Origin of the sequence: Xanthomonas sp. 4461 (assembly GCF_024806475.1) — a bacterium.
Taxonomy (GTDB): domain Bacteria; phylum Pseudomonadota; class Gammaproteobacteria; order Xanthomonadales; family Xanthomonadaceae; genus Xanthomonas; species Xanthomonas arboricola_F.
In genome coordinates, this window is the sequence record NZ_JANTYV010000001.1 from 402574 (window position 1) to 460244 (window position 57671).

General features: G+C 65.6%; 49 protein-coding genes (2 of these 49 only partly in view). 23 read left to right on the top strand and 26 right to left on the bottom strand.

From position 1 onward, the window contains the following. On the top strand, positions 1 to 762 hold the 3' portion of the coding sequence (locus tag FHY19_RS01625; protein WP_259151198.1) for a LysR family transcriptional regulator. Its footprint begins 165 nt before the window's first position; 762 of the gene's 927 nt are visible here — the last part of the coding sequence; the start codon falls outside the window, past its left edge; it ends in the stop codon at positions 760 to 762. 404 nt (positions 763 to 1166) lie between these two features. Here FHY19_RS01625 and FHY19_RS01630 read toward each other — a convergent pair whose 3' ends face one another. The 9 genes from FHY19_RS01630 to prmB form a co-directional block, all read right to left on the bottom strand. Further along, a complete protein-coding gene (locus FHY19_RS01630; protein ID WP_005991331.1) occupies positions 1167 to 1835 on the bottom strand; it encodes a phosphoribosylanthranilate isomerase in 669 nt (222 codons plus the stop codon). Then, a complete protein-coding gene (truA, locus tag FHY19_RS01635; protein ID WP_259161043.1) occupies positions 1832 to 2605 on the bottom strand; it encodes a tRNA pseudouridine(38-40) synthase TruA in 774 nt (257 codons plus the stop codon). Before truA ends, FHY19_RS01630 begins: the two co-directional genes overlap by 4 nt. 174 nt (positions 2606 to 2779) lie before the next feature. Next, entirely contained in the window at positions 2780 to 3163 is a 384-nt protein-coding gene (locus FHY19_RS01640) for a VOC family protein (protein WP_259151206.1), read from the bottom strand. Further along, complete coding sequence (locus tag FHY19_RS01645; RefSeq protein ID WP_259161045.1) at positions 3160 to 5103, bottom strand: FimV/HubP family polar landmark protein; 1944 nt, start codon at positions 5101 to 5103, stop codon at positions 3160 to 3162. The genes FHY19_RS01640 and FHY19_RS01645 overlap by 4 nt, the downstream gene beginning before the upstream one ends. Positions 5104 to 6062: 959 nt before the next feature. Then, positions 6063 to 7088: an aspartate-semialdehyde dehydrogenase gene (locus FHY19_RS01650; RefSeq protein WP_259151212.1), complete on the bottom strand. Its 1026-nt coding sequence runs from the start codon at positions 7086 to 7088 to the stop codon at positions 6063 to 6065. Between the two features lie 84 nt (positions 7089 to 7172). Continuing rightward, complete coding sequence (locus FHY19_RS01655; protein ID WP_259161046.1) at positions 7173 to 8231, bottom strand: D-glycerate dehydrogenase; 1059 nt, start codon at positions 8229 to 8231, stop codon at positions 7173 to 7175. Continuing rightward, positions 8224 to 9327 (bottom strand): chorismate synthase, encoded by a 1104-nt coding sequence (aroC, locus tag FHY19_RS01660; protein WP_259161047.1) that lies wholly within the window; start codon positions 9325 to 9327, stop codon positions 8224 to 8226. Before aroC ends, FHY19_RS01655 begins: the two co-directional genes overlap by 8 nt. Next, on the bottom strand, positions 9317 to 9805 hold the full coding sequence (locus tag FHY19_RS01665; RefSeq protein WP_259151219.1) for a hypothetical protein: 489 nt from the start codon (positions 9803 to 9805) through the stop codon (positions 9317 to 9319). Before FHY19_RS01665 ends, aroC begins: the two co-directional genes overlap by 11 nt. Then, the gene (gene prmB / locus FHY19_RS01670; RefSeq protein WP_259161048.1) at positions 9795 to 10721 is read right to left on the bottom strand and encodes a 50S ribosomal protein L3 N(5)-glutamine methyltransferase; all 927 of its coding nucleotides are present in this window, start codon (positions 10719 to 10721) and stop codon (positions 9795 to 9797) included. Before prmB ends, FHY19_RS01665 begins: the two co-directional genes overlap by 11 nt. 80 nt (positions 10722 to 10801) lie before the next feature. On the opposite strand from prmB, the gene FHY19_RS01675 reads away from it, so the two are divergent. Next, complete coding sequence (locus FHY19_RS01675) at positions 10802 to 11452, top strand: SCO family protein (RefSeq protein WP_259151223.1); 651 nt, start codon at positions 10802 to 10804, stop codon at positions 11450 to 11452. Then, positions 11449 to 12297 (top strand): archaetidylserine decarboxylase, encoded by an 849-nt coding sequence (gene asd, locus FHY19_RS01680; RefSeq protein WP_259161049.1) that lies wholly within the window; start codon positions 11449 to 11451, stop codon positions 12295 to 12297. Before FHY19_RS01675 ends, asd begins: the two co-directional genes overlap by 4 nt. 287 nt (positions 12298 to 12584) lie before the next feature. Here the strand turns inward: asd and FHY19_RS01685 are convergent, their stop codons facing one another. Beyond that, positions 12585 to 14168: a transglycosylase SLT domain-containing protein gene (locus tag FHY19_RS01685; RefSeq protein ID WP_259161050.1), complete on the bottom strand. Its 1584-nt coding sequence runs from the start codon at positions 14166 to 14168 to the stop codon at positions 12585 to 12587. Between the two features lie 283 nt (positions 14169 to 14451). On the opposite strand from FHY19_RS01685, the gene FHY19_RS01690 reads away from it, so the two are divergent. Next, positions 14452 to 15957, top strand: a complete 1506-nt coding sequence (locus tag FHY19_RS01690; protein WP_259161051.1) for a DUF853 domain-containing protein — start codon at positions 14452 to 14454, stop codon at positions 15955 to 15957. A gap of 32 nt (positions 15958 to 15989) precedes the next feature. Continuing rightward, positions 15990 to 16646, top strand: coding sequence for a hypothetical protein (locus tag FHY19_RS01695; protein ID WP_259161054.1), 657 nt, complete (start codon positions 15990 to 15992; stop codon positions 16644 to 16646). 61 nt (positions 16647 to 16707) lie between these two features. On the opposite strand, the gene nudK is transcribed toward FHY19_RS01695, so the two are convergent. After that, complete coding sequence (gene nudK, locus FHY19_RS01700) at positions 16708 to 17307, bottom strand: GDP-mannose pyrophosphatase NudK (RefSeq protein ID WP_259161055.1); 600 nt, start codon at positions 17305 to 17307, stop codon at positions 16708 to 16710. Between the two features lie 437 nt (positions 17308 to 17744). Between nudK and FHY19_RS01705 the strand changes: the two genes are divergently transcribed. Further along, positions 17745 to 19019 (top strand): hypothetical protein, encoded by a 1275-nt coding sequence (locus tag FHY19_RS01705; RefSeq protein WP_259161057.1) that lies wholly within the window; start codon positions 17745 to 17747, stop codon positions 19017 to 19019. Between the two features lie 240 nt (positions 19020 to 19259). Here FHY19_RS01705 and FHY19_RS01710 read toward each other — a convergent pair whose 3' ends face one another. Beyond that, positions 19260 to 20726 (bottom strand): rhomboid family intramembrane serine protease, encoded by a 1467-nt coding sequence (locus FHY19_RS01710; protein WP_259161058.1) that lies wholly within the window; start codon positions 20724 to 20726, stop codon positions 19260 to 19262. A 113-nt stretch (positions 20727 to 20839) separates the two neighbouring features. On the opposite strand from FHY19_RS01710, the gene greB reads away from it, so the two are divergent. Beyond that, entirely contained in the window at positions 20840 to 21346 is a 507-nt protein-coding gene (greB, locus tag FHY19_RS01715) for a transcription elongation factor GreB (RefSeq protein ID WP_259161060.1), read from the top strand. 121 nt (positions 21347 to 21467) lie between these two features. Here the strand turns inward: greB and rimO are convergent, their stop codons facing one another. After that, positions 21468 to 22841, bottom strand: coding sequence for a 30S ribosomal protein S12 methylthiotransferase RimO (gene rimO, locus FHY19_RS01720; RefSeq protein WP_259161061.1), 1374 nt, complete (start codon positions 22839 to 22841; stop codon positions 21468 to 21470). Between the two features lie 183 nt (positions 22842 to 23024). Here rimO and FHY19_RS01725 point away from each other — a divergent pair, with 183 nt between their 5' ends. The 4 genes from FHY19_RS01725 to FHY19_RS01740 all read left to right on the top strand — a co-directional run bounded on the left by FHY19_RS01725 (position 23025) and on the right by FHY19_RS01740 (position 24886). Further along, complete coding sequence (locus FHY19_RS01725; protein ID WP_259151240.1) at positions 23025 to 23687, top strand: dienelactone hydrolase family protein; 663 nt, start codon at positions 23025 to 23027, stop codon at positions 23685 to 23687. Continuing rightward, positions 23684 to 24121 carry an HIT family protein gene (locus FHY19_RS01730; RefSeq protein WP_259161063.1) on the top strand — a complete coding sequence of 146 codons (438 nt, stop codon included), beginning with the start codon at positions 23684 to 23686 and terminating at the stop codon, positions 24119 to 24121. Before FHY19_RS01725 ends, FHY19_RS01730 begins: the two co-directional genes overlap by 4 nt. A 28-nt stretch (positions 24122 to 24149) precedes the next feature. After that, complete coding sequence (locus FHY19_RS01735; protein ID WP_005994260.1) at positions 24150 to 24317, top strand: DUF5668 domain-containing protein; 168 nt, start codon at positions 24150 to 24152, stop codon at positions 24315 to 24317. Positions 24318 to 24700: 383 nt separating this feature from the next. Next, positions 24701 to 24886, top strand: coding sequence for a DUF5668 domain-containing protein (locus FHY19_RS01740; RefSeq protein WP_259151244.1), 186 nt, complete (start codon positions 24701 to 24703; stop codon positions 24884 to 24886). Between the two features lie 22 nt (positions 24887 to 24908). On the opposite strand, the gene dcd is transcribed toward FHY19_RS01740, so the two are convergent. After that, the gene (gene dcd / locus FHY19_RS01745) at positions 24909 to 25478 is read right to left on the bottom strand and encodes a dCTP deaminase (protein WP_010366727.1); all 570 of its coding nucleotides are present in this window, start codon (positions 25476 to 25478) and stop codon (positions 24909 to 24911) included. 95 nt (positions 25479 to 25573) lie between these two features. Further along, positions 25574 to 26425, bottom strand: coding sequence for an iron-sulfur cluster carrier protein ApbC (gene apbC / locus FHY19_RS01750; protein ID WP_259151255.1), 852 nt, complete (start codon positions 26423 to 26425; stop codon positions 25574 to 25576). A gap of 771 nt (positions 26426 to 27196) precedes the next feature. Here apbC and FHY19_RS01755 point away from each other — a divergent pair. After that, positions 27197 to 30256: a TonB-dependent receptor gene (locus tag FHY19_RS01755; RefSeq protein WP_259161066.1), complete on the top strand. Its 3060-nt coding sequence runs from the start codon at positions 27197 to 27199 to the stop codon at positions 30254 to 30256. Positions 30257 to 30364: 108 nt separating this feature from the next. Here the strand turns inward: FHY19_RS01755 and FHY19_RS01760 are convergent, their stop codons facing one another. After that, entirely contained in the window at positions 30365 to 31960 is a 1596-nt protein-coding gene (locus tag FHY19_RS01760) for an NAD(P)/FAD-dependent oxidoreductase (protein WP_259161069.1), read from the bottom strand. Positions 31961 to 32312: 352 nt separating this feature from the next. On the opposite strand from FHY19_RS01760, the gene FHY19_RS01765 reads away from it, so the two are divergent. The 3 genes from FHY19_RS01765 (at position 32313) to FHY19_RS01775 (ending at position 39000) form a co-directional block, all read left to right on the top strand. Continuing rightward, on the top strand, positions 32313 to 34415 hold the full coding sequence (locus tag FHY19_RS01765; RefSeq protein ID WP_259163835.1) for a M13-type metalloendopeptidase: 2103 nt from the start codon (positions 32313 to 32315) through the stop codon (positions 34413 to 34415). 288 nt (positions 34416 to 34703) lie between these two features. Continuing rightward, complete coding sequence (locus FHY19_RS01770) at positions 34704 to 36803, top strand: M13 family metallopeptidase (RefSeq protein ID WP_259161071.1); 2100 nt, start codon at positions 34704 to 34706, stop codon at positions 36801 to 36803. A 184-nt stretch (positions 36804 to 36987) separates the two neighbouring features. Continuing rightward, complete coding sequence (locus FHY19_RS01775; protein WP_259161073.1) at positions 36988 to 39000, top strand: M13 family metallopeptidase; 2013 nt, start codon at positions 36988 to 36990, stop codon at positions 38998 to 39000. Between the two features lie 470 nt (positions 39001 to 39470). On the opposite strand, the gene FHY19_RS01780 is transcribed toward FHY19_RS01775, so the two are convergent. The 6 genes from FHY19_RS01780 to FHY19_RS01805 form a co-directional block, all read right to left on the bottom strand. Continuing rightward, complete coding sequence (locus tag FHY19_RS01780; RefSeq protein WP_259163839.1) at positions 39471 to 40172, bottom strand: rhomboid family intramembrane serine protease; 702 nt, start codon at positions 40170 to 40172, stop codon at positions 39471 to 39473. 40 nt (positions 40173 to 40212) lie between these two features. Then, positions 40213 to 40626 carry an MGMT family protein gene (locus tag FHY19_RS01785; protein ID WP_259161074.1) on the bottom strand — a complete coding sequence of 138 codons (414 nt, stop codon included), beginning with the start codon at positions 40624 to 40626 and terminating at the stop codon, positions 40213 to 40215. A 451-nt stretch (positions 40627 to 41077) separates the two neighbouring features. Continuing rightward, a complete protein-coding gene (gene gorA, locus FHY19_RS01790; protein WP_259151267.1) occupies positions 41078 to 42448 on the bottom strand; it encodes a glutathione-disulfide reductase in 1371 nt (456 codons plus the stop codon). Further along, positions 42445 to 43695: an FAD-dependent oxidoreductase gene (locus tag FHY19_RS01795; protein WP_259161076.1), complete on the bottom strand. Its 1251-nt coding sequence runs from the start codon at positions 43693 to 43695 to the stop codon at positions 42445 to 42447. The genes gorA and FHY19_RS01795 overlap by 4 nt, the downstream gene beginning before the upstream one ends. Before the next feature lie 6 nt (positions 43696 to 43701). Then, complete coding sequence (locus FHY19_RS01800) at positions 43702 to 44946, bottom strand: DUF418 domain-containing protein (protein WP_259161078.1); 1245 nt, start codon at positions 44944 to 44946, stop codon at positions 43702 to 43704. A 230-nt stretch (positions 44947 to 45176) separates the two neighbouring features. Then, a complete protein-coding gene (locus FHY19_RS01805) occupies positions 45177 to 45656 on the bottom strand; it encodes a peptidylprolyl isomerase (RefSeq protein WP_259151271.1) in 480 nt (159 codons plus the stop codon). A gap of 109 nt (positions 45657 to 45765) precedes the next feature. Between FHY19_RS01805 and FHY19_RS01810 the strand changes: the two genes are divergently transcribed. Both FHY19_RS01810 and FHY19_RS01815 read left to right on the top strand, forming a co-directional pair. Beyond that, positions 45766 to 46308, top strand: coding sequence for a C40 family peptidase (locus FHY19_RS01810; RefSeq protein ID WP_259163840.1), 543 nt, complete (start codon positions 45766 to 45768; stop codon positions 46306 to 46308). A 109-nt stretch (positions 46309 to 46417) separates the two neighbouring features. Further along, positions 46418 to 47167, top strand: a complete 750-nt coding sequence (locus FHY19_RS01815; RefSeq protein WP_046963896.1) for a C40 family peptidase — start codon at positions 46418 to 46420, stop codon at positions 47165 to 47167. A gap of 345 nt (positions 47168 to 47512) precedes the next feature. On the opposite strand, the gene FHY19_RS01820 is transcribed toward FHY19_RS01815, so the two are convergent. Beyond that, complete coding sequence (locus tag FHY19_RS01820) at positions 47513 to 48004, bottom strand: acyl-CoA thioesterase (RefSeq protein WP_259151275.1); 492 nt, start codon at positions 48002 to 48004, stop codon at positions 47513 to 47515. Between the two features lie 323 nt (positions 48005 to 48327). Between FHY19_RS01820 and FHY19_RS01825 the strand changes: the two genes are divergently transcribed. Further along, positions 48328 to 49059, top strand: coding sequence for a hypothetical protein (locus FHY19_RS01825; protein ID WP_259161080.1), 732 nt, complete (start codon positions 48328 to 48330; stop codon positions 49057 to 49059). A gap of 10 nt (positions 49060 to 49069) precedes the next feature. Here FHY19_RS01825 and FHY19_RS01830 read toward each other — a convergent pair whose 3' ends face one another. Then, positions 49070 to 49897, bottom strand: a complete 828-nt coding sequence (locus tag FHY19_RS01830) for a class I SAM-dependent methyltransferase (protein WP_259161082.1) — start codon at positions 49895 to 49897, stop codon at positions 49070 to 49072. Positions 49898 to 49906: 9 nt separating this feature from the next. Continuing rightward, entirely contained in the window at positions 49907 to 51247 is a 1341-nt protein-coding gene (locus tag FHY19_RS01835) for a dicarboxylate/amino acid:cation symporter (protein WP_259151278.1), read from the bottom strand. Between the two features lie 148 nt (positions 51248 to 51395). Here FHY19_RS01835 and FHY19_RS01840 point away from each other — a divergent pair, with 148 nt between their 5' ends. The 5 genes from FHY19_RS01840 (at position 51396) to FHY19_RS01860 (ending at position 57347) form a co-directional block, all read left to right on the top strand. Continuing rightward, the gene (locus FHY19_RS01840; protein ID WP_259161084.1) at positions 51396 to 53096 is read left to right on the top strand and encodes an alkaline phosphatase; all 1701 of its coding nucleotides are present in this window, start codon (positions 51396 to 51398) and stop codon (positions 53094 to 53096) included. A 279-nt stretch (positions 53097 to 53375) separates the two neighbouring features. Then, a complete protein-coding gene (gene tilS, locus FHY19_RS01845; RefSeq protein WP_259161086.1) occupies positions 53376 to 54677 on the top strand; it encodes a tRNA lysidine(34) synthetase TilS in 1302 nt (433 codons plus the stop codon). Between the two features lie 31 nt (positions 54678 to 54708). Continuing rightward, a complete protein-coding gene (locus tag FHY19_RS01850) occupies positions 54709 to 54972 on the top strand; it encodes an exodeoxyribonuclease VII small subunit (RefSeq protein ID WP_259151291.1) in 264 nt (87 codons plus the stop codon). 1 nt (position 54973) lies between these two features. After that, positions 54974 to 55849, top strand: coding sequence for a farnesyl diphosphate synthase (locus FHY19_RS01855; RefSeq protein WP_259161088.1), 876 nt, complete (start codon positions 54974 to 54976; stop codon positions 55847 to 55849). Positions 55850 to 56249: 400 nt separating this feature from the next. After that, positions 56250 to 57347, top strand: coding sequence for a M35 family metallo-endopeptidase (locus tag FHY19_RS01860; RefSeq protein WP_259161091.1), 1098 nt, complete (start codon positions 56250 to 56252; stop codon positions 57345 to 57347). Positions 57348 to 57416: 69 nt separating this feature from the next. Here the strand turns inward: FHY19_RS01860 and FHY19_RS01865 are convergent, their stop codons facing one another. After that, positions 57417 to 57671, bottom strand: partial view of a DUF4870 domain-containing protein gene (locus tag FHY19_RS01865; RefSeq protein WP_259151298.1) — the 3' portion only. 135 nt of this gene lie beyond the right edge of the window; only the last 255 of its 390 coding nucleotides appear in the window; its start codon lies off the right edge, out of view — the gene reads right to left on this strand; the stop codon is at positions 57417 to 57419.

Below are 57671 nucleotides of genomic sequence, written 5' to 3' on the forward strand. Positions count from 1 at the left end.
CAGGGTCGCGGCCTGGTACTGACGGCTGCCGGTACCCGCCTGCGCGATGCGACCGGCGAAGGCTTCGCATTGATCGCCGACACCTGGGCCGCGTTACGCCGCCCGGCCAGCGAGGCGCCGCTGGTACTCGGCTGCTCCGGCAGTCTGCTGGCGCGCTGGGTCATTCCGCGGCTTGGCCTGCTGCAGCGCGACCTGCCCGACCTGCGCCTGCACCTGTCGGCCAACGAACAACCGCCAGGCCCGGATCTGGATGGCCTGGACGCGGCCTTGCTGCTGGACACCCCGCCGTGGCCCGGCGAGTGGCAGGTGCATGAGCTGGGCGTGGAATGGATCGGCCCGGTGCTGAGTCCGCAGCTGGGCAGCGCCCTTCAGATCGAGGCAAAATCCCCAGCCGCCCTGCGCGATCAGCGTTTGCTGCACACCCGCTCACGGCCGCAGGCCTGGCCGGAATGGGCACAGGCACATGGCCTCGCACCCGACGCGCTGCGCTTCGGGACCGAGTTCGAGCATCTGGTGTACCTGCTGGAAGCTGCCGCTGCCGGCCTGGGAGTCGCAATCGCCCCCTACCCACTGGTTGCCGCGGACCTGGCCGCCGGACGCCTGCTGGCACCCTGGGGCTTCGCCGCCACACGCGGGCGCTGGGTGCTGTGCGCTGCCAGGCGCAATCCGGACCCACGCATCGAACGCCTTGCCGGCTGGCTGGTCGATGCATTGGCCCGGGATCAGTACACGCCAACCACGCCGGATACGCGAGGCGCCTGAGCTTGCATCGCGCACCGGCATCGCCAAACAACGCTCACGCGCAGCGGACAGACCGCCACGCGCGATCGTGCGAGATTGGTAGGGACGGTCCGTCTGGAAGCGGATATCACGCGTGTCACATGCCGCGACCAGGAACGGCCGCGCCAGCCCGACGGTGGGCGCGGCCGCGTTGAAGGCAAGTGCCCGCTTTACAAAGCAGGCACGGCGGCACCGGGAATGTGCAGGGAGGCAAGCGTCCGGGCGAACCGCAGGGCGGCAAATGGACAGATACGTGGAGTACGTGGATGCAGCCGCTCGCCGGCCTTCAAAAAGCGATCAACGCGCACGACCCGCTCGCAGCCATCCACAGCCAATCACACCGCAGCAAACCCGCTCTTGCCGCTGCCCAATCCCAACTCCCCAACCTACGACATTTCGTGGCAGTCGGCCCGGCGCACTTCTTCCACAAATTTGCGCATCTTGTGGCCGTCCTTGATGCCGGGCGCAAGCTCCACCCCGCTGGACACGTCCACCCCCCACGGCAGCGTGGCGACGATCGCGTCGAACACGTTGTCGGCGGTGATGCCACCGGCGAGCAGGAACGGGCGATGCAGGCCGGTGGGCAGGCGCGACCAGTCGAAGGTCTTGCCGGTGCCGCCGCCTGCGCCAGGCGCGTGGCTGTCGAACAGGAAGCCGGCGGTGTTGGGATAGGCCAACTGCAAGGTACGTGCGTTGGCGTCCTCGCCATTGACTCCGGCGCTGCCCATCGGCACCGCTTTGAGATAGGGCAGATTGAAGCTGCGACAGAACGCGTCGTCTTCCTCGCCGTGGAATTGCAGCAGCGTCGGGCGCACGGTGCGCACCACTTCGCGCACTTCTTCCTTGGAATTGTTGCGGAACAAGGCCACTACATCGACCATCGGCGCGGTGGCCTGGCGCATCGCGCGCGCCTCGGCCGGCGCCACGCGGCGCGGACTGCCGTGCGCAAAGATGAAACCCACCGCGTCCACACCCAGCTCCCCGGCCAGCCGGATGTCTCCGGCGCGGGTCATGCCACAGAACTTGATACGGGTGCGGTACAGCGATCGATTCATTGGGTCACCTCGGCAGGCAGATGCCACTCTGCAGGATACAGAGGCCCGATAAACACCAGGCCTTGTGGCGGCGCTGTCGGCCCGGCAACCGTGCGGTCGCGCCCGGCGAGCAACGTCGCGATCCAGTCGATCGGCTGCTCGCCAGTACCGACCAAAATCAGCGAGCCCACAATATTCCGCACCATGTGATGAAGGAATGCATTGGCTTGTACCTGCACCTCCACCACCTCGCCGGTGCGCTGCACGGTGATGACCTGCAGGTTGCGGCGCGCATGCAGGGCCTGACACTGCACGCTGCGAAACGCGCTGAAGTCGTTTTCGCCCAACAACGCCTGCGCCGCGGTGTGCATGGCCTCGGCATCGAGCGGCCGACGTTCCCAGCTCAGCGTCTGTCGATACAGCGCCGGGCGGATCTGCCGGTTCAGCAGGCAGTAGCGATAGCGGCGCGCGCGTGCGGAAAACCGCGCATGAAAATCGGCGGCGGCCGGCACGCACCAGCGTACCGCGATCGACGGCGGCAGCCGCGCGGTGGTGCCCAGCATCCAGCCACGCGGCTGCCGCAGCGCATCGCTGTCGAAATGCACCACCTGGCATTGCCCATGGACGCCGGCATCGGTGCGACCGGCGCAGACCACCTGGATCGGCGCGTCGGCGACCGACGACAATGCCGCCTGCAAGCTGGCCTGCACGCTCGGCCCGCCGTGCTCACCCAGCTGCTGCCAGCCCTGAAACTCGCTGCCGTCGTACTCCACGCCCAGCGCGTAACGCATCGGTACCTGCCTGTTGATCGAATCGGTGAAGCGTCTGCATCAAACGTCGCAAAGCGCAAATGCGCAATCGAGCAGCGACGCCGACAGCGCGCTACGCATGCTGCGGCTACATGGTACAGCCGGCGAAGAAGATGCCGACAGCGCCTGCCGGCAACACGTCATCGGGCGTTGGCCTCAGGCCGCAGCGCGCTCGGACCACACCGCCAGCGTGCTGCCGCCGGGCTCGCGGAAATGAAACCGGCTGCCACCGGGAAAGCCGAAGACCGGCTTGACGATCTCGCCGCCTGCCGCGCGCACGCGTTCCAGCATCGGCTGCAGGTCGTCGGCATACAGCACCACCAACGGCCCGCCTTCTGCCGGGACGGGTACCGTGGCGCGATAAAAGCCCCCGTCCAGACGGCCATCGTTGAAGGCCAGATAATCCGGGCCATAGGCCTGGAACTGCCAGCCGAACACGGTCTCGAAGAAGGCCCGGCTGGCATCGGGATCGATGGACGCGAACTCCACGTAATCGATCCGGCGTTCGCGCACCGCCATGCGCTCCATCGCGGGACTCACGCCAGCTGTTCCAGCAATTGGGCCGCTTCGGCGCGGGTGGCGTCGTCGCCGGTGGCGGCCACTTCCAGCAACAGACCGCGCGCGGTGTCCTTGTCGCCCAGGTCCATGTACGCAACCGCCAATTCCAGGCGATCGCGCCCTGCCGAGGCGAACTCCCTGTTGCCGACCGCCGTGGGCGACTCCACCGGGACAGCCGGCGCCTGCTCGACATCTTGGGGATGCTGCAACACATGCTCGAAGTCGAAGCCGTCCTGGACGGAGGACGTCGTGGCGGGCGCCGGGCGCTCGCCAGGCGCGTGCTGCGGCTCGATCTGCTGCGACGGCAGCTCGGATTGCGGGCCGTCCAGTTCGGGCCCTGTCACCGGCGCCGGCGGGGCCGCGCGCAGCGCACGCCATTCGTCGCTATTGACCACCGGTGCTGCCACGACCGGTTCGGACGGCAACGGCTCGCGCCGCAACATGTCCGACAGCGGCGTGGGCGCGTCGTGGACGCGCTCGTCTTCGCGCAGGTTGGCGTGTTCGAACTCGGTTTCGTGCAGCACCTCGTGCTCGCTGGGCTCGGTGGCCTGCGGGTCGTCCTGCTGCCCGGCAGCCTCCGTCGCAGCGATCGGCGGTGCGAAGTCGAACTGGCGGCGCGGCAACGGCGGCAGCGGCGATGGCTTGCGACGACGCGCTGCCAGCCACGCGACCACCGCCGCCACGATCAACACCAGCGCCCCGATCAACCACAGCGGGAAGCCGCCGCCTTGCGGGGCAGCCTGCGGCGCCTCGGCCAGGCGCTTCTGCGCGGCTGCCAGGTCGGTGTCCTTCATGGCGATCAAGGCTTGCTGTTGCTGCTTGAGCTTTTCCAGGTCTGCCACGCGCGAGCGCAGGTCCTGCAATTCCGCATCGCGGGTGGCGATGTCTTCCTTGGCCTGTTGCAACTGTTGGTTGGCCGCCATCTCGCCCTCGCCTTCGGCACTGGTGCCGGACGTGGCGCCGGCGGTGTTGGTCTGAGTCGCCACTGCCGGGGCGATTTCGAGCCGCGCGCCGCTACCGGCCGCGGTGGACGCAGCCGGTGCGGCAGGCGTTGCTGCAGCAGCGGCACCGGCATCGGCCGGTTGCGGAATGGCCGAGCGCGCCTGCCGCCATTGGGCAGCCTGCTCGCGCACCATCACCGCCGCTTCGGCCGCGTTGACCTGCGCCAGCGCGTCTTCCTGCGGCGTGCGCAGCACGGCGCCCTGCTTGAGGCGATTGATGTTGCCGTTGACGAAGGCATCCGGATTGGTCCGCAGCAACGCCAGCATGGTCTGATCCAGCGAATGGCCGCTGGAGCGGGCCAGGCCTGCTGCAATTTCCGACAAGGTCTGGCCCGAGCGGACGGCCGGCAATGCATCGCCAGCCTGCGTGGCGGCGGGTGCGGTTGCCGCGGCCCGCGTCGGCGCCGCAGCGCCAGCATCACCTGCCGCGCGTTCTACCGCCGGAGCCGCCGCTGGTTCGCGTGCAATCGTGTTGCTGGCGCCGGCACGCGGCGCTTCGATGGCCGGTTCGGCCACGGCGGCAGCGGTGTTGGGCGCGTCGACCAGTGCGGCATACTCGCGCACCAGACGGCCCTGGCCCCACTCCACTTCGATCAGAAAATTGATCGCTGGCTGGTCCACCGGCTGGCTGCTGGTCACGCGGATCACCGCACGCCCGCGCGCGTCCTGCGCGAACTGGAACTGCAGGTTGCTGACCAGACCTTGCGGCCGCTCCAGCCCAACCCGCGCAAAGGTGGTCGCCGATGCCAGCGCCACGCGCGCGTTGTCGAGCTCGCCCGGCTCGTTAGAGATGACCGGAATCTCGGCCATCAACGGCTGCCCGGGTTTGGACAGCACCCGGATATCGCCCAAGCCCAACGCCATCGCGGCGCCGCTGCAAGCCATCAGCAGCAACGCGCCTATCCCTTGTATCGGACGCATCGCGCCCCTGCCCCTATGTCTCATGGGTAGCAATATAGCCGCTGAATGAGCGAAAAAGTCGTTCGCGCGTCGCACGCGCGCCGCCCCTGCGATGCCGCACCGCGACATCGGTGCACAGGCGCAGCTATCGACCGCGAATCGGCAGCCCCACAAGCCCGGGACACGAGAACGAAGAACGCGTAGTGCAGCTGTTACGGAGCGCGCACGCGGAACCGGCTCCGCTGCTGGCGTGATCGCTATCGGCTCATGCGCAGATCGATCGTGGGAAGCGCCTTACGTGCCGGGCCAAGCTGCGCTTCATTGGAAAGGCACGCAGTGCAGGCGATCGGCCTTCGCAGGGAGACCGGTGACATACAAGCGCCCTTTACGGCAGGCACATTCTTGACCCAGGCACCAGGGAGTTCGACAGCCTCAGGCCATCGGCACGTGTAAGGCGCACCTGTGCGCGACGGGGCATCACCGGGACAGCCATCGCGCGCGAGCGCGCTCCTACGCGGGACGTGGATCAGCCTTCCTGTGCGACCAGTTCGATCAGCTGGACGGCGTTGCCTGCAGTTGCAGGGGATGCCCATGCCACCCGCAAGTCCCTTCCTGCGAAGGGCGCTTGGTGACTGCAGCGCTGCGCTTATCGCGAACGCGGGCGATCAGCCCTTGTAGGAGCGCACCCGTGCGCGGCGACGGGGCGTCACCGGGACAGCCATCGCGCGCGAGCGCGCTCCTACGCGGGAGGTAGATCAGCCTTCCTGTGCGACCAGTTCGGTCAGCTGGACGGCGTTGCCTGCAGTTGCAGGGGAAGCCCATGCCACCCGCAACTCCTTCCTGCGAAGGGCGCTTGGTGACCACGGCGCTGCGCTTATCGCGAACGCGGGCGATCAGCCCTTGTAGGAGCGCAGCTGTGCGCGACGGGGCGTCACCGGGACAGCCATCGCGCGCGAGCGCGCTCCTACGCGGGACGTGGATCAGCCTTCCTGTGCGACCAGTTCGGCCAGCTGCACGGCGTTGAGTGCGGCGCCCTTGCGGATGTTGTCGGAGACGATCCACAGATTGAGACCACGCGGGTGCGAGAAGTCTTCGCGGATGCGGCCGACGAACACCGCGTCCTTGCCCGAGGCATGCGTTACCGGCGTCGGGTAGCCACCCGGCTTGCGCTCGTCCACCACTTCCACGCCCGGCGACGCTTCCAGCAGCGCGCGCGCGGCTTCGACGGTGATCTTGTCGCGGGTCTCGATGGCCACCGCTTCGGAGTGCCCGTAAAACACCGGCACGCGCACCGCGGTGGGGTTCACCTGGATGTTCTCGTCGCCCAGGATCTTGCGGGTTTCCCAGACCAGCTTCATCTCTTCCTTGGTGTAGCCGTTGTCCTGGAAGTCGTCGATGTGCGGAATCAGGTTGAAGGCGATCTGCACCGGGAAGCGCTGCGGGTCGATTTCCTGGAAGCTGAGCAACTCGCTGGTCTGCTTGCCCAGTTCTTCCATCGCCGAGCGGCCGCCGCCGGACACCGACTGGTAGGTCGCCACGTTGATACGTTCGATGCCGTACTTGCGGTGGATCGGGCCCAGCGCGACCAGCATCTGCATGGTCGAGCAATTGGGGTTGGCGATGATGCCGCGCGGGCGCTGCTTGAGCGCTTCGGGATTGACTTCCGACACCACCAGCGGCACGTCGTCGTCGTAGCGGAAGGCGGAGGAATTATCGATCACCACCGCGCCGGCAGCGGCAAACTTGGGGCCGTACTCCTTGGACACGCTGCCGCCTGCGGAGAACAGCGCGATGTCCACGCCGGTCGGGTCGAAGTCGGCCAGATCCAGCACGTCGACCTTGCCGCCATTGAACTCGACCTGCCCACCGGCCGAACGCGCCGAGGCCAGCGCGTACAGGTTGGCGACCGGGAAGTTGCGCTCGGCCAGGATGCTCAGCATGGTCTCGCCGACAGCGCCGGTGGCGCCCACGACCGCGACATTGAAACGACGGTTTTCGTTGCTCATGAGGATGTCTTTATCGAAAGAGTGAAAAGGGGAATGCGCTGCGCGTGGGTTCGGGGAACCTCCAATGCTGGCCGCGGAGGTTCCCTATCGTTTGGTCGCGCCGGTTTTGCCGGCGTCCACGATCGTGCCGCCGCGTTTGGCAGCTGCGATCGCATCGGCATTGAGCGCGCTCGGCGGACGCCCGGCGTCGGGGCCGTGGCCGAGTGCGGCAATCAGGTTGTCCACCGCCAGCTGCACCATCGCGCGGCGCGTCGCCAGGCTGGCACTGCCGATATGCGGGGTAAGCACCACGTTGTGCAGCGCCAGCAGCTCCGGGCGCACCGCAGGCTCGCCTTCGTAAACGTCCAGGCCGGCGCCGGCAAGACGCCCATTGGCCAGCGCGTCGGCCAGCGCGAGCTCATCGACGATGCCGCCGCGCGCAATATTCACCAGCGTGGCGGTGGGCCGCATCTTGCCCAGCGCGGCGGCATCGATGATGTGGTGCGAGTCCCTGTTGTACGGCAGCACCAGCACCAGGTGATCGGACTGCGCCAGCAAGCTGTCGATATCGACATACTGCGCGTTGAGGTCCTGCTCGATCTGCGCCGGCAACCGGCTGCGGTTGTGGTACAGCACGCGCATGCCGAAGCCGTGCGCGCCGCGGCGTGCGATACCCTGCCCGATCCGGCCCATGCCCAGGATGCCGAGCGTGCTGTCATGAATGTCGGCACCGAGCATGGTCTTGAACGACCACTGCCCCCACTGGCCGTCGCGTAACCAGCGTTCGGCTTCGGTGACGCGGCGCGCGGTGGCCATCAACAACGCAAAGCCCAGATCGGCGGTGGTTTCGGTCAACACGTCGGGCGTGTTGCTGGCCAGGATGCCGGCAGCACTCAGCGCGTCGATATCGAGATTGTTGTAGCCCACGCCAACGTTGGCGATGGCGCGCAACTGCGGCGCCGAGGCGATTTCTGCCGCGCCCACGCGCTCGTTGAGCGTGATCAGTGCGCCATCGACGCCGGCCAGGTGCGCGGCCAGCTCGTGCGAGGAATACGCGGTGACGCGCTCGGTAGTGGTCAGCGCGAAATGCGCGCTCAGCTGCGCGACGACGTCGTCGAACAGCGGCTGGCTGACCCACACCTTGGGGCGCGTTGCTTCAGACATCGAGTTGACCGGGAATGCGCGGCGACACTTCGCCGACATCGCCGCACTGGGCGCGATGACGCAAGGCCTGGTCCATCAGCACCAAGGCCATCATCGCCTCGGCGATCGGGGTGGCGCGGATGCCCACGCATGGGTCGTGCCGACCGGTGGTGATCACATTCACCACCGTGCCGTCCGCATCCACGGTCGCGCCCGGCAGGCGCAGGCTGGAGGTCGGCTTGAGCACCATCGACGCGGTGACCGCCTGCCCGGTGGAAATGCCGCCCAGGATGCCGCCGGCATGATTGCTGAGGAAGCCTTCCGGGGTGATCAGGTCGCGGTGCTCGGTGCCCTTCTGCGCGGCGCTTGCGAAGCCATCGCCGATTTCCACGCCCTTGACCGCATTGATGCTCATCAACGCGGCGGCCAGCTCGGCATCGAGCTTGCCGTAGATCGGCTCGCCCCAACCGGGCGGTACGCCACCGGCCACCACGTCCACGCGCGCGCCGACCGAATCGCCGGACTTGCGCAACGCATCCATGTAGGTTTCCAGCTCCGGCACCTGCTCGGCGTGCGGCCAGAAGAACGGGTTGTCTTCGACCGCATTCCAGTCGAAGCCGGTCGGGCGGATCTCGCCCAGCTGCGACAGATAACCGCGCACCAGCACCCCGTATCGCTGCTTGAGCCACTTCTTGGCGATGACGCCCGCAGCCACGCGCATGGTGGTTTCGCGAGCGGACGAGCGCCCGCCGCCGCGTGGGTCGCGGATGCCGTACTTCTGCCAGTAGCTGTAGTCCGCATGGCCGGGGCGGAACTGCTGGGCGATGTTGCTGTAGTCCTTGCTGCGCTGGTCGGTGTTGCGGATCAGCAGCCCGATCGGCGTGCCGGTGGTGCGGCCTTCGTACACGCCGGACAGGATTTCGATCTCGTCGGCTTCGCGGCGTGCCGAGGTATGCCGGCTCTTGCCGCTGGCACGGCGTTGCAGGTCCAGCGTGAACTCTTCCGGCGCCAACTCCAGGCCCGGAGGGCAGCCATCGACAACGCAGCCGATCGCCGGCCCGTGCGACTCGCCGAAGGTGGTGACCGTCAACAGGCGGCCGAAACTATTACTGCCCATATCGGCATCCTCTTAACATCGCAGCGGGTGGCGTGGCACGAAACATGCGCAGCAGATGACGTACTGCCACCAGCATCGGCGCCATCGCAAACAACCCGCTGAACACCATGAAAAACACGTCCAGCTCGACTTTACGAATGAGCATCCAGTCGGCAAGCAGGTAGAGCGCAGCGCTGATCCCGCACAGCAAGCCGATTGTCACCACCAGCGTACGCCGCTGATGCGTGCGCAGCGACGCATCCGAACTGGCGGCCACGATCCAGGCCGAAACAAGGCCGAAAAACGCCATCAAGCCGAAGCCGATTTCTGCCGCTGCGCTCAACCAGCGCTGCGCCGTCGGGCCGCCGTACATCGGATCGAACAAGCGAAACACCACGTCGAGCAAGCCGAATGGAATGGCCGCACCGAAGAGCGACACCGGCGCCAGCAGCACGATATCGATCAGCTGCGGACGCGCGGCGGGCGCTTCAGCGCGCACCGGCCAACTCGGCGATGCGCGCGCTGTGCGCGATCAGCTCGCGGCATTCCACCGCAAAGATGCCCATCTGCCCGACCTTGAACTCGACCCAGGCCAGGTCCACTTCCGGCAGCAGCTTGATCAGGTGCTGCTCGGACTCGCCTACCTCGCAGATCAGCAGGCCGTCTTCGCTCAGGTGCTGCGGTGCATCGCGCAGGATCTTCAGCACCAGGTCCAGACCATCGTCGCCGGCACGCAAGCCCAGCTCCGGCTCGTAGGAATACTCCTGCGGCAGCGCATCGGTCTCGTCGTTGGTGACGTACGGCGGATTGGTCACGATCAGGTCGTACTGACGGCCACCCAGCCCGGCGAACAGATCCGACTTGAGCAGGGTGACGTTGTCGGCATGCAGGCGCGCCTTGTTTTCGGCGGCCAGCGCCAGCGCGTCGTCGCTGATGTCCACGCCATCCACATCCCACTGCGGGTTGTAGTGGCCCATGGCGATGGCGATGCAGCCCGAGCCGGTGCACAGGTCCAGCGCGCGGGTGACCTCGCGGCCGCCCAGCCATGGCTCGAAGCCGGCCTCGATCAACTCGGCGATCGGCGAACGCGGCACCAGGGCGCGCGCATCGCTCTTGAAACTCAGGCCGGCAAACCAGGCTTCACCGGTCAGATACGCCGCCGGCACGCGCTCGGTGATGCGGCGCTCGAACAGGCCCAGCACGCGTTCTTTTTCGTCGCGGAGCAGGCGCGCCTGGCCATAGGCCGGGCCCAGGTCGTGCGGCAGATGCAGGCTGTGCAGCACCAGTTGGGTGGCTTCGTCCAGCGCATTGTCGTAGCTGTGACCGAAGGTGAGACCGGCTTCGTTGAAACGGCTGGTGCCGTAGCGGATCAGGTCGATGATGGTGTGCAGTTCGTCGGCCGCGGCGGCAGTCATGGCAACAACTAAAAAGGAATCGGCCCCCGATTATAGAGGTCGGATCGGTATCATGAGCGTCCGTTGCACTGGAAACCGCCATGTTCAATCGCAATACCGGCATCGTGCTGCTGGTGGCGCTGGCCGCCGGTCTTGGGTTGTTGCTGGGCCAGAAGTTCTTCGGCGGAGCGCCCCGCTCGCCCTGGCCGCCCACCCAGACCATCACCTTCTACCCGCAGCCGCGCCCCTTGCCGCAGTTCAGCCTGCGCCAGTCCGATGGCACCCAGCTGGTGTCTGGCGAACTGAGAGGGCATTGGACGCTGGTGTTTCTGGGTTTCACCTTCTGTCCGGACGTCTGCCCGACCACGCTGACCGATCTGGCGGTGGCGCAGAAGCAGTGGGAAAGCATTCCCGACGGGCTGCGCCCGCGCGTGCTGTTCGTGTCGGTGGACCCGCAGCGCGACCCACCCGCACGGCTGGGCGAATACGCCCACGCCTTCCATAAGGACACGCTGGCGGCCACCGCAGACGTGCCGGCACTGGAGCGCTTTGCCACTGCGCTGGGCTTGGTGTTCCAGAAGGTGCCGGGCAAGAACTTCGATCAGAACCCCAACGACTACAGCATGGATCACTCGGCCGGCATTGCCTTGCTCGACCCGCAAGGTCGCCTGACCGGCCTGATCCGTCCGCCGCTCGACCCCAAGGCGATTGCCGCCGACCTCCAACAGCTGACCAAGGTAACCGCTCCGTGAGTTTCGTCACTTCCCTGACCTACGTTCTGCCGCATCGCTTGCTGTCCTCCATGGCGCGCGCGCTGGCGTACTCGGACACGCCTGCGACCAAGCAATGGTTGATCGACACGGTGACGCGCAAGTTCGGCGTGGACCTGAGCGAAGCGCAAGAGCCGGACCCGCGCGCGTATCCCACCTTCAATGCCTTCTTCACCCGCGCGTTGAAGCCGGGCGCACGCGTGCCCGACGCCGACCCGTCAGCCGTGCTGATGCCGGCCGACGGCCGCATCAGCCAGCTCGGCCCGATCGAGAACGGGCGCATTTTTCAGGCCAAGGGGCAGTCGTTCACCGCTGCCGAACTGCTCGGCGATGCCGAGGCGGCGCTTCCGTTCAACGACGGCCTGTTCGCAACGGTGTATCTGTCGCCCAAGGACTACCACCGCGTGCACATGCCGTGGACCGGCACCCTGCGCGAAACCGTGCATGTGCCCGGCCGCCTGTTCAGCGTGGGTCCGGATGCGGTGCGCAACGTGCCACGGTTGTTCGCCCGCAACGAACGCCTGGTGTGCCACTTCGATACCGAGTTCGGCCCGATGGCCTCGGTGATGGTGGGCGCGCTGCTGGTGTCCGGCGTGGAGACGGTCTGGAGCGGCGTGGAGATTCCGCGCTATGGCGATCGCATCACGCGCAAGGATTACCGCGGAAAGGGAATCGTGCTGGAGAAGTTTGCGGAGATGGCGCGCTTCAACTACGGCTCCACCGTGATCGTGCTACTGCCGCCAGGTGTGGCGAAGCTCGAAAGCGGACTTGCTGCAGAGACATCCGTTCGACTGGGTCAAGCGCTCGCGCGTCGGCAAGTGGGATGATCGCAGCGGTGCGCCGATTGACGCGGCGCCCCCCCATCCCCGCGGCAATCGGCGGGAGACAACGACGCCGTTGTAGGAGCGGGCCTGACCGCGACAGGGCATTCCCGATAGCGTTCGTGCGCAGACGCGTGGTGCACTCCCGCCTTCGATGTGGAGCGTTGTCGCCTACGTTGGAGCTAGCCGGACGGCTTCGTCGCGGCCAGGTCCGCTCCTACCGGGCACGGGCCGGCGCAGCTCGCCGCGGCGGCTGGCCGATGCCCTAACCGACGTGGGACTGCTCGCGCTGGTCAGCGATCGCAACCGGCCAGCTTGATGCTCTGCCCCGGCTTGAGTGCATACGACGGCGCCTTCAGGCCGTTGGCCTTGGCCAGCTCCTTGATCTCGCACTGGTACTTCTGCGCGACGCGGCCGAGCGTGTCGCCTTTGGCGATGGTATAGCTGCGTGCCTGCTTTGCCTTGGGCTTGGCAACCGCCGGCTGGCCGGTGGCCACGGTGGTCGGCACGCCGGCCATCGGGCTGACATCGCCTACCGCCACGCTGGGCACGTACTCGGGGGTGCTGCTGCTGCGCACGATGGCGCTGTTGAGGTCGGCGGTGATCAGCGTGCGCGCCAGGTCCGCGCGCGGGCCGTTGATGCAGTAACGCGTGTACAGGCTGGCGATGCGGTTGGTGGCGTTGATAACGGTGCCGGCCGGAATCCAGCCATCGGATTCGTAGCGCGGGTTGAGGTTGCGCAACGCGCGCATGTAGCCGTCGCGCGTGCCCATGCTGCCCAGGCAGATGGTCAGTTCATAGATGGTGGTCGACTTGGCCAGCTTCAGCGTGGCCGGTTGCGCATCGAGCTTGGCGAAGTCCACGCCGTACTGGCGCGGGTGCAGGAAGATCCACGCCGCCGCGATCACCATCGGCACGTAGTCCTTGGTTTCGGCCGGGAACTGGTTGTACACGTCCTGCTCCCAGAACCCACGTCCGCCGCTCTGGGTGAACACGCGCGCGGCGCGGCCCTCGCCACCGTTGTAGGCGGCCAGCGCCAGTTCGATGTTGCGGTTGAGCCCGGCCATGCGCTCGTTGAGGTAGGCGGCGCTGGCTTCGGCGGCGCTGCGTGCATCGAAGCGCGTGTCGAAGCCGGTGCCGTCCGGGCCCAGCCCGAAGCGACGCCCGGTGGCCGGCATGAACTGCATCAATCCGGCCGCGCCGGCACGCGAGCTGGCGTGCACCTTGCCGTTGGATTCCTTGGCCATGATGCCGAACAGCAGCGCCTCGGGCAGGCCGCGCTTCTGCCATTCCGGCCACATCACCCCGCGCAGGTTGCTGTAGTTCTCGTAGCTGGTCAGCAAGGCCGGGCGCATGTCGGTCAGCCAGCGGCGGATGCCGGCCTGCACTGCCGGGTTGTATTGCACCATCTTGTCGAAATCGTGGCGCTGGTCGTTGAGCAGCGTGGCGGCACGCGCCGCCTCGGGCACGCCGTTCGCCGCCGGGCCCAGGTGGTCCGGGTCGGCCTGCAGCAGCGTGTCGTCGTCTTCGGGATCTTCGGCCGCCGGCGCTTCGGCATCGGCGCGTGCCTTCAGCAGGCGCTTGTAGGTGGCCAGCTGATTGGCGACCAGGCAGCCGCGCTGCTTGATGCAGGCGTCGATGACGTCTTCCATGTCCTCCAGCGCGGCATCGCCTTCGGCGCTGCCCTTGGGGTCGGAGTTGTTCACCAGCACCAGCGCATCGCGATAGCGCTTTTCGGCGGCGGCCATGCGGGCATCGAGCACGGCGGCCTTCTCCGTGTCGCGCTTGGAGATGGCGTGGGCGGCGGGGACGACAGACATCAGCGCCACCACAGCCAGGACAGGCCATGGGCGCAAACCAAAATGAGCGAGCGGCATCGGAGACAGTGCAGCGGAAAGTCAGGCAGGGTAGCCGCCGGGGCGACACCGGGGCAAGGCAACGCCGCCGGCAGGTCAGTGGCGCGTTAGCTTGGGGTGCCCGCCCGATGCATTGAAGACTGGCGGAACCGGTTGTCTGGCACCTGCGCGCATGCGGTCGATCGTGCTGGATCCCGGTGCCGGCGCGTCGCACAGGCTGACTGTCACGCCCCAGCCGTCGCCCGCCGATTTGCGCGACAAGCTTGCCCGCTAGAATCCGGTCTTTCCTCACTGGATCTGCCCAATGGCCTTGTTCCTGCTCGGCAAAGGCGTCACCGACGATATCCCGGTCGTGCTCGAAGGCCGCTTCGGCAACCGTCATGGCCTGGTGGCTGGCGCCACCGGCACCGGCAAGACCGTGACCCTGATGACCCTGGCCGAAGGCTTCTCGCGGCTGGGGGTGCCGGTGTTCCTGGCCGACGTCAAAGGCGACGTGGCGGGCCTGGCCGTGGCCGGGGACGGCGCGCCCGGCGTGCTGCAGCGCGCCACGGATGTGGGCATCGCCGATTACGCGCCGGCCGCCAGCCCGGTGGTGTTCTGGGACCTGTACGGGCAGCTCGGCCACCCGGTGCGCACCACCGTGAGCGAAATGGGCCCGACCCTGCTTGCGCGCATCCTGGAGCTCAACGACACCCAATCCGGCGTGCTGGACATCGTGTTCAAGCTGGCCGACGACCGCGGCCTGTTGCTGCTGGATCTGGACGATCTGCGCGCATTGCTGGCGCTGGTGATCGAAGAACGCAAGGAGCTGTCGACCAGTTACGGGCTGGTCTCGGCGCAATCGGTGGCCGCGATCCAGCGCGCCCTGCTGCGGCTGTCGCAGGATGGGGGCGAGCAATTCTTCGGCGAACCGGCGTTGGAGCTTGCCGAGCTGATGCGCGTGGCACCGGACGGCCGTGGCGTGATCGGCATCCTGGCGGCCAACCAGCTGGTGCTCAAACCGAAGCTGTATTCCACGTTCCTGCTGTGGCTGTTGTCCGAGCTGTTCGAAAGCTTGCCGGAAGTGGGCGACCTGGAACAGCCCAAGCTGGTGTTCGTGTTCGACGAGGCGCATTTGCTGTTCGACGATGCGCCGGCGGCGCTGGTGCAGCGGATCGAGCAGGTGGTGCGGCTGATCCGCTCCAAGGGCGTGGGCATCTATTTCTGCTCGCAGTTTCCCGATGATATTCCCGACACCATCCTTGGCCAGCTCGGCAACCGCGTGCAGCATGCGTTGCGTGCCTACACCCCGCGCGACCAGAAAGCGGTCAGGACCGCGGCGCAGACCTTCGTGGGCAACCCCAAGCTCGACGTGGCCACTGCCATCTCCAGCCTGGGTACCGGCGAGGCGCTGGTATCGCCACTGCAAGGCAAGGGCGTGCCGGCCCCGGTACAGCAGACCCTGATCGCGCCGCCGCGCTGCCGCATGGGCGCCATCAGCGCGCCCGAACGCGCGCAGGTGCGCGCAACCAGCCCGGTCGGCACCCGCTACGACACCGCAGTCAACCGCGAATCGGCCGCCGAAATGCTGGCACGCCGCGTCGAACAGGTCGCCGAACACAACGCCGCCCCGCCTGCACGCACCCGCGAGGACGAGGACGCGCAGGACAGCGGTTTCGGAAAAGCGGTCAAGGACGCCGTATTCGGCAGTGGCCGTCGCCAGGGCATGCTGGAAACGATGGCCAAGCAGACCTCGCGCACCATCGGCAGCAAGATCGGCCAGCAGATCGTGCGCGGCATCTTCGGCAGTATTTTTGGTGGGAAGCGCTGAGTACAGCGTCACACAGAGACGGGAGCCACAACATGCCGGGAGATGCAGCTGTCGCCGCGCTTGAAGCCGCCGACCAACCGACTGCGCGCTTATCGGACGGACACGGCAGACATACGGAATCGGCAGGTCGCAATCGTGCGCGCGGGTTCCTGCATAGTGCGCACACGCACCTGACCATCGCTCGCTCCGTGGTGTTGGCCCTGTTAGTCAGTGGCGCCAGCTCGGCGCAGGCTGAGAAGAGCGCAAATCAAGACGATTCCCCCACCGACTGGCCATTGGGCCAGCAACACCTGCTCTCCGGCCACTATGTCGGCAAGCTGCACCCGGATAACGGGCGGTGTCAGTCGGTTCGTGCAGAACTCTGGCTAGAAGCGGCAAAGGGTAAGAAAGACAGCCATCGTTACACGCTCAAGACAACGTGCATCACTCGCCAAACCCGAGGCCGCGCAGCCACCCTCACCGAGCGCGGGCCGTGGTGGCTCGACATGATGGGGGACGAGTGCCTGATCCTTTCGCGCAAGGATGTCTCCGATCTCTCGCTCAACCCCAATATGTACGGATTTCGGATCAACGCAACGCATGCGTCGGGAAGCCGCCCGGCAACCTATGAACTCGCCCAGGATGGGAGCAACTGCCACAGCGGCGATTGGCCGGAACACCGCGACAAAGTGTTGAAACGCGTCCGCTAAACGTCAGCCATGCCATTACGCTACAAGGCGGCAATGCAGATGCAGTGAGCAACGTGGCAGGTCATTCCAGCACGCCATGCAGCTTGGCGTACTGCAGCAACATGATGGTCTTGGCATCGGCGATCTCGCCCGAGGCGATCATCGCCAGCGCGGAGTCGAGCGAGAGTTCCAGCACCTCGATTTCTTCGCCATCTTCCTCGAGCCCGCCGCCCTCGCCGACCTTGTCGCCATCGACGTACTCGCCAACGAAGAAGTACAGGCGTTCGGTGACCGAGCCGGGGCTCATGAAGGCCTCGAATACCTTGCGCACGTTGTCGATGCGGTAGCCGGTCTCTTCTTCGGTTTCCTTGCGGATGCAGGTCAGCGCATCGTCCTGGTCGAGCAGGCCGGCGCAGGCTTCGATCAACATGCCGTCCGGATTGCCATTGAGCAGCGTCGGCAGGCGGAATTGCCGGGTCAGCATCACCGTCTGCCTGGCGCGGCTGTAGAGCAGGATGGTGGCCCCATTGCCGCGGTCATACGCCTCGCGCGACAAGGTCTGCCAGCGGCCATCCTTGCGCTGAAAGTCGAAAGTGACCTTGCGCAGCACATACCAGTTGTCGGACAGCACATCGATGCTGCGAATGCGAACCTGCGGGGTGTCGGCGACGGATGGATTCAAGCGAATTCCTTGCAATGGGGGGACCGGCCGCACCTTCGCGATTGCACGCAACCGCATGCCGCCGGCAGCACCATCGCCACATGGCGGGCGGCCGACAGGTAGCGAACCACAGGTTCTGCGCAGAAGTCCATGCGCGGCTGGCGGAAATGATGGCCCATGGCCCGCCGATTGCAATGATCACGATCATCGCAATCGGCGCGAGCCCTGCGTGTGCCTGCACCATCGGCGGGCCTTCGCACGCTCGACTGCGCAGGCCCGCCTCCGCCAGCGGCCTGCGTCACACGCCATCCATCGCTGCGCGCAGGGCAGCCGCCGGGTCACAGGCGGGCGCCCCGCCCCCCACTCGACTGCACCTCCACGAGCCAGACGCGATCCCCAATTGCACCCGGCCGCGCATCGCCTCACAATCCCTTCACATCACACGCCTGGGGAGCGTCATGGAAGATCGTTTTCGCGCACGCAAGGCTGCCGCGCAGGCTGCGCCTGTACCGTTCTGGACCCGCATTCCGGCGATCGCCACCTATCCGCTGCGTGGCTCGGCGCTGTATGCGTTGATTGCGCTGACCCTGTGCAGCGCGTTGCTGGTGTTGCCGGGCATCCTCAAACTGGTGGTCATGGGCGTGCTGGGCATGGCGACCTACACCTACGCCTTTGACATCCTGCGGCATACCGCCGATGGCCAGCCCGATGCGCCCCGGCTCGGCTATGACAGCTTCGACAGCGCGGTGCTGCGCCTGATCCTGCTGGCCATCGCATTGGGCATCGTGATCGGCGTCGCCGCCGGGATCGCAGGCCCCTTCGGGCTGACCATCGCCTACCTGGGCACCATGTTGCTGCTGCCCGGCATGCTGATCTCGCTGGCCATCGACGGCAGCCTGCGCCGCGCGCTCAACCCGGCGGTGTCGATCGACATGGCGCTGCGGATCGGCTGGCCGTATCTTGCCGCCTACGGGCTGCTGTACGTGATCCAGGGCAGCGGCACGGCAGCGGTCTTCGTCGCGCTGAAGTACCTGCCGCCGCTGGTGCGCGAAGCGACGGTGATGATGACCTCGATCTGGACCCTGTTCGCCAGTTTTCATCTGCTCGGGTATCTGGTGTACCAGTACCACGAAGAGCTGGGCTACGTACCCAGCGGCGGGGCTGCGCACGAACGCATCGACCCGGACCAGCGCCTGCTCGACGAGGCCGAACAATACGTGCGCGACGGCCATTCCGACGAGGCGTTCCAGGCTCTGCGCGGCGCGGTGCGCTCGCGCGCGGTGAGCCTGGCGGTGCACGAGCTGTATCAACGCCTGCTGCGCCAGCACCATCGCAACGACGAGCTGCGCGAGCACACCCGGCAATACATCAACCGCTTGTTGCAGGAGAAGCAGGAGCGTCGTGCGCTGGCGCTGCAACGCGAGGCACTGGATCTGGATGCGACATTTACTCCGTTGACGCCGGAGCAGGCCACCCTGCTGGCCGAGCGCGCCAAGATGGCCGGCCAGTTCCAGCTTGCGACCGATGGCCTGCTGGCCGCCATCGCGGGCTGGCCACGCGATCCGATGTTGCCGGGCTGGTCGCTGGATGCTGGCCTGATGCTGGCCGAGCGATTTGGCCGCGACGAGCAAGCCCGCGCCATCCTGCAAAACGCCGCGGATCGCTGCGACGACGACGCACAACGGGCGAAGCTGGATGCAGCATTACGGGCGGTTGCGATCCAACCGGCCTAGCGCATCCCAGACACCGCCGCGAGCGGTCGAAAAACCGTATGCGAAACGTCTTGACGCGCTGCATAAACCGCCTGTACAGCCGCACGGCGGACGCCGTCGGCACTGCCGACGGCATGCATTGAGATGCCGAGCGCGCCATCCACGCGCAACGACGACCGCTCGCCAGGTTCTGCAGCCGCTCCTGATGCGGCTTCAACCCCCGCCGTCGATGCCCGGAATCTGGTCGAACGCGCCGCCGCGTCAACCATTTTCAAGCAGGAAACGGGCCTTCGCCGCCTGGCCCTGCTCCGGAAATTGATCGCGCACCAGCTGCAGCAACCGCGTGCGCTGCTCGCCGGCCTGCAGTTCGCCATGACGCAGCGCCAGCACAAACCAGTGCTGGGCCAGCTCGGCGCGTGGCGCATCGATGTCGCACTCCTTCAATAACCGTTCGGCATCGGCCAGCAGCCCGTTACGCAGGCACGCATCGACCAGAGCCATGCGTGCCGGTAGCGCAACGGCGATCTTGTCCTTGCTCAGTTCTGCTGCCACGCCCAGCTGCACGCGCGTCTGTTGCGCGTGATGGCTCGGCAGGTGCAACAGTGTCTGCGCATGGCGCACGACGTCCTGGGTGCGCCCGGCGTTGCGCGCAACGCGGTAACGGGCCAGCGCGACGTCCTGGCTGTGTGGCTGCTCGCTGGCCAGCTCGGCAAGCAGCCGCTCGGCTTCGAGGTTCTCCATGCGGCCCAGATGGCGTTGCGCACGCTCCCAGCGGTCGTCCACCTGCGCGGCGGCGTCCTCGTCCATGAAGGCCGGGCGGGTCTGCCGCACGGCCACCAGCAGCGCGCCGAGCAGCGCACCGCTGATCAACCCGCCGGCATGCGCCTCGAACGCGACACCGCCGTTATCGCTCCCCAGCAGGCTGTAAAGCTCCCAGCCCAGCCACAGTGGCAGCAACAGGATCGCCGGCCCGCGCACGTAGTTGAAGACCACAAAAAACCAGTAGAAAAACCGCACACGACGGCGGCCCCACACCACGCAGAACGCCCCCATCAAGGCGGCGATGGCACCGGACGCGCCCAAGCCACCGCCGGGCTCGCCCCAGCGCCACCACAGGCTGGCTGCGCTGGCGCCAAACCCGCCCAGCAGATACAGCAGCAGGAACCAGCCGCTGCCGATCGCCCCTTCCAGCAAGGTGCCCAGCGCCAACAGAAACACCATGTTGCCGAATAGATGATCGAAGTCGCCATGCAGGAAGGTGGCGGTGAGCATGCGTGCCGGCGACCACTCCGAGCTGCGTTGCAGATGACGCAGCGTGAACACCTGGGACAGGCGGGCATCGTAGGGCGCACGCAGGCCGCGCCATTGGCGCATCTGCGCTTCGTCCTTGAACAGCGTGCCTTCGCGCAAGGCCTGCGCGAAGGCGACATCATGCATGGTCAGATGCGCCAGGTACGCGATGCGCTGCGGCGCCGGCACGCTGTCCAGCTTGCCCTGCCGCGCAGCGCGTCGCTTGGGGTCAGCGGTCTGCGCCAGGTAGCGTGCGTGGGCCTGCGCTTCCAGCGTGCCCAGCCCGGACTCGACGTAGTAGTGCACGGCGTTGTCAACCAGGTCGTCGTCCCTGCGCTGATAGCCGAGATAGACGACGACATTGATCAGCACCAGCAGCAGGGTCACCCAGGGGATGTTGTGGCGCGACCAGGGCTTGTGCAGCGGCATGAGCAACATGACGACGTCCGTGTCTTGAGAATGGCGCAAAGCTTCGCCGTGCGGCGACAGATGCGCAAGTGGAGCATGCGCGCTAGCATCGCGCCCCACTCCCCCGCCCTCCAAGCCTGTCCATGAGCCGCTGGCGCCCGCCCGCCGAAAAAAGCACTGCCTTGATCACGCCCGAAGGTCACACCCGTCTGAAGGTCGAACTGGAGGATCTGTGGCGGGTGCGTCGGCCGGAGGTGGTACGCGCGCTCGCCGCAGCTGCTGCCGAGGGCGATCGATCGGAAAATGCCGAGTACACCTATCGCAAGAAGCAGCTGGGCGAGATCGACCGGCGTGTGCGCTATCTCAGCAAGCGGCTGGAAGCGCTGCGCGTGGTGGATACCGCGCCCACCGACCCGCACGCGGTGTTTTTCGGTGCGCAGGTGGAGCTGGAGGATGCCGATAGCGGTGAGCTGTTGCGCTATCGCATCGTCGGCCCGGACGAAACCGATGCCGGCCTGGGCTGGATCAGCATCGATTCGCCGCTGGCGCGCGCGCTGCTGAAAAAACGCGTGGACGACGAGTTCGAAGCGCAGCTGCCGGCAGGCAAGCACACCTTTGTGGTGGTGTCGGTGGATTACGGCAGCCCGTAGGCATCCATTGGCAGTCAGCTGCGGCGTAGGAGCGCACTTGTGCGCGATGAGGCGTTAACGATAAGGCCCCATCGCGCACAAGTGCGCTCCTACGGACCGATGTGTACGGGCCAGCGCCCAGTTACACCATCTGCAGATTCAACGACCGCCCTGGCTGGATTGCGACATTGGCCGGCAATGCATCGCCAAACAGATCGTGCTCGTCGCTGTCGGTGATTTCCACATCGACCAGGTCGCCGACCTTCAGCCCAAGCTCGCCGCCGTTCTGGATATGCACCAGGCCGTCGATTTCCGGCGCGTCCGCACGCGAACGGGCCACGGCGATGTCGTCTTCGACCAGGTCGACCAGGCATTGCTGCACGCTGCCGATCTTGGCCTCCAGCCGCATGGCGGAGATTTCCGCCTGCCTGGCCATGAAACGCGCCAGACGCTCCTGCTTCACTTCTTCCGGCACCGGGTCCGGCAGCGCGTTGGCGCTGGCGCCGTCCACCGGCGAATAGGCAAACGCACCGACGCGATCCAGCTGCGCCTGATCCAGGAAATCCAGCAGCGATTCGAACTCGGCATCGGTCTCGCCGGGGAAGCCGACAATGAAGGTGGAGCGCACCGTGATCTCCGGGCACATCGCCTTCCAGCGCTGCACGCGCTCGAGGGTTTTTTCCACCGCACCGGGCCGCTTCATCAGCTTGAGGATGCGCGGGCTGGCGTGCTGGAACGGAATGTCCAGGTACGGCAGCAGCTTGCCTTCGGCCATCAGCGGAATCACGTCGTCCACGTGCGGATACGGATACACGTAATGCAGGCGCGTCCACACCCCCAACTCCGACAATCCTTCGCACAATGCCTTCATGCGGGTCTGGTACGTGCGGTCGCGCCAGGGACGCTCGGCGTACTTCAGATCCACCCCATAGGCCGAAGTGTCCTGCGACACCACCAGTAGTTCCTTGACGCCGCCGCGTACCAGCCGCTCGGCTTCGCGCAGCACCTCGTCTACCGGACGCGAGGCCAGATCGCCACGCATCGAGGGAATGATGCAGAAGCTGCAACGGTGGTTGCAGCCTTCGGAGATCTTCAGGTATGCGTAATGGCGCGGGGTCAGCTTGATGCCGTAGTCGGGCACCAGATCCACGAACGGGTCGTGGCGCGGCGGCAGCGCCGCGTGCACCGCCTCCATCACGCTCTGGTAGTCCTGCGGGCCGGACACCGCCAGCACCTGCGGGTAGGCCTCGCGGATCTGCTCCGGGCGCTTGCCCAGGCAACCGGTGACGATCACCTTGCCGTTGGCGTTCATCGCCTCGCCGATGGCGTCCAGCGACTCGGTCACCGCCGAATCGATGAAGCCGCAGGTATTGACCACCACCACGTCGGCCGCGTCGTAGCTGGGCACGATGTCGTAGCCCTCCACGCGTAGCTGGGTGAGGATGCGTTCGGAATCGACGAGCGCCTTCGGGCAGCCAAGGCTGACGAAGCCGACTTTGGGGTTCAGCTGGGACATGGAAGCAGGAGCCTGGGAAACGGAGCGGCCTGGGGCCTGGGCAAGGCCAATTATAGCGGCGTGCGGGCAGCGCTCTGAACCGCCTGGCCTCGCCAGCCCGGCCGGCTTTGCGAAACCCTCACTTTTCGCGATGCCGGTCCGGTCGATAATGCGCGTCTCCCTCGCTGCACATCAGGAATTCCCATGGGTCACTGGACCACGCTCGACACCCCCGACGGCCAGGTTGCCGCCTGGCACGCCACCCCCGCCTCCAGCCCGCGCGGCGGCCTGGTGGTGATCCAGGAAATCTTCGGCGTCAACGAACATATCCGTGCGGTGGCCGACGACTACGCCGCACGCGGCTACGAAGTGCTGGCACCGGCCTTCTTCGACCTGGAAGAGAAGGACGTGCAACTGCCGTACGACCAGCCGAGCGTGCAACGCGGCCTGGCGCTGGCCAACGCGGTGGGCCTGGAGCGCGCGGTGGAGGTGGTGAAATCCGCCGCTACCTTGCTGACCCGCGCCGGCAAGGTCGGCACGGTGGGATATTGCTGGGGCGGCTCGGTGGCACTGCTGTCGGCCATCCGCCTTGGGCTGCCGTCGGTGAGTTATTACGGTGGCCGCAACACCCAGCTGCTGGACGAAACACCCAAGGCGCCGGTGATGTTCCACTTCGGCGAACAGGACGCCAGCATCCCGCCGGAAGCGATCCAGGCGCACCGCGAAAAACTGCCGCAGATGGAAACCTTCGTGTATCCCACCGGCCATGCCTTCAACCGCAGCATCGACCCCACCCACTACGACGCCGACAGCGCCGAGCGTGCGCTCGAACGCAGCCTGGGCTTCTTCGAGGCGCATCTGGGATGAGCGCACCGGCCTCCCGCGCCCCTGCAGCAAGCGACTTCCAGCTGGATCCGCGGCTGGCGGCCGACAGCGTATTCATCGCCGACGGGCCGCTGTCGCAGGTGCGCCTGATGGACGACACCCGCTTCCCCTGGCTGGTGCTGGTGCCGCGCGTGGCCGATGTCAGCGAATGGATAGACCTGGATGGCGGCCAGCAGCGCCTGTTGCTGGCCGAAATCAACCAGCTCTCGCAGCTGCTGCGCGTCGAGCCTGCCGTGACCAAGCTCAATATCGGGGCGCTGGGCAATATCGTGCAGCAGTTGCATGTGCACCTGGTCGGCCGTCATCCAGGCGATGCGGCCTGGCCGGGGCCGGTCTGGGGCAGCGGCCCGGCGCAGCGGTTTGCGGCCGACGCACTGCAGGAGCGTGTCGCGGCATGGGCGCAGCGGCTACGATAGGCGCCCGTTCGCCAACCTGCCTTCTCGCATGAAATCCAATGTCGTCGCTGCCCTGATCCTGATCCTTGTCGGCCTGTTGTTTCTGGCCAACAACCTGGGCTGGACCAATCTCAGCCTGGGCAAGCTGATCGCCACCTGGTGGCCGGCCGCGCTGGTGGCCTGCGGCATCGGCATGCTGTTCGGGCGTGGCAAGTAGGTAGGGCTGCGGTTGGGGAGTCGGGATTGGGGATTGGTAACAGCGGTGTCTCGGTGCTGGTGACTGGGGTGGTTGTCCAGCTGCGTGTCACTGCCCTGCCCTTTGCCCCTCGGGAGAAGATGCCCCGAAAGGCGGCTGAGGGTCCGTGCGAGGACTCATGCCTTCGATGACGCGTTCTGATCCAGCACCATCCCTTGATGCAGTAGCGTCTGCGGCCATTGCATCCTTGCCCCCACAGCGTGCGCCTTGATTGCTCCTCACGATCGATGCGCACCCGGCAGCGGCGCGACATGACGACTGTCACCTGCAACTGTTGACTTCCGGCACCTGATTGGCGGGGCCATCGCGCGCAGCATGGCCTCACACCCAACGAGGACGCCGCCATGCACAGCCGCCTGATTCCCGCCCTGTTCCTGATCACCCTGGGAACGCTGTTCCTGCTGAACAACCTCGGCCTGACCAGCATGGACCTGGGCGGCCTGATCGCAACTTGGTGGCCGGCCTTCCTGGTCGCTGCCGGGGTGCGCCAACTGCTGCGCTACCGCGAGAAGACGAGCGCGACCTGCTGAAGAGCACGGCCACGCCCGGGGCTCAGGTGCGCGGCAAGGTCACGCCGGTCTGGCCCTGGTACTTGCCGCCGCGGTCCTTGTACGAGGTCTCGCAGACTTCGTCGGACTGGAAGAACAGCATCTGCGCCACGCCTTCGTTGGCATAGATGCGCGCCGGCAGCGGCGTGGTGTTGCTGAATTCCAGCGTCACGTGGCCCTCCCACTCCGGCTCCAGCGGGGTCACGTTGACGATGATGCCGCAGCGCGCATAGGTACTCTTGCCAAGGCACACCACCAGGGTGTCGCGCGGGATGCGGAAGTATTCCACCGTACGCGCCAGCGCAAAGCTGTTCGGCGGGATGATGCACACATCCGATTCGATATCGACAAAGCTGCCCGGGTCGAAATGCTTGGGGTCGACGATCGTCGAGTTGATGTTGGTGAAGATCTTGAACTCGCGCGAGCAGCGCACGTCGTAGCCGTAGCTGGAGGTGCCGAAGCTGACGATGCGCTGGCCGGCGGCGTCGTGCTTGATCTGGCCGGGCTCGAACGGCTCGATCATCGCGTGCTGCTCGGCCATGCGCTTGATCCAGCGGTCGCTCTTGATGCTCATGCGGTGTTCCTTGAAGACGGAAGGCGGCGGGCCGAGCGGCCCGCGCGAAGACGGCGAATTCTACCAGCGGCCGGCACCGGAGGCCGGCCGACGCATTAGAGCAGCGAGGCGGAAATCGGAATGCTGGCGCGCGGACGCTTGCCCAACTCTTCCGACAAGCGCCTGGCTGCCGCCAGGTAGGCCTGCGCGGCCACCGAGTCCGGCGCCGCGATCACGATCGGCTGGCCCGCATCGCCCTGCTCGCGGATCGCGATTGCCAGCGGCAACGACCCCAGCAACGGCACGCCGTACTGCGCCGCCATGCGCTCGCCGCCACCTTCGCCGAACAGATGCTCGCGATGGCCGCAGTTGCTGCAGGTGTGCACCGCCATGTTCTCCACGATGCCCAGCACCGGCACTTCGACCTTTTCGAACATCTTCAGCGCCTTGCGCGCATCCAGCGTGGCGATGTCCTGCGGGGTGGTCACGATCACCGCGCCGGCCACCGGAATCTTCTGCGACAGCGTCAGCTGGATGTCGCCGGTGCCGGGCGGCAGATCGATCAGCAGATAATCCAGATCGTCCCACAGCGTGTCGTTGAACAGCTGGGTCAGGGCCGAGGTGGCCATCGGCCCACGCCAGATCATCGGCGTGTCCTGGTCGACCAGCAGGCCGATCGACATCGCCTCGATCCCGAACGCACGCAGTGGTTCGATCGACTTGTTGTCCGGGCTGTCGGGCTTGCCGCTCAGGCCCAGCATCGCCGGCACGCTCGGCCCATAGATGTCGGCGTCCAGCACGCCCACACGCGCCCCCTGCTGCCGCAGCGCCAGCGCCAGATTGACCGCCGTCGTGGACTTGCCTACCCCGCCCTTGCCCGAACCCACCGCAATCACGTTGCGGATGCGCGGGTGCGGCGCCAGCGCGCCCTGCACCGCGTGCGTGGCGATCCTGCGTTCGCCGCTCATGCCTGGCCGCCCGGTACTGCGCCGGCTCCTGCGCGCGGAGTGTTGTCCCACATCGTTGCCATTACCTGTCCTATCCCGTGTGCGGGCTACGCGGGCCATGCCCGCCGCAGCGCGAAAGACGCCCAGTTTACCGACTCATGTCGTCAGGCTCCGCTATTGCATTCGCTGCAAAGCACGCAGTGGCGGCCGCTGTGCCCGCCAGCCGCCGATCCATTCACAATTATGAATGGATGTAGGAGTTTCATCTGCCGAAATCGATGCAGCCCGCCTTACACGCGCCGCTGTATGTCAGGGCTAAACGAAGCAATTGGATACTGACCTCAACTCGGCGTCGTACGGCAACGTCTGCCGAATCTTCTAGTTGGAAACAACGGTGCGAGTCGACCGGAATTGCCGCTTGAAACAATCCCTGCTTGTCGGGGGCTTCTATTTGCCGACATGGCGGGCGCGCCCGCGATGCTTCTCGCCAGCTATCGGCCTGCTCGTCGCTGTCGCGACCGCTTCCCGCCCCCGGAACAGTTGTATCGCCGGATTATCTGTATCGAATGTAACTACCGAAACCCTCTCTATTGTTGAGGTTGTTTCTTTCTCTGTGTCGCAGTCACCAGAATTGTGCCGAGTTCCTCACTTCCGATGCGGATTTCAGTTATTTCATTAACAAATCATTTCGTTTGCTTGCGCTGCAGTGCAGACATTCATTACGTTCGAGTTAAGGCCATCTGACTCCCCGATGACCGCCCCTTAGTCGCACTCCCAGTTGAAAGGTCAGGAATGAGCAATCAGTTTCGTCGCCAAGTCCTCAAGCGCACCGCGTTAGCCGTTGTACTCGGTGCTTGCCTAACCAATGGCGCGGTCTACGCGCAGAGCACCACCGGCAGCATCTATGGCAGCGCCCCCTCCGAAGCCGGCAGCACGATCGTCGTTCAGAGCGACACCGGCCTGAGCCGCACCATCACCGTCGACGCGAACGGCCGCTACAACCTCGGCTCGCTGCCGGTGGGCGCCTACACCGTCACCCTCAAGCGCGGCGACCAGGTCGTCGACACCCGCAAGAACGTGCAGCTGCGCGTCGGCTCGGGCACCGAAGTCTCATTTGCTGGTGCCAGCGCCGCAGGCAGCAACGCAGATGCGACCACGCTTGGTGCGATCACGGTCACCGCTGCCAACGCACCGAAGATCGATGTCAGCTCCACCAGTTCTCGCTCGGTGATCACCTCCGAGCAGTTGGCCACACTGCCGCTGGGCCGTAGCGCCGAAGCGATTGCGTTGCTGGCGCCGGGCGCGGTATCCGGTAGCGGAGCCTTCAGCAATGGCTCGCGCTCGGTCGTCTCTTTTGGTGGCTCGGGCGTAACGGAAAATGCCTACTACATCAACGGCTTCAATGTCAGCAACCCGCTCAGCAATCTCGGCGGCGTCAGCTTGCCTTACGGAGCAATCGACCAGCAGGAAACCTACACTGGTGGCTACAGCGCCAAATACGGCCGCTCCACCGGCGGTGTAATCAACCAGCTTGGTAAGCGCGGCACCAATGAATGGCATTTCGGTGTGCAGGCCATTTGGGAACCGGATTCGCTGGCCAGCTCGCCTGGAGACGTCTGGTTCCCGAACAAGTCGCTTCCTGCAAACTACAACTACACCAACCCCGACCAGCCGGGCACATTGTTCCGTCGCTCCAAAGACGACACCCAGACACGAACGGTGTATAGCGCTTATGCAGGCGGCCCGTTGATCGAAGACAGACTGTTTATTTTTGTTGCCGGTGAAAGCGAAAAGACCGAGGGCGTCTCCACCAACTCGGTAATTTCCAGTATCCAGGGACGCAACAACTACGACTACAGCACGCCGAAGTTCTACGGCAAGTTGGACTGGAACATCAACGACAACAACATCCTCGAGTACACCCGAGTGCAGAATACCGATCGACGTGCCGGTTACTACACCGCATTCGATTACGACGGTCTCGTTGGTGGAAACGCGACTGGCACTTTCCCTGATACTTACAAGATCAAGGACACCTACGACATCTTCAAGTACACCGGTTATCTAACCGATGACCTGACCTTGAACGCCACTTGGGGACGCAGCAAACAGCATAACCAGCAGTTCAATCCATTCATTTCGGATCTACCATTTCTGGGCAACGTCACCAACCAGAATCCTGCATACAATGGCGGTACGCCGATCCGCAATGATCAGGCGACAAACCGGGCCAAGGCCGAAGACCCGATCAATAAGACCCGCAGTCTGCGCCTTGAGCTTGAGTACCGCCTCGGCAGCCATGACCTGACTGCAGGTGTGGACAACATGTACTTCAACGCCTACGACGAAGGCGTGCGCACGACTGGCCCAGGCTATCAATGGATCTATGGCAAGCAGGCCAATCCGAACGTCCCCATCAACGGAGCACTTGGAGTCGGCCCATCCGGTGGAGAGGGCTACTATGCCCAGCGCCGTATTTTCACAACTACGACCAGCATGGCCGTCGAGCAGAAGGCCTATTACCTGGAAGATCGCTGGCAGGTAAATGACAATTGGCTGGTGACGCTGGGCATTCGCAACGACCAGTTCACCAACTACAACAGCGATCACGTCGCCTACGTCGATAGCGGCGATCAGTGGGCCCCACGCTTGGGCGCCAGCTGGGACGTCTTCGGCGATTCGTCGCTGAAGGTCTTTGCGAATCTTGGCCGCTATTATCTCGCCCTGCCAAACAGCGTCGCAGTCCGCGGGGCATCCGCATCGACTTACACCGACGAATATTTTACCTACACCGGTATCGACGCCAACGGCGAGCCTATTCTGGGCACCGCGCTTGGTCCCGGCCCGGTTTCCAGCAACGGCGAATACGGCCAGGCTCCCGATCCAAATGCGTTTGCGCCGACCGATCTGAAGTCGCAGTATCAAGACGAGCTAATTCTTGGCTTCGAAAAGACGCTGGGCGACAGTTGGAATTCTGGTGCAAAATTCACGTATCGTAAGTTGCAGACCGCTATCGACGACGTTTGCGATACCGGCCGCATTGCAACCAAGCTCACGGCGGCGGGCATCGATTCGGATACGGTAGCGATTCCGGGCTGCGTAATGTTCAACCCCGGCGAAACCAACACTTATAATCTGGCTAATGTCGATGGCTCGGGCTACACATCTGTCCGTATGTCGCAGACTGATTGGGGCTTCACGGATAAGGCGAAGCGTAGTTACGTTGCCGTGGACCTATTCCTCGAACACCCGTTCGATGAGAAATGGTACGGTCGCGTCGATTACACCTGGTCACACAGCTACGGCAACACCGAAGGTCAGGTGAAGTCTGACATCGGTCAGTCCGACGTCTCAAAGACGCAGGACTGGGACTCGGCTGAGTTGATGTACTACGCGGGCGGCAGTCTGGCGAACGATCGCCGTCACCAGTTGAAAGCCTTCGGCGCTTACCAGATCACACCCGAATGGATGGCATCGGCCACACTACGAGTGATGTCGGGCACACCAAAGTCTTGCCTGGGTTACTTCGGAGCTGACGCAAGCGACCCAATTGGATACGGCTCGGGCTACCACTATTGCGCCGGATCGCCGTCTCGACCCGGTGACGCAGGGCGGACACCGTGGATCAAGAATCTCGATCTTGGGGTGACGTATCGCCCATCCTTCGCAGATCACAAATTGGCGCTGGGTTTGCAAGTCTTCAACGTTGTCAACGATCGCTCGGTGACACGTATCGACAGCACCTACGAAGACGACAGCTTTACGGTTTCCAATACCTATGGAATTGGTACGCAACCGTATTTCTACAACACTCCACGCTACGTGCGTCTGTCGGCATCCTACGACTTCTAATCGTAGGCGCCGGAAGCGTTGTCACGACGCTTCCGGTGATGTGATTCATGACTCCAAGGCCCTGGTCTCCAGGGCCTTTTTTCATGCGTCAGCCTGGGGGCACAGATCTCACCTACCCAAAATCACCTGCGCCGCATTATGCCCAGGCGCACCAGTGACCCCGCCACCAGGATGGGTTCCCGCGCCGCAAAGATATACGCCGGGCACCGCGCCGCGATAGGCGCCCTGCCCGAGCAGCGGGCGTGCGCTGAAGAGTTGATTGAGGCTGAGGGCGCCATGGAAGATGTCGCCGCCGACCAACCCGAAGATGCGTTCCAGATCGAGCGGGCTGAGGATCTGCCGGCCCAGCACCGAGGCCGCGAATCCGGGCGCATAGCGCTCCACCGTCGCGATCATCAGGTCGGCGACTTCCTCGCGATGATCGTCCCACTGCCGGCCATCCGGCAGCTGCGGTGCCACGTGCTGGCAGAACAGGCTGGCCACATGCTGCCCGGGCGGTGCCAGCGAGTCGTCCAGCGTGCTGGGTATCAGTAGTTCGACCACCGGTTCGCGCGACCATCCCGACGCACGCGCGTCGAGCCAGGCGCGGTCCATGTAGTCCAGGCTGGGGGCCAGAATGATGCCGGCGGTGAGATGGTCGCCAGCGCCGGGAAGCGCCGTGAAATCGGGAAGACGCGACAGTGCGACGTTCATGCGAAAGGTGCCCGAGCCGCAGCGGTAATGGGCGATGCGTTCGCGCGTGGCCTGCGGTACGTCTTCGGCCCGCATCAGGCGCTGGTAGAGCAACTTCGGGTTGACATTCGCCACCACGGCACGCGCGCGGAGCGTTGCGCCATCGGCCGTCACCACGCCCACCGCACGCCCCTGCTCCACCAGTACCCGCCCCACCGCACAGCCGGTGCGAATCTGCGCGCCGTATTCGCGCGCACTGGCGGCCATCGCCTGGCTGATGGCGCCCATGCCGCCGATCGCGTGGCCCCAGGCGCCCTTGACGCCGTTGCTTTGCCCGAACACGTGATGCAACAACACATACGCCGTCCCCGGCGTGTAGGGGCTGGCGTAGTTGCCGACGATGCCGTCGAAACCGAAGAGCGCCTTGATCGGCGCGCTTTCAAACCAGCGATCCAGGTATTCGGCGGCCGAAATGGTGAACAGGTCGAGCAGGTCCTGCCGCAATGCGATCGGTAACTGCTGCAGCTGCAGCCCCAGCTTGCCCGCACGCCACAGCTGCGGCAACGCACGCAGCCATCCGGCATCGGTGACATCGGGTGGCGGCTGCAAGGCCAGCGCACGCAAGACATCGGCAAGTTGCTCCAGGCGCGCTTCATAGGCTGGCAATGCAGCGGCATCGCGCGCGGAGAACTTGCCAACTTCCAGGGCCGTGCGCCCTGCGCCGGCCAGCAGGTACTCGCCATCGGGCAGCGGCAGGAAATTGTTGATGCGGCGCGCCACCACGCGCAACCCGTGCCGCTCCAATGCAAGATCGTCGACGACCTTGGGCTGCAGCAACGACACCGTGTAGGACGCCACCGAGTTACGAAATCCGGGATGAAATTCTTCGGTGACGGCTGCGCCGCCAACCACGTTGCGCGCTTCCAGCACCAGCACGCGTTTGCCGGCCCTGGCCAGATATGCAGCGCACACCAGGCCGTTGTGGCCGGCACCGATGATCAAAACGTCCAACGGTTCGGAAGCGGTAGGCATGCATTTGTATATAGCACCGCTTGCGCCGCTGGACCATTCGGGCCTTGGCCCCCATCTCGCTCGCTATCGGCACATCGACATTGACGACCAGGCCACCTGACCACGAGCATGGCAGGCAGCCGCAGCGTCCCAGGACGAGAAGAACTCCGGACCGCCGCCACGCACAGCGCCTTGACGGTAACCGCCGCCTACCAGAGCGCGCCTAGCCAGCTCTTCTACACACCCCGCACCCATGACCTTCGACACCATGCCTGCCGGCTGAGCAGGCGTAGAGTGCCGGCCACGGCCCCGTGACGGGGCTCCCCAATCGACTGTTGCTCCTGGAGCCTTTGTGATTCGAACACCTCATCTATTGACGCTGACCCTGGCCGTGGCGGCCGCGCTGAGCGGTTGCAAGAAGTCCGACGACGCCGCGCCTGCGGCCCCGGCGGGCGATACCGCGGCGGCAGCGCCCGCCGCACCCAAGACCCTGACCCTGGACCAGAGCAAGCTGCCGGCGGTGAATCAGTTCACTGCGGCCGACCTGGACCCCAACGGCAACGCCTGTACCGACCTCAACGCCTACGCCAATGCCAAGTTCCTGGCTGCCAACCCGGTGCCGGGCGACCGCACCAGCTGGGGCGCGTTCGAGATGCTCGATGAGCGCTCCAACGCGATCCAGCAGCAGCTGGCCGAACAGGCCGCCGCCGACACCGGCGCCACCGGCGTGGAAAAGATCGTCGGCGACCTGTGGTCCACCGGCATGGACGAAGCCAAGATCAATGCCCAGGGCATCGAGCCGCTGAAGCCGGAACTGGCCGCGATCGACGCGATCAGCGACCAGGCCAAGCTGGTCGACTATCTGCGCAGCAGCGCGGCCAAGGGCAACAACGATCTCTTCGGCTTCGGCGCCGAAGCAGACTTCAAGAAGTCCAGCCAGAACATCGCCTACGCGATGCAGGGCGGCCTGGGTCTGCCGGATCCGGAGTACTACACCAGCGCCGGCAACAAGGCCAAGCTGGAGGCGTACCAGGCGCATATCGCCAAGGTGCTTGAGTTGTCCGGCGTGGCTGCTGCCGATGCCGCGGCGCAGGCCAAGCAGGTGGTTGCGTTCGAGACCCGTCTGGCCAAGGTCTCCAAGACCAGCACGCAGATGTCGCGCGATGCCTCGCTGGCCTACAACCCGATCTCGCCGGCCGATGCCGACAAGCTGACCCCGAACTGGTCGTGGACCGAGTTCTTCAAGTCGCAGGGCGTGGCCACACCGGAGATGTTCTCGCTGGCAATCCCCGCCTTCCACCAGGAAGTGAGCAAGATGATCGCCGATACCGACCCGGCGATCTGGCGCGCTTATCTGCGCTTCCACACCGTCGATGGCGCCTCGCCGTTCCTGAGCCAGCCGTTCGTGGACGAGAACTTCGCGTTCTACAACAAGACCCTGCGCGGCCAGAAGGAAATCAAGCCGCGTTGGAAGCGCGTGCTGGCCACCATCAACGGCCAGGCCGGCGAGACGCTGGGCCAGATGTACGTCAAGGTCGCCTTCCCGGCCGATTCCAAGGCCAAGATGGAGACCCTGGTGAGCAACCTGCGCACCGCCTTGAAGGCGCGCATCGAGAAGCTGGACTGGATGAGCCCGGAGACCAAGGCCAAGGCGATCGCCAAGTGGGAAAGCTTCACCCCCAAGATCGGCTTCCCGGACAAGTGGCGCGAGTGGAACGGCCTTGCCACCAGTCGCGATAGTTACCTGGGCAACGTGCTGGCCGCGCAGGAATTCAACTACAAGTGGAACCTGTCCAAGATCGGCAAGCCGGTGGACAAGACCGAATGGGGCATGAGCCCGCAGACGGTCAACGCCTATTACAACCCGCTGCAGAACGAGATCGTGTTCCCGGCAGCGATCCTGCAGCCGCCGTTCTTTGACCCGAATGCTCCGGAGGAAATGAACTACGGCGGCATCGGTGCGGTGATCGGCCATGAAATGACCCACGGTTACGACGACCAGGGCAGCCGCTTCGGTGCCGATGGCAACTTCATCCCCGATCCGGGTTGGTGGACGCAGAAGGATCTGGATGCGTTCAAGTCGCGTACCGGCAAGTTGGTTGCGCAGTTCGACGGCTATCGCACCCCGGCCGGCGACAAGGTCAAGGGCGACCTGACCCTGGGCGAAAACATCGCCGACCTGGGCGGCCTCAACACCGCCTACGACGCGATGAAGACCGCTACCGCCGGCAAGGACGACCCCAAGACCGATGGCATCACCCGCGACCAGCGCTTCTTCCTCAACTGGGCCACGGTGTGGCGCCGCAACTTCACCCCGGAAGAACTAGTGGTGCGCCTGAAGACCGACCCGCACGCGCCGGCCAACTTCCGCGCCATCGGTGCACCGTCGAACATGCCGGCATTTGCCGCCGCGTTCTCGTGCAAGGCAGGCGATGCGATGGTGCGCCAGGGCGATCAGCAGGTTGTGATCTGGTAATTGCGCAAATGCGGTAAATCAGGCGGGCGGCGATCCAAAGATCGTCGCCCGTTTTTTTTGGATTCTTCGGATCTTTCTTCTGGTTGACAGGTTAATCACTCTGGCCTGCCACGTTCATTTGTAGTCACAGCACTTCAACCAACGCCGCCCCAGCGGCGCGCTGTACGCCACTGGGCCTGCATGCATGACGGTATCGGCACACAAGCCTCAACAAAGCTCAACGCGTGCGCAGGCAAGGCCGCGCCCGCTTATGCTCAGCGTCCTTGTCCCTCACTGCGGCTGACGTTCATGCCATTGCTCAAGACTTCCACGCTCGCCTTTGCCCTGGTTGCGGCCCTGACAGGCTGCAAGCGCAACGCCGAGGACACCGGCACGCAGGCAGACACCGCGCCCCGGACACCTGCGGCTGCCCCTGCTACTCCGGCAACGCCTGCGTTCGATATCAGCGAACTCGGCCCAGCAGCCAGCGCATGCCAGAACCTCGACGAATTCGTCAACGGCAAATGGGCGAACACCAATCCGATTCCGCCCGATCGCACCAGTTGGGGCGTGGACGAAATCCTGACCGAAAAAAGCATGGCCATTCAGCGCAACATTGTTGAAACGGCCGCGCAGCCGGGAAAACCGGCAAATTCGCTGGAGCAAAAAATCGGCGCGCTCTATGCCGCCGGCATGGACGAAGCTGCCATCGAAGCGGCAGGCGCCCAGCCGATCCAGCCACAACTGGACACCATTGCCGCGTTGAAGTCAGGCAAGGATGTCGCCGGTTACATCATTGAACGTCATGGCGAAGGCGATGGACAGGTGTTCGGATTCGGTGCCGGCGCAGACTTCCACGATGCCGACATGCAGATCGCATTCACCCAGGAAGACGGCCTGGGCCTTCCAACCAAGGACTACTACACCGACGCCGAGCACGCATCGATCCGCGCCGCTTATCTTGCCTACATCGCCAAGTCGTTCGAACTCACCGGCAGTTCTGCCGACGTGGCCAAGACGCAGGCAAACGATGTGTTGGCACTCGAAACACGTCTGGCTGCCGCGTCGATGAAGCCGGTGGAGGCTCGTGAGCCGAAAAACCAGTATCGCCTGATCAGTCTCGCCGAGGCAGACAAGCTCACGCCGCACTTTCCGTGGAAAGACTTCTTCGCCACCCAGGGCGTGGCGGTCGGCAAGGGCTTCTCGCTGGCGCAGCCGCGCTTTTTCGCTGCGTTCGATCACGAACTGGCCACTGCGCCGATCGCGCAGTGGCAAGCCTATCTGCGCTTCCATGCGATTGATGAAGCAGCCGCGCAGCTCAGCAAGGCATTCGTCGACAATCGCTTTGCTTTCTACGGCAAGACCCTCTCCGGGCAGCCAGAGCAACTTCCGCGCTGGAAGCGCGTCCTGCGCGCGGTCAATGGCGCAATGGGCGAAGGCGTGGGTCAACTCTACGTTGCCAAGGTATTTACGCCCGAGGCCAAGCAACGTGCCAGCGAACTGGTGGACAACGTCCGCGCCGCACTCAAGACACGCATCGAGAACGTCGACTGGATGAGCACGGAAACTAGGGACAAGGCCATCGCCAAGTGGAACACCTTCCTGCCCAAGATCGGCTATCCGGACGCCTGGCGTGACTGGTCCGGGTTGGAGATCGTCCCGGGCGCGTATTACCGCAATCTGCAGGCAGCGGCCAAGTTCAACCATCGCTACGACATCGCGCAGATCGGTAAACCGACTGACCGCAAACGCTGGCAGATGACCCCGCAGACGGTCAACGCGTATTACGACCCCAGCACCAACTCCATCAATTTCCCCGCGGCGATCCTGCAACCGCCGTACTTTGACGCCAGCGCGGACGATGCGTTGAACTACGGCGGCATCGGCGCGGTGATCGGCCACGAGGCGACCCACGGTTTCGACGACCAGGGCAGCCAGTTCGATGGTGCAGGCAATAACGTCAACTGGTGGACGGCCGAGGATCGACGCAAGTTCGAGCAGCGCAGCGCGCAGCTGGTCAAGCAGTTCGATGCCTATACCCCACTACCCAAACACCCGACGCTGCACGTCAACGGCAAGCTCACCCTGGGCGAAAATATTGCCGACCTGGGCGGCACCAACGTGGCTTACGACGCGCTGCAAACCGCCCTGCACCAGCATCCCGAGCGGGCAAAGTCGGTCGACGGCTACAGTCCCGATCAACGTTTCTTTCTGGCCTTTGCGCGCAGCTGGCGTCAACGCGTACGCGAGCAACAGCAGATGGTCTACCTGGCCTCGGACCCGCATGCGCCCAGCAACCTACGCGCCATCGCGCCGCCTTCGAACATGCCGCAGTTCGCCAGCGCATTCGCCTGCAAGCCGGGCGATGCGATGGTGCGGCCCGAGAAGGACCGCGTGGTGATCTGGTAAGCCCGCGCAGCCAGCAGCTGCAAGCGCTTCCAGCACAGTGGCAGCACGCACAGGCCCGCACACGCGGGCCTGTCGCATTCATGCATACGGCCGGTACCGATGACAAACGGCGGCGGGCGCCCGCCTGTACGAGGCGCAGCCTTGCTAAACTCCGCCGACTTCAATCTGGCCACCCTTCTTCTCGATGCCCACCATTCGCCCGCTTGCCCTCGCTCTTGGCTTCAGCCTGATCATGCTGCTGTCCGCTCCCGACGCCGACGCCGCTCGCAAGAAGAAGGCAGCTCCCAAGGCCCCGGCCGTCTCCGCGGCCTGCACCGATTTCTACGACTACGCCAACGCCGGCTGGCTGAAGGCCAACCCGGCCCCGCAGGCTGGCGCCGTGACTGCGCTGGGCCAGCTGTCCGAGCGTGCCCTGCAGCAGCAGCGCGAACTGCTGGACGCCTCGATGAAGGCCCCGCAGGGCAACGTGCAGAAGCTGCTCGGCGATTTTTGGGCCAGCGGCCTGGATGAGGCGGCGGTGGAAAAGGATGGCTCCAATCCGATCGCCCCCTTGCTGTCGCGCATCGACGCGATCAAGAAGGCCAAGGATGTGCCCGCTTCGATCGCCGCGTTGCATCAGGTCGGCATTCCGGTCGGCTTCAACTTCGGTCCGGACGTGGACCTGAAGGCGCTGGACCGCCACATCGGCTATTTCATGCAGGGCGGCATGGGCCTGCCGGATCCGGCGTTCTACACCCGCACCGATGCCGACACCCAGGCGCTGATGGGCCGCTACCGCGCCTACGTCAAGCAGATCCTGGCGCTGACCGGCACACCGGCCGACAAGCTCGACGCCGATGCCGCCTCGGTACTGCAGATCGAAACCGCATTGGCGCGTAGCGCGCAGTCGGTGCAAGGCATCAACAACCCGTTCAACAACTACGCTCCGATCGCCACCAAGGAGCTGACCAAGCAGTACAAGAACCTGCGTCTGGCCGACTTCCTGGAAGCGCAGGGCGTCAAGGACGACCTGGTGTCGATGGCCGACCCGGCCATGTTCAAGCAGCTCGACAGCATGATCGTCAGCATCAAGCCGGAACAGTGGAAGGCCTACCTGCGCTGGCGCGTGGGCGATGCGATGGCGCCGTACCTGTCCAAGAGCTTCCACGATGCCGAATACCAGTTCCGCGGCCGTCTGCTGCGTGGCGATGCCCTGCCGCCGCAGCGCTGGCAGCAAGTGCTGGACGCGATCAATATCGCTGCCGGCCCGATGCTCGGTCGCGAATACGTGGCGCGTTACCTGAGCAGCGACACGCGCCGCCAGGCCGAAGCCATCGCCGACCAGGTGCGCGACGCGCAGCTGGCCGCGCTGGAGCGCACCGGCTGGGGCAACGGCGAAGTGATCGCCGAAGCCAAGGCCAAGCTGGCCGCGATGAAGATCGAAGTCGGCGCACCGCGCCGCGATCTGGATTACACCGTGCAGCCGATGGGCCGCGGCAGCTTCGGCGGCAACATGCTGATCGCCTCGACCTGGCGTCACCGCGAGGAGATGAAGCGCATCGGCAAGGGCAACGCCGACCGTCGCTGGGACGTGCTGCCGCAGCAGCCGGCAGTGGCCTACGACATTGCACAGAACCGCCTGATCGTCACCGCGGCCGTATTGCAGGCACCGGTGCTGACCACCGGCAGCACCCCGGCGGCCCAGTACGGCGCCTACGGCGCGCTGGTCGCGCACGAACTCACCCGTGCGATCGATGCCAAGGGATCGCTGGTCGACGCCAAGGGCGAGCTGCGCAGCTGGTGGACACCTGCCGAAAAGAGCAGCTGGAGCCAGCTGACCGGCAAGGTCGCCAACCAGTTCGCTGCTTATCCGTACCCGGGCGTGCCCAACGTCAAGGTCAACGGCGCGCAGACCGCCGAAGAAAACCTTGCCGACCTGGCCGGCGTCGAACTGGCCCTGCAGGCCTTCAGCAAGGCGCAACCGGCAGCCACCGAGGCCGACAAGCAGGCGTTCTTCACTGCCTGGGCCGGCTTGTGGGCACAGCAGCTGTCGCCGAACGAAGCGGTGCAGCGCGCAAGCGCCGACATCCGCGCACCAGGCCAGTGGCGCAGCAACGGCCCGCTGTCCAACCTGCCGGAATTCGGTGCAGCCTTCAGCTGCAAGGCTGGCCAGCCGATGCAGCGCGTGGACGCAGACCAGATCAAGATCTGGCGCTGAGTCCCGGCACGACCGGCAAAAAGTCGGCAACAAAAAAGAGCGCGGATTCCGCGCTCTTTTTTGTTTTGGGCATTCGTGACGGAATGCTTGATCTGTCTTTCGCTTGATCTGCTTCGGATTGATTTGCGCTTTGCTCAATCCATCTTTGCTTGATCTACATGGCTTGATCTGCTTTTCGCCTGATCGCCTTTCGCTGATCCGCTTTCCGCTAGATCTGCTTTCTGCCCAGCCAAATCTCCCCTCGGACCAGCATTCCAGCCAGCCCTTGCTCGGGGTGCATTCCGACCTGCACGCTGCCCGGCCCACTGGTCGCCCTATGCAGCAGCGGTACACCTGCTTCCGACGACATGCCGCCCGCCATCTTGCTCTCGTAGGAGCGGCCTTGGCCGCGATGAAGCATTACCGGCAGCGTCACTCGCAGCCAGCGTCACTGCCACGAATCAGGCCGCCCCGGTAAACCGTCGTTTGACTCAGCGCACCACGCGCAGCGGCGGCTTGCGCCCCTTTCCGCCACCACCCTTGCGGCCACCGCTGCCGCCAAACGGTGACTGGCCGCGCCAATAGCGGATCATCAGCCAGCCGAACAGCATGCCGCCCAGGTATGCGAAATACGTTATCACCGATCGCTGGCCCAATAAGCCCAGCATCACTTCGGTAATGCCAACTACGATGACCAAGGTCCTGGCCTTCATGGGAATCGGCGGAAACAACAGCATCACGCGCTGATTGGGGAACAGCATGCCATAGGCGAACAACAGCCCAAACACGGCACCGGACGCGCCCACGACCGGTGCACCGCCTCCGGTGATCCACGCCATCAGCAGCTGGCACACGCCCGCGCCGGCCACACATACCAAGTAGTAGGTCAAAAAACGCTTCTGGCCCCAGGTCAGCTCCAATGGTGCGCCGAACATGAACAGTACCAGCGCGCTGAAGAACAGTTGATTGAAACCGCTTTGCAGAAACGCATAGGTCAACAACTGCCACGGCATGAAGCTGGCGCCCGGCGAGAACGCATCAAAGCCGTCGGAAATCGGCCATAGCATGAGCCACGACAAGGTGGAGTCCGATGGCAACACCCCAACCCCCAGATCGCCCAGGGCCCATTGCAGCAGGAACAGGCCGATATTGGCGATCAACAGTGCTTTGGTAACGGGCGGCAATTGAGGCATGGCGGCATCCTTCTGAATGCTGCCAATGATAACGGCAGCGTTATGAAGGACCCCACACGGCCGCATCCAGCCGCTGCGCAGCGCTGGCTCGGCGCACCCGCCCCTGTACCACCGGCACCCCCTCGGCACGCAGCCGCTGGCATTGCTCGTGGTAGCCAGGCGACCCCGACGGCAACGCAATGCGACCATCGCTACGAAGCACGCGATGCCAGGGCAGATCCGGATCGTCATTGCCACTGAGCACGCGCGCCACCAGGCGCGCACGCCCAGGCAACCCGGCACGTGCAGCGACCTCGCCGTAGCCGGCAACCTGACCGGCAGGAATGGCGCCGATGACGTCAAGAATCCGCAGCCGCGCCTGCTCACCTGAGGGCGCTGCCGGCGTTGACGCGGAACAGGCGGCGGACTTGGCAGATGCGAACGGACGCGAAGATGGCTGGCGGGGTATGGACATCAGGCAAGAATGCCAGCAGACGCGACTCAATGCCGGCCGGGCCGCCGCGCTTGTGCGACAAAGCGCGTCATCCAAGGCTGTCTCGACGAAAACGCTCAACGGCCCCTCTCCCGCCGGGAGAGGGGTTGGGGTGAGGGTGCGGGCCAAGCGATGCAGAGCGAAACGGTTAGCCGCTCAACACAGCGCGCAACAGTGCATGAGCACAAGGCCGGTCTCGCCAAGCGCAGAGCCAGTGTTGCCTAACAGTTTCTTGATGGCCAACCCTCACCCCAATCCCGCTCCTGGGTGGAGCCGGGCCCTAGTTGCGGTTGGCGGTTGGCGCTGCGCCCTCCGCTTGCACTCGCGCCCCGCCTGCCTTCCTTTGCGCCACTTCCACCGTTCCCCTGGCGCAGACAGCTGACGCTCCCACCCACTCCACACCAATGCATCAATGCATCAATGCATCAATGCATCAATGCATCAACACGATCTCTTCCGACGAGGTAGGGTGGATCGCCACGGTCTCGTCGAAGTCGCGCTTGGTGGCGCCCATTTTCACTGCCACGGCAAAGCCCTGCAGCATTTCGTCGGCGCTTTCGCCAAGCAGATGTACGCCGACCACACGCTCCTCGTCGCCCACGCAGACCAGCTTGAACAGACTGCGTTGCGGCGCATCGGCCAGCGCATGCAGCATCGGGCGGAAGTTGCTGCGATACACGCGTACAGCGCCGCCGTAACGCGCGCGTGCCTGTTCTTCGGTGAGTCCGACATGGCCAAGCGGCGGATGCGAGAACACCACGCTCGGCACGCCTTCGTAGTCCATGCGCGCATCCGGTTGATTGCCGAACAACCGGTCCATCAATTTACGCCCGGCCGCAATCGCCACCGGCGTCAGCCCGACCTTGCCGCCGACATCGCCGATGGCATGGATGTTGGGCACCGTGGTGGTCTGACCGTCATCCACCACCACCTCGCCCTTCTCGCCCACCGCCACACCCACGGCGTCCAGACCCAGACCTGCCGTGTTGCCGCGTCGGCCGATGGCGAAGAACACCTTGTCGAACACGTCGTTTCCCTGCTCGCGCGGGTGCGCCGGATGGCCATGCACGCGCAGCCCACCTCGAGCATCGCGCTCAAGGCCGGTGGTGGTGAAACCGAAATGCAGGCGCACGCCCAGGTGGCGCAGGTTGTCGGCCAACTGCTGCGTCAGTTCCGCATCGAAGCGTTCCAGCAACCGGTCGCCCTGTACATACAGATGCACACGACTGCCGAGCGCCTGCAGTAGGCCGGCGATTTCCACCGCGATATAGCCGCCACCGATGATCGCCACGTGCGCAGGCGCATGACAGAGATTGAAGAAATCGTCGGAGACCTCGCCATGCTCGGCGCCTTCCACGTTAGGGCGCAACGGATGCGCACCGGTTGCGATCACAATGTGCTCGGCCGTCACCGCCACCCCATCGCCCCCCATGATGGTATGGCGGTCCTGCAGCACGCCGCGTTGCGGAATCAGCACCACGCCGTCTTCGTCGAGCCGACGCCGATAACTGGCGTGGATGTTGGCGATATAGCCCTGCCGATGGGTGACCAGCTCCTGCCACTGCAGCGCCGGCCGCGGCACGTCGAAACCGAGCGCGCTGGCGAGCTCGATCTTGCCGGCCAGATCGGCTGCCAACCACATCGCTTTTTTCGGCACGCAACCAAGATTGACGCAGGTGCCGCCCAACGCATCAGGCTCCATGATCGCCACGCGTGCGCCGTGCTTTGCCGCGCGAAATCCCGCCGCCAAACCACCGGAACCGCCGCCTAGAATCACCACGTCGTAGTCGTAACGCGCACTCATTCGTAGCGCTCCGCCCGGTAGGGATGCGGGTCCAGCGCAGGTGCGCGGCCCGTGATCAGGTCGGCCATCAGTTGTCCACTTGCAGTACTCATGCTGATTCCGAGCATGCCATGTCCGGCTGCGAGCCAGACGTGAGGACGGCCAGGTATTGCGCCCAGCACCGGCACATCGTCCCAGGTCATTGGCCGCCATCCATACCAACGCTCGATCACCGCCGGCCCGCGGGGCGCATGCAGATAGTCGGCCGCCGCGCGCTCCAGCGCTGCCAGGCGGGTGGGATTGAGCTGCGTGTCATGACCGGAAAATTCCATCGTGCTGCCGATCCGCAAACGATCGCGCCAGGGCACCACGAACACCCAGCGATCCTTCAGCACCACCGGGCGACGCGGCATCAGAGGTGGCGCGCTGTAGGTGATCGAATAGCCCTTGCCGGCCTGCACCGGCAGGCGCAGGCCAAGCTGTGCCGCCAGCAACGGCGACCACGGCCCGGTGGCGATCACCACTTCGCGTGCGTACAGCGTGCCATGTGCGGTCCGCACGCAGACCGCCGAGGGCTCGGCAACCACAGCCTCCACGCGACAGTGCTCATCGAGTTGCGCACCCTGCGCGCGCAATATCCTGGCCAGCTCGGCGGTGTAGCGCTCCGGGCGCAGATGCGCGTCTCCCGGAAAGTGGATCGCGCCGGCAACCCCCTCGCGGAACGCCGGATCCTGCCGCTTGTAATCGGCGCCTTCGATCACCTGTGCCTGGATTCCCCACTGCGCCAGCAGCGCGCATTCTTCCCGGTACTTCGCAAAGCGGCGCGCATCGCCGAACACATAGTCCAGCCCGTCGGTGCGGAACTCGCACTCCAATGCATAGCGCGCCACCCAGTCGTCCAGGCGCTGGCGCGCATCGTGCAGCAAGGCCGCACGCGCCTGTGCACTGGACTGCCAGTCACGCGCATTGCACCGCCGCGCAAACCGCAGCAGCCAGTGCCACAGCGCCGGGTCCAGACGCGGTGGGATGTACAGAGGCGCATCCGGCGTCAGCATCCATTTCAGAGCCTGCGCGATCATGCCCGGTGCCGCCAACGGCGGCGCATGGCTGGGCGTGATGGTGCCGCAGTTGCCATGCGAGGTGGCAGCGCCCAGCGCTCCGGCATCGAGAACACGCACCTGCCGGCCCGCCTCCAGCAATGCCAGCGCCGTGGCCAGCCCGATCGCGCCGGCGCCGATCACCACAACGTCCTCGCGCCCGCCGGCCATTGGGTGCTAGTGGCCGCGCGCGTTGCTGCGCCGCATCGGCGGAACCCGCAGATAGGTTGCGCTGCGCCACACCCACTCCACCGGCCCGAAGCGGAACCAGTGCAACCACGCCTGGCTTGCCACCACCTGCAGGGCAAACAGCCCCACCGCGAACGGCAGCTGCCACAGGCGCGGCAGCTGTTCGAAATAGCCCAGCCCGTAGCCGTAGAAGATCCAGGTGCACAGCAGCGACTGCAACAGATAGTTGCTCAATGCCATACGGCCGGCCGGCGCAAGCCAGGCCAGATGCGAGGCAAAGCGCACCACCCACGCGGCGTAGCCCAGGCTCATCAGCGGCCCGGCTACCAACGCCAGCGCGAACGCGCCGGACAGGCGCATGCTCAACCGCGCCGGGTCCATCCAGGGCTCCACGGCATAACTCAGCAGCATCACGCCCAACCCAAGCGGCAAGGCGCCGTAGCGCAGCACCCGGAACAGCCGTGGGAAGCGCTCGGGCGCGGCAATCGCGCCACTGCGCACGAACCAGCTGCCCAGCAGAAACATGCCGAGCATGGCCGGGCCGTTGATGCTCAGCCCGCTCATCGCTTCGCGCAGATCGTGCCAGCGCTGGGCAGTGGCCTGCAGGTAAGTGCCGTGTCCAAGTGCAGCGCGCTGTGCCTGCACATTGGCCACGGCCTGCTGCGCAACATCGGCCATGGCCGATTTCCAGTCCACCGCCGATGCCGGATCGGCCTGCATCACCGCACCGGCAATGCCGTACAACAGCACCAGGGCCGGCGCGCACAGGTACACCAGCGCGGCAAGCCACGGCAGCGTCACGGTCGGCGCATTGCGAGCGCCCAGCAGCAACACCGCCAGCAAGGCATAGGTCACCAGAACGTCGCCCGACCACAGCAGCACCGCATGCGCCAGGCCGATGACCAGCAAGCCGGCCGTGCGCCGCAGATACATGCCGAAAAACCCGCGCCCGGCACGTTCGGCGCGCTGCGCCATCACCGCAAACCCCATGCCGAACAACATCGAAAACAGCGGGTAGAACTTGCCCTGCACAAAAATGTAGACCAGCGCATCGGCCACGCGATCGGCGCCGCGCCAGTGCGGCTCCACGCCGCTCAGCGCCAGATCCAGCGGACCGACAAAGGCCTCGATGTTCATCAGCAAGATGCCGAGCAACGCAAAGCCGCGCAGGACGTCCAAGACGACGATGCGCTCGGTCGCGGCAATGGGTAACAGCAGATCGCGTTGTGTCATCGCAGCTCGAGCAACCGGATGCGGCGTTGCGCACCGCAGAAAGCAGACGGCCCGCCGAGGAGCGGGCCGTCAGGAAGACAGCCATCGCCGGCTGCGGCCACTACCACGTTGGGCGTCACCACCAGCCGGCTGCAGGTGGCAGGCAGACCTCAGCGTGCGCCCGCAGTGCTTGCTGGCGGCTGGCCGGGCGTACCCAGCCAGCGGCCGCACAGCGGCATTGAGCGCCGCGCTTAGTGGTGATGACCGCCGTCGCCGTGCACGTGGCCGTGGTCGCGCTCTTCCTGCGTGGCTTCGCGCACTTCGACGATTTCCACGTCGAAGTGCAGGTCCTTGCCGGCCATCGGGTGGTTGAGGTCGACGTCGACCACGCTCATGCCGACCTTCTGCACGGTGACCGCGCGCGGGCCGAAGTTGGTCTGCAGCACCACCTGGGTGCCCGGGACCAGCTTGGTGGCGCCGAAGTGCTTCTTGGGCACGCGCTGGCTCAGGCCTTCGCGGTATTCGCCGTAGGCCTCGGTGGCCTTGACGTCCACGCCGAAGCTCTCGCCGGCTTGCTTGTCCATCATGGCCGCTTCCAGACCCGGGATGATGTTGCCGTGGCCGATCATGATCGCCAACGGGTCGCGCTCCTTGGAGCTTTCGATCGGCTCCTGGCCAATCTCCGAAACGGTGTAGTGGAAGCGGACGACGCTGTCTTTTTCGATCTTCATGCCTGGCTCTGGATAGGCTGCCCGGTGGCAGACGGTGGAGGACGGCTTGTCGGCCGCCGGGTGCGCCGCCATCATGGCGACCTTTCGAACCGCCCATTATCCCGGCTCCATGCATATCACGCCAGTTGTCGCCGCCCGCGCCCATCGCGCCGCGGCCTGTCTGTTGCTGAGCCTCGTCCTGCTGGGCGGCTGCTCGTCGAAGGCGCCGGTTCGGCGACCTTCTTCCCCGCCGCCGTCGGCACGCGTGTGGCCCCAGGTACCGCCTGCCGATCCCGCCGCGGCCAACAACATCCTGATGCGTGCGCTGGGGCTGGTCGGCACCCCGTACCGGTTCGGCGGCAATACGCCTGAGACCGGTTTCGACTGCAGCGGCCTGGTCACCTATGTCTACAAGGATGTGCTGGCGCTGTCGTTGCCGCGCACCTCGCGCGACCTGGCCGCGATCCAGGGCCCGCGGATCCCGCCCGAGAAGCTGGCCACCGGGGATCTGGTGTTCTTCGGCGCCGGCGGAAATGTGAGCCATGTGGGCATTTATGTGGGTGAAGGCCGCTTCGTGCATGCGCCGACCACTGGCGGTACCGTCCGCTTGGATTTTCTCGATGGCGCCTACTGGCGTGACCATTATTCAGGTTCAAAGCGGGTTTTACACTAAAATGTGACACTCATCACAAGTAATAAAACGGAAAGTTAACTTTTTTTGAACGTAACGATTCGTTCACCAGGGCATCATCCCGCATCGACAGCAGAATTGTGATTCCCGCGTGACGAACGACGAACAGATCAAAACTGGCGCCGCACCGCTTCCGCTCCGGAAACCGCTCCGCCTGCTATGCGTCACCGCTCTCTGGATTGCCGCGCTGCCCGCTCTGGCGCAGACCGCCAATACCGCCCCATCCGCTCCGCAGACGACCACGCCAGACAGCGCCGTCGCCGCCGAGAAAGCCGCAACCCGCAGCCGCGCCGACGCCGCTGCCACCGCTACCCTGGCCGCCCTGCTTCCGCACCTGGCCGCCAATGACGCCATTCCGCTGATGGACCGCTCGGCGATGTTCGCCGGGGACCTCAGCCGCCTGCTCGCCAATTACGATGTCTCGCAGAGCGCGGCCAATGCTGCGCAGAATGCCGTTGCCGATAGTCGCGTGCAGGTGATCCTGCAACGTGCCATGGCCCTGCTCGGCACCCCCTATGTGTGGGGCGGCGAGTCTACCGAAGGTTTCGATTGCAGCGGCCTGGTCGGCTACGTCTTCAAGACGGCGCTGGGCATCGACCTGCCGCGCGTCTCGCGCGATATCGCCCGCGACGAATCGGCCGAACTGATCAAGGACCCGAACGCACTGAAGGCCGGCGATCTGGTGTTCTTCGGCAAGCGCGGCCGCATCGATCATGTCGGCCTGGTGGTCGGCGACGGCAAGTTCCTGCACGCGCCCAGCCGCGGCAAGGACGTGCGCGTGGATTCGCTGGCCAGCGGTTACTGGAGCGAGAAGTTCATCCAGGCGCGCCGGGTGCTGTGATCCAGCCTGCCTTGAAGACCTCAGAAAGCCGCGGCAGATCCGCGGCTTTTTTTGTGCCCATTGCCACCGAGACGGTCATGTGACTGCCGCGTGGCAGCCGCGACTGCCAACCTTCCCGCAGCTGGCCTGTCAGCGCTCGTAACAGCACCCGGCGTCGGCGGCGTCGACGCATCGGGCCAATCGCCAGGTCCAGCGCTACTCCGTCTGGAGCAGCCAACAAACGGCTGTGCTGCCGCCGAGCGGACGTGGCCGGGGCTCGTTGCGGCATCCACCGCTCGTCCCCGCCGGTCTGAGCGCGTCGTCCGCACTCACCTGTCCCTGCGCGCGACGTTCTGTTGGCCGTTCTCAGCCGGACGTATCGGCTTTGTAGTGGGCCATGGTGTCCTCGATGCCCTTGCTCAGCTCCATCACCTTGAGCGCGTATTCGGCCAGGCGCTGATCCTCGGGCGTGTCAGGCCGCCAGGACGGCACTTCCACCGGCGTGACACCATCCGGGTCCATTGCCACGAACACGATGATGCAGTGGGTGCACAAGCGCGAATCGCCGCCCATCGGGCTGCGCGCACGCACATCGATGGCGAAATGCATGCTGCTGCGCCCGGTATAGACCAGCTTGGCCGACACCGCGACCAGATCGCCGATCCGTACCGGCGCCACAAAGCGGATCCCGCCCACCGCCACCGTCACGCAGTAATGCCCACTCCAACCGCTGGCCGCAGCAAAGCCGACCTGGTCGATCCACTTCATCACCACCCCGCCATGCACCTTGCCGCCGAAGTTGACGTCGCTGGGCTCGGCCAGAAAACGAAATGTCAGGTCACGTTGTTGGCCAATCACTGCACGCTCTCGCAAGGGGATGAACCGAAAGTGTGCCATGCGCGCGGGTTGAAGGGATTCGCCCCGCGTACTCGGATGCGCCAACGCACAGCGCCTCCCTGCGCTTGCCTTGCAGGCTCCCACGCCCGCAGCATGTGGTGACGAAGCCTACACAGCCCCAGGCCGTTGAGCGATGGCTTGCGCGCTCCGGACCGGCAAGCGCCGCATCGACCACCGGTCCCTGGACATGTGGCCTGTCTGCAGCGGAGCGCGTGCACGCGTCATCGAAAGTCACTTACCCTCGGCATCCGGGCAAGGCTGCCGGCAGCAGGAGGCATCGCGTCATGTCGGACCGAAGACGATTCACCATCGAGCATGCAAGGCGGCATCTGGAACGCGACGGTTGGCCGCGCCTGCAGATGAGCGCCATCGTGTTGATCACGGCAACAGGCGGGATCCTGGCCTCGTTCCTGCTGCGCAATGCAGGCGTGAACGCGATGGTGGTGCGCTACCCGATGGCGACGCTGGTTGCCTATGGCCTGTTCCTGCTGCTGATGTGGGCATGGGTGCGCTGGCGCAACGAGGTGGATGGCGAGTTGGTGAGCGACTGCGTCGACCTCGGCAGCAGCGTGGCGCAGGACACCTCGGGATGGGCCGGCCACGGCGGCAACTCCGGCGGCGCAGGTGGTTCCGGCACGTGGAGCGCGCCATCCGGATCCACCCCGGATGTTTCGGGCGACAGCGAACTCACCGACGTTGTCGATGGCGAAGCCGGACTGCCGATCCTGGCGATTCTGGCAGTGCTGGCCGCCGCCGCGGTCGCCATCGTCGCTGCCGCCTGGGTGGTATGGTCGGCGCCGGTATTGATGGCCGAGCTTCTGGTGGACGCGGCGCTGGCAGGCGGGCTGTATCGACGCATGCGCGGCGTGCAGGCGCAAGGCTGGTGGTGGTTGTGCGTTCGCCACACGCTATGGCCGCTGATCGGCGTGCTGACGTTCTTCATCGTGGTCGGCGCGGTCGCGCAGCACCGGGCGCCGCAAGCAACGACGTTGCTGGAGGCCATGCAAGGGCGATGACCCCGCCGAGTTACCGTCCCCGGTTGTCCTGCTTGCGAAGACACAACCATGGAAAATGCGGCTGGCGCAGCTTGAGCATGCGGCGCACACGCGCACGCGCACGACGCGGATCGAACAACCATTGCACTGCGAACGCGTCGAAGGCGGCGTAGGTGTGCTGGTGATAGTGCCCGGCCAATGCAGGCACGCCCAGGCCGGTGAAATAGCGCAGGCTGCGTGCAGCGCTTTGGTCGGCGCGGTGCCGGTCTGGGTACAGCGGGCTGTCGAGGATGTGCAACTCGCCGCCGTCGCGCAGCTGCGCAAGCAGGTGGCGCACCAGGGCGGCAGGATCCGGGAAATACTGGATGCACGCCGGCACCACGATGACGTCGAAGACATCGTGCGGCAGCGCAAAGGTCTGGACATCGGCAGCGACAAAACTCAGCCGTTGGTCGTGGCCGAACACGCGCGCGGCCTGCGTGAGCTCGGTACGATTGACGTCCACGCCGCACACGTCGCGCTGCAGCGATTGCGCCAGCAGCTGCGATAGCCAGCCGTTGCCGCACCCCAGCTCGAGAATGGCGCCCTCACCGTCGCGTGCCTGCAGGTGCCGCACCAGCAATCTGCTGGACAGCGCGCGCACCTGCCATTCCAGGCTGGCACCGAGCTTGCCGCTGGGGCGCGGCAGGCTGCGCACCTGCGCATCGGTATACAGCCGACCTTCCTGGCGCCGCACCTCCAGATAGCGATCCTCGAACGGATCTTCGGCAAGCGTGCGTTGAACGAACACGCCATCCACGCTGTCAAGCTCGGGCAGTTGCGCCAGGCGCTCACGCAATACGGGCAATCCAACCGTCATGCGTTGCGCTCAGCGCAGCGGCTTGGCGCTGTCGGCCGGCGGATCTTCCAGCCCCACGTTGGTGGATGCCGATTCATAGACCGCCTTGTCCAGCAAACCGGTTTCCTTGGCCACCAGAACCGGCACCAGCATCTGCCCGGTGACGTTGGTCATGGTGCGCATCATGTCGAGGATGCGGTCGATGGCGTACAGATACCCGATCACTTCCAGCGGCAGGTTGGCCGCGCTCAACACCACCGTGGCCATGATCACCGCAGTGCCTGGCACACCGGCCGTGCCGAAACTGCCCAGCACCGAGGCGATCAACACCACGAAGTATTGGTTTGCCGTCAATGGCACGCCGGTGTATTGGGCGATGAATACCGCACACAGCGCCGGGTAGATCGCGCCGCAGCCGTCCATCTTGATGCTGGCGCCCAGCGGTACCGCAAACGCGGCGTAGTCCTTGCTGACCCCCAGATTGTGGGTGATCGAACGCATCGCCACCGGCATCGCGGCAAAGCTCGACGAACTGACGAAGGCCACCTGCATGCCAGGCGCCGCACCACGGAAGAACTTCCACGGGTTGAGCCCGTGCGCCAGCAACAGGCTGCTGTAGACCACCAGGATATGGATGGCGCAGGCCACATACAGCGCGAGCACGAAACTGCCGAACGGCAGCAACTTTGTGAAGCCGTAGCTGCCCACCAGGCCGGCAATCAGGCCGAAGGTGCCCAGCGGGGTCATCTCCAGCACGAAGCGCGTCACCTGGATCATGATGTCGCTCAACTGCCCGGTGAGCTTGCGCGCCTCGGCCACCCGCTCGCCGAGCTTGACCATCGCAAAGCCGAGCAACGCGGCGAAGAAGATCACCGGCAGGATCGAGCCGCGCCCGGCCGCCAGCACGGTTTCGCCGGCCGCATTGGTCTTGGTACCGATGCCGGTCAATGCATAGAACGGGTTGGACGGCACCACGTCCAGCAACACCTTGATCGGGCTGGGCACATCGCGCGGCTTCCACGCCGAGTCCACGCTCAGGCTGAAGTGCCCGGCACCCGGCTGCATGATCGTGCCCACCGCAAGGCCGATACCGACCGCCAGAGCGGCTGTGATCACGAACCAAAGGAAGGTGCGGCCGCCGAGCGCGGCGACGGATTTTTGCCCGTGCAACGAGGAGATCGCATTGATCACCGCGAAGAACACCAGCGGGATCGCGATCATCTTGATCAGGGTGACATACAGATCACCGAGGGGGCCGAACCACACATCGGCCGCCGGGCCCATCAACGCCCCGGCAATCGCGCCGAGAACGAAGCCGGCCACCACGCGCTGCCAGAACGGAATGCGCAACCAGGCCGCAACCAGTCTCATGTCGTCGAATCATCCGGGGGGAGAGTGCATGCACCTTAGCGCAGGCCTGCCTTGCCCGCGAGGCCACGACTGGAACAGCGGCGTGTCATCTGTGCGACGGACCCGGGCCGGCATAATGGGGCCCGATTCAGTCACGAGTTCGAACCCGATGCGTTACCGCCTGCCTGCCCTCGCCGCCCTGACCACCCTGTGCGTGGCCGCCTGCGCCTCCACTGCCGGCACACCCGTGTCCGCACCGGCCGCCGTCCGCGTGGACGTGCCGCCGGTGACGCACCCGGCCGGCGAGACCCCGCAGTGGTGGTACCGCTCCGGCGCCGCACGTGCGGCCGGCAATGGCGCCATGGCCGGCAAGGCGCGCAACGTCATCCTGTTCCTGGGCGACGGCATGAGCCTGACCACGGTGGCGGCCGCGCGCATCCTGGATGGCCAGCGCAAGGGCGGGCCCGGCGAAGAGAACCTGCTGTCCTGGGAGCAGTTCCCGGCCACCGCCTTCAGCAAGACCTACAACACCGATTCGCAGACCCCGGATTCGGCCGGCACCATGACCGCGATCACCACTGGCGTGAAAACGCACATGGGCGCGATCGGCGTCAGCAGCGGCAACCGCAGCGACTGCGCCGACAGCTTGAACAAGGGTCTGCTGAGCTGGTTGCAGCTGGCCGACAGCGCCGGCATGGCCACCGGTGTGGTCACCACGACCCGCCTCACCCACGCCACCCCGGCGGCCACCTATGCGCATTCGCCGGATCGCAACTGGGAAAACGACACCGACCTGCCCGAGTCCGCGCGTGCCGCCGGCTGCCAGGACATCGCCCAGCAGCTGTTGTCGACCGCCCGCTACGGCCGCGGCCCGCAGGTGGTGCTGGGCGGCGGCCGCAGCCAGTTCCAGACCGTGCAGGAGCGCGACCCCGAGTACGACGACAAGGTCGGCCTGCGCCTGGACGGCCGCGACCTGGTGGCCGAATGGAAACAGGCGCATCCGCAGGGCGCGTATGTCTGGAACGAGCAGCAACTGCAGGCCGCGGCCGGCGCACCCGCGCTGCTGGGCCTGTTCGAGCCGGACCATATGCAGTTCGACCACGACCGCAAGCGCGGCCCGCAGGGGGAGCCCAGCCTGACCGAAATGACCCGCACCGCGATCCAGGCGCTGTCGCGCGATCCCAACGGCTTCGTGCTGATGGTCGAAGGCGGCCGCATCGATCACGCCAACCACGCCGGCAATGCCTATCGCGCGCTCGACGAAACGGTGTCGCTGTCCGATGCGGTGCGCACCGCCGTGCAGACCGCTCCGGCCGACACGCTGATCATCGTCACCGCCGACCATTCGCACACGCTCAACTTCGTTGGTTACCCGGTGCGCGGCAACCCGATCCTGGGCAAGGTGCGCGGCACCGGCGGCGAAGAAGGCGACCGCAGCCAGCTGGCTACCGACCTGGCCGGACAGCCCTACACCACCCTCAGCTACGCCAATGGCCCCGGCCACACCGGCGCGACCAATGCACAGCCGGCCGGGCCGAAAAAGTACCCGCACGAACCCAGCAGCAGCGAGCCGGCCCACGGCCGGCCCGACCTCACCCATGTCGACACCGAAGCGCCCAGCTACATGCAGGAATCGCTGGTACCGACCAAGTCCGAAAGCCACGGCGGCGAAGACGTCGGCATCTGGGCCACCGGCCCGGGCAGCGCGGCGTTCCGCGGCACGCTGGAAGAGAACGTGATCTACCACGTCATCGTGCAGGCCACCCCGCGTCTGCGCGAGCGCCTGTGCAAGGCCGGCACCTGCGACAGCGCCGGCGTGCCGGTGCAGTTGCCTACCCCGACCAGCTTCGAGGCAGCGGCAACGCGTTGATGTGCAGATGGCCGCGCGATGGCGACGGATGGGTCTACCAGCAACGCCGCCTTTCCGGACACGCCTCCCGCATGGGCGGAGCGCGTCCGAGATGATCCGCGGCGGTCTGATCGTTCTGCTGCATGATCACGTGGTGCCCAGTGCAGCACGTGCTGCGATGACGAGCACGACGATGGGCCGTCGTTGCCCAGCGCGGGCGATGCGATCCAGCGCCCGCCACCGTTCGCGCACAGCGGTGGCGGGCCCCTCCAGCAACGCTCCGCATCAAGTGAGCACCCGGTGACCGACACGCCGCCACTGCTGCCCGCCGCCCCGCCCGGCCCGGTGCTGGTCGCCTACAGCGGCGGCATGGATTCGCAGGTGTTGCTGCACGCGCTGGCGGCCATGCCGGCGTACCGCGAACGTGGCCTGCGTGCGCTGCACGTGCACCACGGCCTGCATGCCGATGCCGACACCTGGGCGGCGCATTGCCAGCGCAGCTGCACGGCGCTGCAGGTGCCGCTGCACATCGTGCGGGTGCAGGTCGCGCGCGATAGCGGCCTGGGGCTGGAGGCCGCCGCGCGGCAGGCGCGCCACGGCGCCTTTGCCGACAGGCTGGCGCCCGGCGAATGGCTGGCGCTGGCACACCATCGCGACGATCAGGCCGAAACGTTTCTGCTGCGCGCACTGCGCGCATCGGGCCCGGACGGCCTGGCGGCAATGCGGGCACAGCGCCCGTTTGCCCAGGGCATCTTGTGGCGCCCGTTGCTGGCGCATGCACGCGCGCAGCTGCAGGCCTATGCACGCCTGCACGGCTTGCACTGGATCGACGATCCCAGCAACGCCGATGCCCGCTACGACCGCAACTTCCTGCGCACGCAGGTGCTGCCGTTGCTGCAGCAACGCTGGCCGCAGGCCGCCGATGCCTTGGCACGCAGCGCCCAGCTGAGCGCCGACGCCAGCGACCTGCTGCTGCACGACGATCTGGCCGTGCTACCCGGCCTGCAGACCGAAAGCGGCGCCCTGGACCTGCACCTGTTACGCGCGCAGCCCGCCGCACGTCGGCTACGGTTGCTGCGCGCATGGGCCACCGCAGCCGGTGCGCCGCCGCTGCCCGCGCAGGGCGTGGCTGCGCTGGAGCGGGAAATCGACAATCACGCACCGGATCGGCAAGCCTGCTTTGCCTGGCAACAGGTCCAGGTGCGGCGCTGGCGACAGTGCCTGTACCTGCTTCGCCCAGCACCGGCATGGCCGGCGCAGTGGTGCGCGCACTGGGACGGCGCGAAGCCGTTGCGGCTGCCCGACGGCGCGCAGCTGCACCTGCAAGGCCCCGCGGGGCTGCGCTTCGCGCAACCGTTGGCGGTGCGCGGCCGGCACGGTGGCGAGCGCATCGTGCTGCCGCAGCGCAGGCATTCGCATCAACTCAAGCATGTCCTGCAAACCGCCGATCTGCCGCCATGGCAACGCGATCGCCTGCCGATCCTGTGGGCCGACGACCAGGTCCTCGCCGCCGGCGATCGCATCGTCTGCGCTGCGTTAAACGACTGGCTGCAAGCCCATGGCGCACGTCTGCAGTGGCGCGTCGATGCCGACGCGAATTGACCCGCCTGCGTGCGCGCCGCACACTTTAGCGATGGCCAAGAAGTCCTTGAACGAAACATCCCCGGTTGCCCGCTTCGAACAGTCGCTGGAAGAACTCGAGCAACTGGTGCAGAAAATGGAAGTCGGCGACCTGAGTCTGGAGCAGTCGCTCAGCGCTTACGAACGCGGCATCGGCCTGTACCGCGATTGCCAGCAGGCGCTGGAACAGGCAGAACTGCGCGTCCGCATGCTGACCGACCCGGCCCGCCCCGAGCTTGCCGAAGCCTTCGAACCGCCGTCGCCGGACGGCGGCTGAGGTGAGTTCCACGTTGTTCGAACACTGGATCGCTCGTACCGAACGCAGCCTCGACGCAGCCCTGCCCAGCGCTGCGCTGGCGCCGCAGCGTCTGCACGCGGCGATGCGGCACGCGGTGCTGGGTGGCGGCAAACGCATGCGGCCGCTGCTGGTGTACGCCAGCGGTGCGCTGTTTGGCGCCGAAGAAGAGCGATTGGATACCCCGGCCGTGGCGGTCGAACTGATCCACGCCTATTCGCTGGTGCATGACGACCTGCCGGCGATGGACGACGACGCGCTGCGCCGCGGCCAGCCCACCGTGCACATCGCCTTCGACGAGGCCACCGCCATCCTGGCCGGCGATGCCCTGCAGACCCGCGCCTTCGAATTGCTGGCCACAGCGCCAGTCGGTGCCGAGCTGCGTGTCGGCTGGTTGCAGAGCCTGACCAGCGCGGCCGGTGCCGCCGGCATGTGCGGCGGCCAGGCACTGGATATCGCTGCCACCGGTCAGTTGCAGTCGCTGCACGCTCTGCAGCGCATGCACGCGCTCAAGACCGGCGCGCTGATTCGCGCCGCAGTGCGCATGGGCGCGCTGACCGGTAGCGCCGCCGCGGCCGACCAGCAGCGCGTGGACGACTTTGCCGACGCGCTGGGCCTGGCCTTCCAGGTGCGCGACGACATCCTGGATGTGGAGTCGAGCTCGGCGCAGCTGGGCAAGACCGCCGGCAAGGACGCCGCGCAAGCCAAATCCACCTACCCCGCCTTGCTCGGCATGGACGGCGCCAAATCCAAGCTGGCCGAACTGGCCACACGCATGCGCGACGTGCTGCAGCCCTATGGCCAGCCCGGCGAAACCCTGGCCACCCTGGGCCGGTTTGCGGTGGACCGCGCGCACTAAACGCGTCTAACCAGGCGTTGCGAGCGGCTGCCAGGCGTGTGATCGGCGCGCGGACAGCGAATGCCGTTCCCAGGTTCGCTTTGCACGACACAGTTGCGCATTCCGTGCGCCACCGCACGGTCGACCGCACAGGTCCATTCAGGCAACGAGCGAGCCCGATCACAAAACGGCACATTGGTCGCCGGACTTTGTGTCAGCCGGCGACACACAACCGACAACATTTCATGACGGCCGGCACGCTTTATTGCTGAATTATCTGCACCGGTGATGTATCGGGATGCATAACCAATGCATGACATCCAGAAATATCGCTAATTGAATGACTTGTCGCGCCCGCTCGCTCTGCCTAGGTTTGGCCTGCCCGCGCTTGCGGGCATCCCCCGACCAAGGAGAGTCACTGGTGAAGAATGTTTTTCTCGCATCGTTTGCAGCAGGCACGCTTGCCGTCGTCGGCGTGCTCGGTTCGGCGCAGGCGCAGTCCGTGCGCGGACCGGTTCCGTTGACCATCGAACTGGCGCCAGTGGCCGACCAGGCCGGGCGACATCAAGGCAAGATCGCGGTCACCGTCACCAACAATGGCAGCCAGGTTGCCCGCGTTCCGACCTATCAGCTGCCGCTCAAGTCGCTGGACAATGGCATCCTGGACGTGAGTCGCGACGGCAAGCCGGTGGACTACACCGGGCGCCTGGTCAAGCGCGGCCTGCCCAAGGCCGCCGACTTCACCATTCTGCAGCCGGGCCAGAGCGTCAAGGGCGAGGTGGATCTGGCCGCTGCCTATGACCTGTCCACCAGCGGCAACTACACCATCCAGGTGCGCTCGTCGCTGCAATACGCGTCGCTGTCCGACGGCAGCCTGATGAAGGCGGCCAACGGCCTGCCGGCAGTCGCCACCAGCACCCCGCTCACCGTCTGGCTGGACGGCGCACGGCGTGGCGTACAGCGCCAGCTCGCAGTCGGCCCGACCGCGGTGGTCAACGGCATCAACTATCTCAACTGCAGCACCACGCGCACCAATCAGGCCGCCAGTGCCGTCACTGCCGCGCGCAACTACTCGCAGAACGCGCGCAACTACCTCAACGCCGGCAGCACCGGCGCGCGCTACACCACCTGGTTCGGTGCGTACAACGCCTCGCGCTATAGCCGGGTCAGCTCGAACTTCGTCAACATCGACAACGCGCTGGACCAGAACAACGGCCAGCTGACGATCAACTGCAGCTGCGAGGCGGATCTGGCCGATGCCTTCGCCTACGTCTATCCGAACCAGCCGTACGAGATCCATGTCTGCAACGCGTTCTGGAGTGCGTCGACCACCGGCACCGATTCCAAGGCCGGCACGCTGGTGCACGAGACCAGCCACTTCACCGTGGTGGCCGGCACGCAGGACCGCGTCTATGGTCAGTCCGGCGCGCGTAGCCTGGCGATCAGCAACCCGGCCCAGGCGATCACCAACGCCGACAGCCACGAATACTTCGCCGAGAACACCCCGGCGCAGAACTGATCGCGCCATCGTCTGAAACGACAAAGGCCCGGCAGCGATGCCGGGCCTTTTTCATCGCACCGCGCCGGATTACTTGATCAGGCGCAGCGTGAACGGGTAGCGGTAATGCTCGCCATTGTTGGCCTTGACCGCGGCCAGGATGCAGAACACCAGGCTGCCGATCCATACCAGGGTCGGCAGGAAGAACAGCATGCCGAACGACACCATGGCCAGGATCACCGCCACGATCATGGCCAGGACCACCGTGATCTGGAAGTTCAATGCCTCCTTGGCCTGATCGGTGGCAAACGGCTTGGACGGGCTGGCGTCCTTGCTGATCAGCCA

What these genes read in the sequence shown, in the direction of transcription:
- FHY19_RS01630 (WP_005991331.1), bottom strand. Translation starts at nt 1,835, where the DNA reads ATGAATCGATCGCTGTACCGCACCCGTATCAAGTTCTGTGGCATGACC.
- truA (WP_259161043.1), bottom strand. Translation starts at nt 2,605, where the DNA reads ATGCGTTACGCGCTGGGCGTGGAGTACGACGGCAGCGAGTTTCAGGGC.
- FHY19_RS01645 (WP_259161045.1), bottom strand. Translation starts at nt 5,103, where the DNA reads ATGCGTCCGATACAAGGGATAGGCGCGTTGCTGCTGATGGCTTGCAGC.
- FHY19_RS01650 (WP_259151212.1), bottom strand. Translation starts at nt 7,088, where the DNA reads ATGAGCAACGAAAACCGTCGTTTCAATGTCGCGGTCGTGGGCGCCACC.
- FHY19_RS01655 (WP_259161046.1), bottom strand. Translation starts at nt 8,231, where the DNA reads ATGTCTGAAGCAACGCGCCCCAAGGTGTGGGTCAGCCAGCCGCTGTTC.
- aroC (WP_259161047.1), bottom strand. Translation starts at nt 9,327, where the DNA reads ATGGGCAGTAATAGTTTCGGCCGCCTGTTGACGGTCACCACCTTCGGC.
- prmB (WP_259161048.1), bottom strand. Translation starts at nt 10,721, where the DNA reads ATGACTGCCGCCGCGGCCGACGAACTGCACACCATCATCGACCTGATC.
- FHY19_RS01675 (WP_259151223.1), top strand. Translation starts at nt 10,802, where the DNA reads ATGTTCAATCGCAATACCGGCATCGTGCTGCTGGTGGCGCTGGCCGCC.
- FHY19_RS01685 (WP_259161050.1), bottom strand. Translation starts at nt 14,168, where the DNA reads ATGCCGCTCGCTCATTTTGGTTTGCGCCCATGGCCTGTCCTGGCTGTG.
- FHY19_RS01690 (WP_259161051.1), top strand. Translation starts at nt 14,452, where the DNA reads ATGGCCTTGTTCCTGCTCGGCAAAGGCGTCACCGACGATATCCCGGTC.
- FHY19_RS01695 (WP_259161054.1), top strand. Translation starts at nt 15,990, where the DNA reads ATGCCGGGAGATGCAGCTGTCGCCGCGCTTGAAGCCGCCGACCAACCG.
- FHY19_RS01705 (WP_259161057.1), top strand. Translation starts at nt 17,745, where the DNA reads ATGGAAGATCGTTTTCGCGCACGCAAGGCTGCCGCGCAGGCTGCGCCT.
- FHY19_RS01710 (WP_259161058.1), bottom strand. Translation starts at nt 20,726, where the DNA reads ATGTTGCTCATGCCGCTGCACAAGCCCTGGTCGCGCCACAACATCCCC.
- greB (WP_259161060.1), top strand. Translation starts at nt 20,840, where the DNA reads ATGAGCCGCTGGCGCCCGCCCGCCGAAAAAAGCACTGCCTTGATCACG.
- rimO (WP_259161061.1), bottom strand. Translation starts at nt 22,841, where the DNA reads ATGTCCCAGCTGAACCCCAAAGTCGGCTTCGTCAGCCTTGGCTGCCCG.
- FHY19_RS01725 (WP_259151240.1), top strand. Translation starts at nt 23,025, where the DNA reads ATGGGTCACTGGACCACGCTCGACACCCCCGACGGCCAGGTTGCCGCC.
- FHY19_RS01730 (WP_259161063.1), top strand. Translation starts at nt 23,684, where the DNA reads ATGAGCGCACCGGCCTCCCGCGCCCCTGCAGCAAGCGACTTCCAGCTG.
- FHY19_RS01735 (WP_005994260.1), top strand. Translation starts at nt 24,150, where the DNA reads ATGAAATCCAATGTCGTCGCTGCCCTGATCCTGATCCTTGTCGGCCTG.
- FHY19_RS01740 (WP_259151244.1), top strand. Translation starts at nt 24,701, where the DNA reads ATGCACAGCCGCCTGATTCCCGCCCTGTTCCTGATCACCCTGGGAACG.
- dcd (WP_010366727.1), bottom strand. Translation starts at nt 25,478, where the DNA reads ATGAGCATCAAGAGCGACCGCTGGATCAAGCGCATGGCCGAGCAGCAC.
- apbC (WP_259151255.1), bottom strand. Translation starts at nt 26,425, where the DNA reads ATGAGCGGCGAACGCAGGATCGCCACGCACGCGGTGCAGGGCGCGCTG.
- FHY19_RS01755 (WP_259161066.1), top strand. Translation starts at nt 27,197, where the DNA reads ATGAGCAATCAGTTTCGTCGCCAAGTCCTCAAGCGCACCGCGTTAGCC.
- FHY19_RS01760 (WP_259161069.1), bottom strand. Translation starts at nt 31,960, where the DNA reads ATGCCTACCGCTTCCGAACCGTTGGACGTTTTGATCATCGGTGCCGGC.
- FHY19_RS01770 (WP_259161071.1), top strand. Translation starts at nt 34,704, where the DNA reads ATGCCATTGCTCAAGACTTCCACGCTCGCCTTTGCCCTGGTTGCGGCC.
- FHY19_RS01775 (WP_259161073.1), top strand. Translation starts at nt 36,988, where the DNA reads ATGCCCACCATTCGCCCGCTTGCCCTCGCTCTTGGCTTCAGCCTGATC.
- FHY19_RS01780 (WP_259163839.1), bottom strand. Translation starts at nt 40,172, where the DNA reads ATGCCTCAATTGCCGCCCGTTACCAAAGCACTGTTGATCGCCAATATC.
- FHY19_RS01785 (WP_259161074.1), bottom strand. Translation starts at nt 40,626, where the DNA reads ATGTCCATACCCCGCCAGCCATCTTCGCGTCCGTTCGCATCTGCCAAG.
- gorA (WP_259151267.1), bottom strand. Translation starts at nt 42,448, where the DNA reads ATGAGTGCGCGTTACGACTACGACGTGGTGATTCTAGGCGGCGGTTCC.
- FHY19_RS01795 (WP_259161076.1), bottom strand. Translation starts at nt 43,695, where the DNA reads ATGGCCGGCGGGCGCGAGGACGTTGTGGTGATCGGCGCCGGCGCGATC.
- FHY19_RS01800 (WP_259161078.1), bottom strand. Translation starts at nt 44,946, where the DNA reads ATGACACAACGCGATCTGCTGTTACCCATTGCCGCGACCGAGCGCATC.
- FHY19_RS01805 (WP_259151271.1), bottom strand. Translation starts at nt 45,656, where the DNA reads ATGAAGATCGAAAAAGACAGCGTCGTCCGCTTCCACTACACCGTTTCG.
- FHY19_RS01810 (WP_259163840.1), top strand. Translation starts at nt 45,766, where the DNA reads ATGCATATCACGCCAGTTGTCGCCGCCCGCGCCCATCGCGCCGCGGCC.
- FHY19_RS01825 (WP_259161080.1), top strand. Translation starts at nt 48,328, where the DNA reads ATGTCGGACCGAAGACGATTCACCATCGAGCATGCAAGGCGGCATCTG.
- FHY19_RS01830 (WP_259161082.1), bottom strand. Translation starts at nt 49,897, where the DNA reads ATGACGGTTGGATTGCCCGTATTGCGTGAGCGCCTGGCGCAACTGCCC.
- FHY19_RS01835 (WP_259151278.1), bottom strand. Translation starts at nt 51,247, where the DNA reads ATGAGACTGGTTGCGGCCTGGTTGCGCATTCCGTTCTGGCAGCGCGTG.
- FHY19_RS01840 (WP_259161084.1), top strand. Translation starts at nt 51,396, where the DNA reads ATGCGTTACCGCCTGCCTGCCCTCGCCGCCCTGACCACCCTGTGCGTG.
- FHY19_RS01850 (WP_259151291.1), top strand. Translation starts at nt 54,709, where the DNA reads ATGGCCAAGAAGTCCTTGAACGAAACATCCCCGGTTGCCCGCTTCGAA.